This window comes from Caulobacter segnis ATCC 21756 (assembly GCF_000092285.1).
Classification (GTDB): domain Bacteria; phylum Pseudomonadota; class Alphaproteobacteria; order Caulobacterales; family Caulobacteraceae; genus Caulobacter; species Caulobacter segnis.
Genome location: NC_014100.1, coordinates 3320409 through 3378079 on the forward strand (window position 1 = coordinate 3320409; position 57671 = coordinate 3378079).

Sequence of the window (57671 nt, forward strand, 5' to 3'; positions counted from 1 at the left end):
TTCGCCGTCAATCTCGGCAAGGTCGGCGAAGGCGCCGCCAAGTTCTCGGCCGACTACGGAGCGCTCACGCTCTTCGACGCCACCAAGAAAGCTTACGCGGCGATCTTCGGCGGGACGCCCACCGACGCGAAGGTCCACCTTCTTATCGACTCTCGCGTCGACTACTTCGCCAGCTACGGCGGGGACGGCCCGAACGGCTTAGGGACCAAGGCCGCGATGGTCGGCTGGTTGTTGGCCGAGGCGGAGAAGGCGGATGTCGGCGTCATGGCGAGATCCAACGCCGCCTGGCTGACCGACTTGGCCGACGGCGCCGCCCCTTTCGCAATCGACGTCCTTGATCCGGCCAAGGGCTACTACAAGGCGGACTTCATCTTCGGAGGCGGATGAAGATCGCCACGGCGCGCCCGCGTGGTGTTGGCGCGGATCCATGAACGCAGCGCTCAACGCCACCCTCGTTCGCAAGGCTATGCGCGCCGTGACCCTACAATCGGCGATGCGCGCGCGCGCTGGGCATGGAATTGAGCGGCGACGGAGTCGACCTCCGGCTCACCGTGGAGATTACCTTGCCCGTCACGCTCAGCACGCAAAAGCCACCGGTTTCGACCGCCTATTACAAGGTGGAGCAGTTCGGCCTTCAGACGGTGTCCATCCGGGAAGACTATGGGGTCTACTACTATCCGACCGCCGCCGATCGCCACGAACCGGGCATCTTCACCGTCAACATGACCTACAGCGCCGTTGGCGATTTCAACGGCGATGGCTTTCAGGACGCGATCGTCAGTTGGTCGGTCTATCCTCATACGGTGCCGCATCAAACCGCGATCCGGCCAGCGATCTACCTCAATGACCAGCATGGCGGTCTTCGGCTGGCCACCGCCGCCGAGGTGGAGACGATCCCGATCGTGACCAAAGGCCAAAGGTTCGCTGTCGGCGACCTCAACGGCGACGGGATCGACGACATCGTCCAGGCCAGCGAAGGGCTAAACCAGCGCAACGCCGACGGGACTTACACGACGAAATACGATCCGATCGTCATGTTGCTGTCGGCGCCTGGCGGAAAGCTGGTGAATGGCACGGCCAAGATCCAGGGCCAGGAGACCGGCGGCCCGGCGGCGGGATATGGCGTGGGACACGAGATCTCGCTCGGCGACGTCGACGGTGACGGCGACCTTGATCTGTTCAGCGGCAAGATCCTGTTCCTCAATGACGGCAAGGCTAACTTCGCGAACGCCGCCAATGCGCTCCCGAGCCAGGTGCGTCCCACGAACACGATCCTCACCGCATCGGCGATGGGTGATTTTGACGCCGACGGCAAGGCCGATATCTTCGCCGCATACCTGGACGGGACCCAGTACATAGCCCTATCGCGGTGGAACGGGGCCGCGAGCGGGTGGCAGGTCGCAGCCGGTCCGTCGCCGCTGTTCGGCGCCAACACCAAGCCCAACGACGCCGCCGTCGCCGACGTCAATGGCGATGGCTTGCTTGATATTATCGTGGGGGTGACGCGCGCGGAGCCCTACTATCAGGGCGCGGCTCTGCAGATCCTGGTCAATAAGGGCCAGGGAAAGTTCGCCGATGAGACAGCCGCGCGCATTGACAACGCGCCACGGGACAAGTGGCACGGCGAAGGCCAACTGGACATGGTTGATATCGACGGCGACGGCGACGTCGATCTCATCCACAGCACGGACTGGACTTACGACAGCTCGGGCAAGATCATGGGCGGTGGCGTGGCGGTGGCGGTCAACGACGGCAAGGGCGTCTTCACCTGGCTCCCGCAAACCGTGTTCGCCGACATCAAAGGCTTCCAGTTGACCGGCTTCGAAAGCGCCGAACCCTTCCAGCAGCGCGACTTCCTGGCGCGCCTTTTCCCGATCGATATCGACAAATCTGGCGGCGTGGATTTCATCGGGACGGTCCAGACGCCCTTCAACCGCTGGCCCACTACCGAGCCAGCGGAGCTTACCGCCTACACAGTCATCAACACGGCCCCGGCGCCGGGCATGTCCCTGCCCGAGCTTAGCCAGGCGACACGCTTGCTCCTGCGAACGATCGATCCAGTGATGACCTCAGCCCTGTCGTCGAAGGTGAGCGGCGGGACCCTGACGGTCCAGGCCGCTGTCGGCGAGATCGTCGCGAAGGCCGACGCGACCACCTCCGTCGCCTCGATGAGCTATCAGTTTTTCACAGGCAAGATACCCGGCCAGGCAGGCGTCGACTATCTGGTGTCATCCACCGGGCCAAACGCCAACAATCTCAACAGCGCCTACTACCAGGGCTTCAATCTGGAGAACCGCTATATCAACTTCGCGGTCAACTTAGGCAAGGTCGGCGAGGGCAGCGCGAAGTTCTCCGCCGATTATGGCGACCTGTCGCTGTTTGACGCCACCCGGAAAGCCTACGCCGCCATCTTCGGCGCGACGCCGACCGACGCGAAGGTGCACGCCCTGATCGATACGCGAGTTGACTATTTCGTCAGCTATGGCGGCGATGGCCCGAGCGGACAAGGGAGCAAGGCGGCGATGGTCGGCTGGTTGCTGGCCGAGGCGGTGAAGGCCGACATTGGCGTCATGGCCAAGTCCAACGACGCCTGGCTGACTGACCTGGCCGACGGCGCGGCGCCGTTCGCGATCGACATCCTTGATCCGGCCAAGGGCTACTACAGGGCCGACTTCATATTCGGCGCATAGACGGGGCTGCCGCGCCATTCTTAGCCGCCTCCTGCTCCGGGGGCGGCGACGCGCCAACAGCGGCCTTCGCATCACCAGCGGAAAGCAGACGTCTATGCCGCCGCGCTTCCTCCACAGGCCTAAGACCTTAGAACCTGAGCCCCCTCGCAAAACTCGCGACTTCCTCCACTTCTTTATTCCATGAAACAGACGGGCTCAGCGCGGCCCAACGCGGCGACCCTAGCCGTCAGGGCTTCCTGAGAGTTCGGGCCGCGGTTCTCGTGCACCGCGACGCCATGCATCGCAAGAAGCCGGTCGGAATAGAGGATCATCACTGGGTCTCGGGTCGGGCACAAAGTCAGGAAGGCGTCTTCGGGCAGGTCATTGAAGCTAGCCATCCAGCGGAAGAAGTTCACGTCGATGCGGGCCATAGTGGAAAAAGCGTCCTGGCGACGGATTTGCCTATCGATGTCCGCACGGATATTGGCGACCTGCGCCTCAACCTGGTCGGCGGGGATTTGCGAGCCGATCGCCTTGCGGAGTGCGCCTTCATCGATCGGATGCGCACCGCCGTGGAACAATAGCAAGGCGTCGTCGTCGATCACTCGCCGGTCGCCGGCGGTGAACAGATAGTTGGCGCATGAAGAAGCGCAGACCCTCTGCGCCACCACGGTGGTCTTTAGCGGCGCAAGCGCTTCCCACCCATAGCATGCCGGCGTTGATTTCGCCGCCATTCGAATGGACCACGATCACCAGGGGCGTCGCGGCTCGAGCGTCGCCAAGGCGTCTACAAACGCCGCGGAACTGGCGCTATTGATCTCTCCGGAGAAGCACAGACCGTCGGGCGCGACCCGTTGGACGGGAAGGACTCGCGCGCTGCCAGGGCGGTTCCATGCCCTGCAGGCCTCGACGACCGCAGCCTCACGGTCAGAACTAGCGATGTTTGCAATTCCGAGCAGAGAGGCGATCAGGGAAAGCCACATCGAGACGTTCCTTATGGGTTGAATCACGAACACTTCAGCCTTGCGACTTTCCGTGCGCTTGCGCATCAAGCGTGGGTCACAAAAGGCGCCTTAGCCAAACCTGCGTGTCGTTTACTCAGCTCGGCCAAGATGCGTTGTCCGCCCTAGGTTGGCGGACAACGCTTTCGTCTGACCTTGGCGCCTATTTCGGCTGAGCTACGTCCGGCGCGGGCGCGACCAGGGGCTTGCCCTTCTCGACGATGTAAGTCGCCAATTCGGCGCCGTTTGTCGTCCCGGGGTTATGCGCCTTGTGAGCGACGCCCTTGGGCACGAATAGAACCTGACCGGGCTGCAGCGTCACCGGGGCTTTGGCCTTCGAGCTGGTACTCCAGAACGCCTTCGAGGACGTAGATGACCTCCTCGCCGGGATGACGATGCCAGGGCGCGGTCGCGCCCGGCGCGATATCGATGCGCGCCTGCACGGTCTCATGACCTGGGATCGACAGGTCGTGACGCTGCAGGTCCGTACGCTTGACGCTCGGTTGCGGCGGGATCGGCGCGGCGAGCGTCGCCGAGCCGATGAAGACGGTGGCCAGGGCCAGGCCCAGAATCTTACGCATGATCTTCTCCTTCAAAAGTCGAGCCGCGGGGGCTCTGAATAACTAGGTGCGGCGAAACCTACTTGGCCGAGACGCCTTGGGCCGCCGCCTCGATCACCGCCGCCACCGCCTTGGGTTGGGAGACGAAGACCACGTGGCTGCCCTTCACTTCGGTCGCCTTGGCGCCGATGCGGCGGGCGGTTTTGCGCAGGAGCTCGGGCGCGATCGCACCGTCCTCGGTGGCGACCACGGCCCAGCTAGGCTTGGTCTTCCAGGCCGCGACCGTCAGCTTGGCGCTGAGCGCGGCCATCGCCACGGGATTTTGCGAGGCCTGCAGGAAGGCCGCGTCTTTCTCCGACAGATCGCCGGCAAAGCCTGCCCGGAAGCTCTCAGCCTTGAGAAAAGCGAAGCCGTCCGGCGTTTCCTGGGGCTGGAAATTGGGCGGCGGCGGGATGTCGGCGTACTGGTCAAGCACCGATTGGCCGACGTCCGGCGCGAAGGCCGCGACATAGACCAAGCCCGCGACCTTGGGATTGTCGCCAGCCTGGCTGATCACCGCGCCGCCATAGGAGTGGCCGACCAGGATCACCGGACCGTCTTGCCGGGCGATCACGCGGTTGGTGGCGGCGACGTCGTCGGCCAGCGAGGACAGCGGGTTCTGGACGATGCTCACCTTGTAGCCGTCGGCGGTGAGCCGGTCGTAGACGCCGCGCCAGCCCGCGCCGTCGGCGAAGGCCCCGTGTACGAGGACGACATTCTTCACAGCCGGCGCGGCGGGCTGGGCGAAGGCCGACGCCGTGGCGGTCAGGGCCAGAACGCTGGACAGCAGAACGGTCTTAAACATGGTCAGCTCCTCGGACTTGATTATTGCGGCATTTGTTATCGTGATATCCAATTGCCCTCAACCACGCCGAACGTCAAGCGCAATAATGTTTATTGCGATATCTTTTTTCACGCTCGGTCCTAGCGCTTTACGTTCGGTCGCGCCAAGACAGTCGCCAGAGCGGTCGTGAGCGCACCGCTCCGCGCGTCGGACAAGCGCTGCGATCGCCAGCCGACGACGCCGTCGGGACGAACCAGGCAAGCGCCTGGCGGCGAAACGCCGAAAGTCCGTTCGAACGTGGCGTCCGCTGGAAAGATCACGTCGACACCCGGTCGAACCCACTGAACGGCGACGCCCAGGGCCATTGACGCGGCCGCAGCGGCCTCTCCCCAATCAGAAGGCTCGGCCAGGAGCATGAACCCTCGCCCGAGCAGGTCGTGGGTTGAGATCCGCGCGCCGTCCCGGCTCACCCAGACGTGTGGCGCGCGCACACCCGGCTGACCGGCCCAGACGACCGGATCGGCGGCCGGCGGCAGTTCCGGTCCAGCCCCGATCACAGCGGCCGAGCGGACCAATTGGCCAAGCTCTAGAGCCTGCGCGCCATAGAGTTCGGTCTGCGGAGCTTGACCCACCCAGCGGCTGTAATCCGGGCGCGCGAAGGTCTGATGATGGCGCAGCCAGCCGATCGGCTGACGCTCTTGCGCGTAGGTCTCGAGTAAGCCCTCACCCGCCTGGCTGGCCAGGACCATTTGCAGCTTCCAGGCCAGGTTCCAGGCGTCGTCGATCCCCGTATTGGCGCCAAAGCCGCCGCGGGTCGGCGGCAGTTGGTGGGCTGCGTCGCCTGCCAGGAACACCCGTCCCAGGCTATAGCGATCAGCGATCCGCCCGGCCATCTCCCAGCGGCCCGTGGCCAGAATCTCGAACTCAAGATCCCGCCCCAGCGCGCGCCGGATCGAAGCGGCCAGCTCGCTGGCGTCGCGTTCGGCGTCATCGGCGAACATAAGCACCCAGCGCCCATCGGGATAGTGCGTGAGGAAGGCGCTAAATCCCGGCTGCTCGATCTGGAACTGTTGGACGTCGCCGTTCAGCAGATGCTCGGCCGCTTCGCACCGAAAGAGCACGCTGCGCAGAACCCGAAGGTGTCCAACGCCGCTGCGCGCGATGCCCAACTGCTCACGCACGGGGCTGTCGGCGCCGTCGGCGGCGATCAGGTAGGCGCATTGGATTTCGCATTCGTCCCCACCGGAGCGGTCACGCGTGCGCACGACCACCCGATCGTCTTGGGGCTCGAACGACAGCATTTCGACGCCCAGCCGCAGATCAGCGCCGCGCTCGGCGGCGGCGCGCCGCAAGATCGGCTCCAAGACGTCCTGGGCGATGGCCGCGCCGGTGCAGGGCGACGCCGCTCCCTTGTCCGGCTCGGCTTGGCCCGGCGTCCAGGGCGTTTCCTCGCCCCAGGCGCCCCCAAGGCTTTCCACGGTTACGCGACGCAGGCGCAGGTCAGGCGCGACCTGGGGAATTTGATCGGCGATGCCAACTGTTCGAAAGTGCTCGAGCGTCAATTCGGTGAAGCCGATCGCGCGCGGATGGGCCGCGCTGGCGCGGTGCTTTTCGACCAGAACGGTCGGGACCCCGCGCCAGGCGAGAAACAGCGCGGTCGACAGGCCGACCAGGCTGCCGCCGATGACCAGCACCGGCGTGGTGTCTTGAGAAGTTTGCACGAAAAGAGCGTCCTAGAGGAGTGACGCCGCAGGCACGGCGAAGGACGCGCGTTCCCTCACGCCATACCCGCGGGGGCTTGGCGATCGGAAAGATCTCTCGTTGAACAGTCATCGACATAGGACTCCCGACGAGAAGGCGCACGTCCGCCTTCCGTCGTGGTCCGCGGCCCCTACGGGGCTGGATCGTGGCCCAGCGCTGAAAAGCGCTGAGCTGACCGGGGCTCACCAAAAAACCGGTCTGCCATTTTCGACGCCGAACCCTTAGATCGCCGCGCCGTCGTTGGCAAGCCGGGGTTAGGCGCCGCCTAGCAAAGGCTTGCCAACACGGCCTGCCACCCCAACAACGCAGCGTCGGATGCGGTCCTTCGCAAAGCGGGTCTTAGCTACGAAACGACACTGGCAAACTGGGAAGCACGCCCTCAACTCGACGAAGCCGCTGGGCCGAGCGATTGCTACGCTCTGACTCGGTCCGCCTCAGGATAGGCTAGGCGCGCTGTCGCTCAATGGGAAGGCTTCTGGTCGACCACCTCTGTGAGGCGATCGGCGATGAAACCTGATCGCCGGACGCCTCAACGACGCCCCTACTCGGCCGCCTCGAGAGCCTCCGCTCACGTGTGTCACGAGGCGACGGGGCTTGGATCGCCCTTGTTCCCTATAGATCTGTCAGCAGCTCGATATTGGAAACAGCAGAATTGCCGCCAACGCGCGCGTAGACGGCAAGATCACCTTCTCGAACACTCATAGAAGCCGCCGAAGAGTCTGGCCCACGCCCGACCTATAGCAAATCTTCGTGCTGGAGCTTCGATGACCTTTCACGACAAAACCGCCCTCGTGGTCGGAGGCACCGGCGGGGCCGGCAACGCGATCGCCCGCACGTTGGCCGCGCGCGGCGAACGCGTGATCCTCACCAGTCGCGACGCTGGCCGGGCCACGGACGCGGCCGCTCGATTGGGCCAGGGCCATTTGGGCCTGCCCCTCGATCTCACGCGGCCTGACGCCATCGTCGATGCTCTATCCGGGCTCGGACAGGTCGATCATCTGGTCTTGAGCGCGGTGGAGCGCGACCAGAACACGATCCATCGCTACGACATCGCGGCGGCTCAGCGGGCGGTGGGGCTTAAGCTCGTCGGTTACGCCACGGTCGCCGCCGCGCTGGCCGATCGGTTCGCGTTAGCCGCCAGCATCGTTCTGGTGGGCGGCATCGCCGTCGAGCGTCCCTATCCCGGTTCCACATCGATCTCGACCATCAACGGCGGTGTGCGAGGGCTGACGCGCACGCTCGCCGTGGAGCTGTCGCCGGTGCGCGTCAACGCGGTCCACCCCGGCGCCATCGCCGACACTGAAGCGTTCTCCAAGGCTCCAAAAGCCATGCTCGATCGCATTCTGGAACGAACGCCCGAGGGCCGGCTGGTGGAAACCGACGACATCGCACGCGCGGTGCTCTTCCTGCTTGATGCGCCTGGCGTGAATGGCGTCGATTTCCTGGTCGACGGCGGCTACCACCTCTGCTGATCAGACCAGCGCCGCCCGAGAACGCATGGCCGATCCACGGCCACGACACGGGCCAAGCCAAGCTCCGAGAGCGGCGCGTACCAGGTGCGGCGGCCTGTGCTCGCGTTGACAGCATGATCTGACACCGGGCGCGGGAAGTGGCCAAGAAGCCCTCGGCCGCCATTGTCTAAGTCGAGCCCCCGCCGCCGCTTAGTACGCGGCCTAGAAGAGGCTTCCTCCATGAAGATCATTATCGCCGCATTGCCCGCGGCCGGCCACCTCAACCCCATGCTTGGCATCGGCTGCTTCCTGGCAGAGCTTGGTCACGAGATCTGCGTTTATACCGGCACGACCATGCGATCGCGCGTGACGGCTCTGGGGCTCAAGTTTCATCCTCTGCCCGAAGCCGTCGACTTCGACCTTTCCGACATCAACGCCCGCTTCGAGGGCCGCGCCGAGCTCTCCGAGCACGATCAGGTGGCGCTCGACTTCGAGAACATGTTTCTGGGCGCCATCGCCGAGCAAGATGCTGGTCTGCAGAAGCTGCTTCTCCAATGGCCGGCCGAGGTCGTGCTGGCCGAGGGTCTCTTCTACGGTGTCCTGCCGCTGATCTTGCGCAACCACGAGCCCCGGCCGACCGTGATCCAGTGCGGCGTCTGTCCGCCGCCGCTGCCGCGCATGGACTTTGGCTCATACGGGTCTGGCGCACCATTCACCGACAGCCCTGAAGAGCGGGCCCATTACCGCGATGTCGTCGCGCCGATGGTCAGGGACCTACTGGCGCCTCTGCAGGCGACCTACGCCCGTGTGCTGTCGGACCTGAATCTGGGAGAGCCCAACAGCGACTTTCTGCGCGCCAACCTACTCAACGCGGACATCTTCCTGCAAAGCGGCGTGCCGGCGTTCGAATACCCCGCCGGCCCCTTGCCCGACAATTTCCGCTTCATCGGGCTGCCGCCCCAGCCGCCCGCTCCGGTCGATGTTCCTGCCTGGGCCTCAGATCTGGACCGCTACCGCCGAGTGGTGCTGGTTACCCAGGGCACGATCGCCAACGCCGATCTGCGCCAGTTGCTTTCGCCGACCATCGCGACGCTGGGTAATGACAGCGACACACTGATCGTGGCGACCAGTGGCGGACGCGCGGTGGCTGGCGCCGACCAGATGCCCGCCAATGTCCGGATCGTCGACTACATCCCCTTTGGCTGGATCCTGCCCAGGATCGACGTTCTAGTCACGAACGGGGGCTTTGGCGGCGTGCTGCAGGCGCTCTCCCTGGGCGTGCCGCTGGTGGTCGCCGGCACGACGGAAGACAAGAAGGAGGTTTCGGCTCGCGTGTCATGGTCGGGCGTGGGCGTGAGCCTCGGCACCGATACCCCCAGCGACGAACAGATGGCCGATGCCTTGGGTCAAGTTCTGAAGAAACCAGCGTTCCGTAAACGCGCCCAAGCCTTGGCCGAAGAGTTCAAGCGCTATGACGCTCGGGTGGCCTTAGTCGAGGCGCTCGAGCAGGCGCGCGCGCGCAACGCCTCGCAATTCATCTGACGGGGACGCCGGACGAGCCGCACCGCCGTTCGTCCGGCCCTTCGCCGTCGACATCCGTATGAGTATCCAGGGTGATGGAACTTCAAACTTCCCACAAAGACGCAAAGGTCCTGGCCGCCGCCGCGGTCGGGGGCGCCTGCGCGTTCGCCGCGACCGCCGCCTTGGTCATGGCGGGCAACGCCCCCCTGCCCGACCTCTGGGTGCTCGAGCATCTCAGGACGGCGAAGACGCCAGGCCTAGCCGTCGGCCCGGCCGCAATTACGGTGATAGCCTCAGCGGCGAGCGCGGCCGCGTCACCTGCGTTGGCAGGGTCCGCCACGGCGATTGTGGCTCTTGCCTTGATCGTCCGGCGGCGGTGGCGCGACGCTGTTCTCCTGGCCGCCACGGGCGCGGGCGGCGTCGTCCTGGGCCTATTCCTGAAGACCATGTTTGAGCGCGAGCGCCCAGATGAAGCATGGCGCCTGGCTGAAGCCAATGGTCCGGGCTTTCCATCGACCCAAACCCTGTTCGCCACCGCTCTTGCCCTGTCGTTGGCGCTCGTTGTTCGCCGATCGACGGCGCGACAGAGCGCGCGCGCTCTGGCCTTGGGAGCGGCCGTGATCTCAGCCGGCCTCGTTGGGCTGAGCCGAATCTACCTCGGCGTTCACTGGACGAGCGACGTGGTCGCGGCCTGGAGCGCGGGGGCGGCCTGGTTTGGGCTCTGTGGTTTGGCCACCCAAGAAACCAAATCTTCTCACGATCGACTGATGTGGCGCCGCCAATCGTGTCGTCTGCAATAGATCGATCCAATTTCGACACGGTTTTGAAGCGCAGCGGCCCAATATCGAAAGGGCATGAAACCTTTCGGATCCAGGCCATGAAGTTCATCCCACTGGTGCTCGCCGCTGGCTTGGTCGCCGCGTGCGCCCCCCAGGCGCACACACCGGCCCAAGTCACCGGCCCGAGCGACATCGAAGTCGGCCGCTATCTCGTCAAGGTCGGCGGCTGCAACGATTGCCACACCCCCGGCTTCGTCAGCGACGGCGGTAAGACCCCCGAAGACCAGTGGCTGGTGGGCAACCCCGTGGGCTTTTACGGCCCCTGGGGCGTCACCTATGCGGCCAACCTGCGCCAGACCGTCCAGACGCTCTCGGAGAACGAGTGGGTCGGCATGTTGCAGACTCGCGCTTATGGCCCGCCGATGCCCTGGCCTTCGACTCAAGCGCTCAGCGACGATAACAAGCGAGCCCTCTACCGTTACATCCGATCCCTAGGGCCAGCGGGTCCACCCGTTCCCGAGCGCTTGGCGCCGGGGGAAAAGCCCACCACCCCCTACCTCGATATGACGCCGGTCTTGCCCAAGGGGGAGTAAGGCCGCGCCTCCGAGCGAGCTCCACCAAGGTCCCGGCGCCCAATTCGCGGCCAAGCGGCGATTGCGCGCCAGGGCTCAGGTGACAGCATTCGCTCACGTCGTCATGATCCCCATCGCCACCTCCAGACGCGGCCGGGCAAGGTCGAGCACGGGGATGGCTTAAGCGTTAGCGCCGGCGCATCGGCGCTAACGCTCAAACTCCGATCCCCAGATGTCCAAACCGCCGCCCTCAGCCCTTCTTGATCCGACGGATTTTCCCGCTCCCGGAACGCGGTCTCTGCGGCCGCGCACACGCCGGTCGGATCTGACCATCACCCGTTTTTCCCGCGATGCGCTGGCCGCCCCACAGGGTTTCAGCGTGCGGGACGCCGAAGGCTTCCTCGTGCTTCTTCAGCTCAGGGATCTTCCTGCGCACGATTTTTGGATCGGCGGTCAACACCTTCCCGCCCCCGCCAGCGCCGAGGGGTGCGTCCACATTGTCGACCTCGCCCAGCGGCCGATCCAGATGCTCGCGGGCCCGGTCGACACGCTGCTGATTAAGATACCGCGTCTGGTCCTGAGTGACCTTGCCGAGGAAATCGGCGCGGCGCCCGTGGAGACCCTCGCCCCTACGATCGACTGGCTCACCATAGACCCCGTCCTGTCGGCCGCGCGCGCATCATTGCTTTCGGCTCTTGACGCCGCGAGCACGACCAGCAGCCAGGTTGTCGATCACCTGGGCAAGGCCTTGGCCGGCCATATCGCCCACGTTTACGGTGGCTTGCGCCCGCACGTGTTCCGCACCGGAGAACTGGCGCCTTGGCAGCTCAAGCGCGCAAAGTCGCTCTTGGCCGATAACCTGCGCAAGGAGATGTCGCTGCCCGAAGTGGCCGAACAATGCGGGCTTTCGGTGGCTCACTTCTCCCGGGCCTTCAAGATTTCCACGGGCGAGGCGCCCCATGCCTGGCTTCAGGCGCGGCGGCTGGACCTGGCTCGTGAGCTGCTGAAGGGGGATCAGTCGCTGGCCGAAATCGCCGTGGCGTGCGGCTATGCCGACCAAAGCCATTTCAGTCGGCTCTTCAAGCGCGCCGTGGGCCATGGCCCGGGCACCTATCGCCGACACCTCAACAACGCCCTGGGCGGGCTCAAGCCGCCACAGGCGGGCGCTGGTTCGTGTGAGGCCTAGATTGCATCGCTCCGGTTCGACGCGTGTCTAGAGCGCGGCAAGGCCAGTCTCACCGGTGCGAATACGCACGGCGCTGGAGACATCCAGGACAAAGATCTTGCCATCGCCAATGGAGCCGGTCGCGGCCGCTTCCTGAATGGCGGCCAGGGCGCCCTTGACGGCGGCCATCGGCATCACGGCCTCGATCTTGATCTTCGGGATCAGCAGAACCTCATATTCAGCGCCGCGATAAATCTCGAGTTTTCCCTTCTGGCGGCCAAAGCCCCGAACCTCCGAGATCGTCAAGCCTTCAGCGCCGGCCTCGGCGAGCGCTTGGCGGACCGCGTCCATCTTGAAGGGTTTGACGTAGGCGACGATCATTTTCATGGGATTGGTCGCGGTCCTGGCGCCGCGCTCCGCTGCAGAGGAAGGGGCCCACCGCCTAGCGATGGGTCGCTCACTTTCGTTTGGGCCGGCTTCGCGGAGATGTCGCCGCGCGCGGATCCGGTTACGGCCGCAATCAAGACGCCGCGGACGCCGGCGCTCTCTCGCAGGCTCTACTGAGCGACCGGATACGGACGCGCCGCGTCCTGGCGGATGAAGCCGTGGGTCGCATCGGCCGCGCCCATGATCATGAACTGCACGGCCATGGCGCACAGGATGAGCCCCAGGACGCGCACCGTGACCGTCATGCCGACCCGGCCGAGGAGCCGGGAGATGAACGGCGTCGCCCACAGCACCGCGACGACGGCTGCGGCGGCCGCGCAGATGCCGATCATACCCGCCGCCATGGCGTCCATGCCCATCGAGCGGGTCTCGCTGGCGTAGATCACGACCGTCGAGATGGCGCCGGGCCCGATCAGGATCGGGATGGCGAACGGCACGAGGATCCGCTCGAAAAGACGGCGCGCATAGCTTGGATGGTCGGCGAGCGAGGCCAGCTCATCGGCCTCGTCTCCGCCGTTCAGGTCGTTACGGGCCATGTCCAGCCCAAGCAGGAAGAGGATCGCGCCCCCCGCGATACGGAACGCTGAAAGTGAGATCCCGAAGACCTGCAGCAGCGCCAGGCCGGAGAGATAGAAGATTCCCAGGAGGCCGATAATGAACACGCCGATATAGACGGCGATCCGTCGGCGGGCTTTGGGTTTGGCCCCAGCGGTCATGGCCGCGAAAACCGGCAGGTTGCCGATCGGATTGATCAGAGCAAAGAGCGCCACGATAAAATTAAGCGCGAGATACTGGATGGACATACTGATCTTTTCTTGAGGTGTGAGCCCCGACCAAGGTTAGATGCGACGGGACGTCTGCGCGGCGTCGCCGAACAACCGGCGGCCAATCACATGCCGGGCTCATCTAAGGCTTCACGGCGCGATGCTATTGATCGATTCTGCACCCTTTCGGCGGAGGGTGCGAAAACCTAAGTATTGGCCACGCTTTGAGCAGCGAGACGACATCAAGCTTCGCTTGTTCTATTTATGGCGAGAAACTCAGCGACGCAGCAGAATCGATCAAGCTCAAGGGCGCGTTTCTTTGCTAGCCGGGTCTTGTCCTTGCCGGGGGGCTGAAGGATCAACTGCCCCCTCACGTCCGGCTCCTGGCCACGGCGTGGTTCCAGGCTCGTTGCACGTCCGCCAAGCGCGGTCGCGATGCGAGCGTCGTCAATCAGGACCTTACGCGTGATCGCCCCCCGCCACCCGGTGAACGCCTTTGTCGAGGAAGCCGGCGTCAGCGCCGGCCTCACGGTCAGGACGCGTCGCGATTCGGTCAGCCTGACACGCCTGCAGCGCAGCGCCGACGACGGGATCGCCATCGGGGCTCCGGCGGAGGATGCGCATATTGTCGTCTACCAGGTCCGCCCCCACCCCTCGCACTTGCTGTGGCTCGACGGCGCCGCCGGCGTCACCGGCGATATCGAGCGCGGCGGCACCAACATCCTGGACCTGCGGGCGGCCCCCACGGCGCTTCTGGGGCCAGAGGTCGACAGCCTCCACCTGCGTATCCCCAAGACCGCGCTGGAAGATCTCGCGACCGACGCGGACCGGTGCATACACGGCCTGCATGCGTGCGATGGCTGGTCCACGCTAGACCCGATGATGTCCAGGCTAGAGCCGCTGATTATCGAGGTCCTCAAACGCGCCGGGCCGGCCGAGCGCCTCCTGGTGGACCACTTGGTCCTGTCCTTGTGCGCGCACGTGGCCGACACTTACGGGCTCGGCGGCGCCATCAGAGCGCATAAGGGCGGCTTGGCGCCGTGGCAGGTCAAGCGGGCCAAGGAGATCATCGCCTCCGACCTGGCGGCCGAGACACCGCTCGTCGAAATCGCGGCGGCCTGCGGCCTGTCAGCGGCGCACTTCGCGCGCTCCTTCAAGGCCTCCACCGGGATGACGCCCCATGGCTGGCTGCAAGCCTGCCGCCTGGATCGCGCCAGAGCTCTGCTGGATGGCCGCGCCTTGCGTATCAGCCGCGTCGCCTCGGAAAGCGGCTTTTCGGATCAGAGCCACATGAGCCGCGTCTTCAAGCGCGCGATGGGGATGAGCCCGCGCGCCTACGCGCGCCTGCGCGGGGCCGGAAGCGCCCTTTAGTAGGCGGGGAAGCGTTCGCGCATGGCGGCCTCTTCGAGCCGAATCCTGATCCAGAGCAGCGCTGCATAGAGCGGCAGGCCGCAGATGAGGGTCACGACGGCGTGGAGCGCCAGGCAAAGCCCAACGAGCTCAGGCAGAATGGCCAAGATGTAGTTGGGATGGCGGAAGGTTCGAAAAAGCCAGGTTCGCACCAGGACATGATCGGGAGCGATGAAGACCTTCACCGTCCAGACGCGGCCCAGATCCCGTATGACGAGCGCGAGCATGGCCGCGCCGAACCCGTAGAGCGCCAGGCCGACGGCGGCGACGCCATCCAGCCAGAAACCCCTGGCTATCGCCTCGCCGATCGCGCCTAGATAGATGGCCACGTGAGCCAGGGTCAGCGCCAGGCTCGCGCCAGCGCCCACCTCCACGGCGCCAGCGCGCCGAAGGCCCTTCTCGTTCGCGCGTGAACGCGCCAGGCTCGTCAGACGCCAAGCGACGGCCAGCACAACGAAAAGGCCCATGGCGAAGGTCGCTAGCGACATGGACAACGCCTCGAACCAGACCCACCAGCTCGAGCGCGGGGCTGCCCGCGCCGCCTGATCACAGCGCCTTCTCGTAGAGGCGATAGGTCTTGTAGATCCGTGCGCCCATGGCCTCTGAGATGCGCCGCATCGGCATGTTGTCTTCAAGGATCCAGGAGAACTCGAACCTGGCGTAGCCCAGGGCCAGACCCGCGTCCCGGCCCGCGTTCATCAGGTGGAAGGGCACGACCTGACCTCGCAGGGTCTCGGCGAACTTGCGCTTGACGCCCATGAGCGGGATGCGGATGGATTTCACCCGCTTGACCTTGAGGCGCCAAAGCAGCTTCACCCACCCGAAGGGCAGCAGCTTGCCATTCAGCCCCTCGATCGCCTCGTTGACGTTGGGCAGAAGCACGATGAAGCCCGCCACCTCGCCGTCGATCTCGGCGAAGAGCGTCAACCGCTTGTCGATCACGTCCTTCAACGCCTTGCCCAGCTGAGCCGTCTCGGCCTCGGTGGTCGGCACGAAGCCCCAGTTGTTGGACCAGGCGTCGTTCAGGATCTCGGTGAGCGCTTTGACCTCTTCGTCGTAGCGGCTCATGTCCAGCTGGCGCAGGGTGACCCCCTTGGGCAGGCCGCGCTTCAGACGCCGGACGATCGCGTCCGGGAGCGCCGCGCGCGGATCACAGACATAGGCGTACACATCCTTGGCCTTGCGATAGCCCTGCTCCTCGACCCGTGCGGCGGCGTAGCGTGGATCGTGGCCCATCATCACCATCGGCTTGCTGTCGAACCCGTCGACAAGCAGGCCAACCTCCTCGTTGATCGAGAGGTTGAATGGCCCCAGCGCCCGCGTGCAGCCACGCGACCTCAGCCACGCCTCGGCGGCTCCGAACAGGGCGCTGAACACCTCGGCATCATCCTCGCTGGCGATCATGCCGAAGTTGCCGGTCTTGCCCGCGCCGGTCTCGGTGGCGAGGTGATCGATCTGGGCGCTGATGCGTCCTACGTCGCGGCCGCCGCGCACGGCCAGCCAGAGGTGGACTTCGGCATGCTCGAAGAAGGGATTGGTCTTGGGCGTGAGAGCGGCCATGCGCTCGTAAATCAGTGGCGTGACCCAATTGGGGTCTTTGGCGTTCAGGCGATTGGCTACCTCGATGAAGCGCCTGAGCTCGGCGGTTGAGCGCACCGGCGTCAGGGTAAGATCCGAGGGCTGCGGCGTTTCGAAGGCCATGGACTCTGTCTTCTCACAGGAGGAAGGCGCCGCGGCGGCCCCTTCGATAACGTGGGGTCCGGTCAGGACGCCGGACACGATGATCAGATCGCCAACCTGAGTATGGGGCGGGGCGAAGCTCAGCAGGCACCGATGGAGAAACGGCCGCACGGTCACTCCCTTCGCGCCCCGGTCAGCTCGAGGCCCTCCGCGAGCGACCGGGCTTGGCGGCCGCCGCGTGAGGCGCGACAAAGCAGGTTTGAGGAGCACTCTTAATGGTGAACCGTCATCAGCGGCGTCATATTTGACTACAAATGAAATAATTCGCGGAATTTTCGCGGGACAAGACGATACTTAGAAATATTCACAATCCACAATGACGTGATACATATTAACAGACTCGTGCCGATTAATATAAGTCTGGATAAGCACGTCGCTGCGCGCGCGAAAACCCCTCAACGCCACAGCCGTAGCCAAACTCCCACGTTCTATTTCAACGGTAACTTGATCGCGCACCCACGCGCTGATCACCCCGGCTAAGCAGCGGGTCATCATTGACCTGCCGCCGCGCTCCTTTCCGTCGCGGGGCCCTCATCGGAGTTCTTCATGAATGTCACGCCATCTCGCCCGATCGCCGGCGCCCTTCTCGGGCTGATCCTGGCCTCGCCCGTGATCGCCAACGCCGAGGCGACGCCCGTCCGGGACACCCAAGGCCAAGCCTGCAAATTGATTAGCGTCCCCCGCGCGGTTCATAAGGGTCCGCAGGTCGGAAACGCCTATGACTGCGGCGGCGTCATCCGCGGTTTGCGCGACCCGAGCCTGGTACGTTCGGCCAAGCAGACCGCCCAGCGCGGCGACCAGACGTGCCGCCCGACGAGCGGCTCGCCGAGCGCTGGCGGTGGCGGTGGCCGCTCCGATCCCGCGCCCGACTGCAAGAACTGACCGCCGGCTCCATGGCGCGCCTGAAGGGCGCGCCATGCCATCCGTCCACCCGGCCGACCAACGCAAGCCGCCCTCCTCCGCGATCGATCCGCCGATCGATAGCCCCCTTGCGACGGGAGTGTCGTCAATGCGAACGAGCCCCTTAGTTCGGGTCGACGCTTGGCAGGACGCCGCTTTTGAGAAAGATCCCGCGCGGCCCCGGCGCCTGGTAGGTCGGGTCGCGATCGTCCTTGCCTCCAACGTGGGCGATCAGACGGCGCACCTGCACGCGCAGGCCCTCCAGCTGGCTCGGGAAGTCCAGGATCCAGCTGATCTTGCGCGCGTCGCTCTCGACGACCAGCCTATGAGACATGCGCGTGACCAGGGCATCGTTCAGCTTGTCATAGGCCTCGCACAGAGCGGAAGCTCCATGACGGCCGATGGGAAGGCTGACGCCCAGGACCGCCCGCCGCCCGCTACCTTCGAGCCCTTCGAAGTAGGCTTCGAACCCCGCGAGCAGATCGACCTTGGCGATGACCAGTTGCCAAGGGATCCCCCGGGCGAACTCTCTGGAGATGTCCGCGAGACGTCGCCTGATCGCTCGGGCAAAGGCGCTCATTCGCGCATCATCAAGGGTCAGCAGCACGTCCGCGCCGATCGAGACCAGGACACCCGCGGGCGGCTTGAGGTCCGGGATCTGGCGCCTAGCGCGCAAGAACTCGACCCAACGGGCTTGGCCCGATGGCGCCTCCACGCCGGCCGCGTCAACAAGCAGCGCGTCGTCATCGAACCATTGCGGCTCGATCGTCGCCGCTGACGCCTGCGGTTCACGCTTGGACGAACAAGCCAGCCGCGATGGCGCGCACGCCGCGTCTGACCCGATCACCAGAAACCAGCCGCTGTCTGGTTTCGATGAGGCGATGCGCAGCGGCTGAAAGTAGCCCGCCGACCGGTTTGAGAAGGAATATTCAGCAGACCGCCCTTGCAAGCGCAGCGGATCAGGCCGCGCGCGACCGCGACCCGGCTCGGCCGAGACGGTGGAGCCGAACGTGATAAGCGGATCCCCGGACGCCCCGCGCAGGCCGGCGGCGAAAGTCGCAAAGCCACGTCCCGATGACCGCACCTTACCGCTCCAAGGGCTCGTCGGCGGCACGACGCCGAACGCCAGACTGATCTCCCCGCTGAGACGACGGACCCTGTCAGCCTCGGCCCTCAAGCCACCGGTAAAGCCCGCCACCAGGCAGGCATGGTAGAGATCGATCATTTCCGGCGAGCGCAGGGGTTCGCGAAGCATCTCCTCGAGCAGTTCATAGAAATGAAGTCGATCGACGTCTTCGTCGAACGCCTCACGCACCAAGGATGGACACGCCCCTTGCTGGCGTTCGGTTCTGGTCCGTGGGTGGGTGCGAACGATGTCGTCGATCGTCGCCAGGACCGCAAAGCGTGCGCGCCAAAGCGTCTTGGGCTCGAGGTCGAGACCGAAAAGCCGATGCGCGAAGGCGTCGGCCCGCGGCGCGGCGCTCCGATAAAGGTCGGAAAGGCCACGACGCGAACGCATGGCCCGGGCTCTCGCCGCCAACCCCAGAAGCGGCGCCGCGGCCTCGAGCAACCGGTTTCTCCGGCACATCGCGGGCGTCGAGGCCCTGTCGCCACGGCTGGTTAGCGCCCAGGATCGATCCTCCTGGATACTATCGAGCGGCGGCTCGGGTGATCGCACCAAGGCCGGATCTGGATCATGCTTCGATGGCGGACGGCGTGCCGCCCAGCCACCCATCACCATCCTCCCAAACGCCAGCGCCCCCTTGAAGGGCGAGACCCCGGTTTGCCCGGAAAGCGCGCGCACGCGTTTGGCCGCGACATTCCACGAGAACACGTCGGCATCGACACGGCGCGAGCCACTCGATCAACAACACCCATCGCGTACTTTCGTCGTTCAGAACCCGGCTCGATCGCAGGTCGCGGCGATGATCGACGGGGGAGCGTTGCGGGCGAGTTTCGCGAAGCTAAGAACCGGTTACTGCCGTAAGCACTCAAGGCCGAAAGAGTGGAAAAACTTAAATATCCGACTTGCGAAGCATGCGCGTCATCGCGCCGATCGCACATCCAAGCGACTCCCAGCTTATCACAAAGCCTGAGATCGTCAGGTTCATATATTATTGCTCTATCTACATTACCGATGAAACTCTTTGGATGTTGCTCAACAACGCCGGCTACCCGATAGTTGATCGCAAGAAGCGCGGGATCCAACGCAGCCTCCAAAGAGGCGCGCCAACCCGAAGCGCTCGACGCGTGCTGGCGCCCGCCCCCCGCTTGCGCCAGGCGAAACTGGGATGTCGTGATTGAGACCCACGACACCCCTTTCGATGCGCGACGCCTGCCCTCGACCCGCGGCGTCGCTCTGGGCCTACGCCCCCCAGAAAATCGAGACTGCGGCGGGCCTTTGGGCCTGCCGCCTTTTCGCTCGCCGTCAGGACGCGTCGGAATGATCAACCGGCGGCGGTGTCGCGCCCGGATCGTCCAATAGCACCACGCCCTCCTGCTCGTTGGGATCCGTCCGGGCAATCACGGCGACAAACGGGACCTCGCCGTCATTGTAGGGCAGATGGGGCATATTGGCGGGGATGTAGAAGTAGTCGCCGGCGTGGATCCGGGCATGCTCCCTTAGATCTTCGCCGTACCAACAGCCCGACACCCCCTCGATGGCGAAGATCGCCGTTTCGTGGTGCTCGTGCTTATGCGGCGTGCCCCGCGCGCCTGGCGGCAGGGTCAAGGTTTGCATATGGATCGCCCTGGCGCCGACCGTTTCGGCCGAGACGCCAACCTCATAGGTCAGGCCTTGCTTACCGACCACGGGCTCGCCGGGACGGACGACCCGGCAGGTCGGCGTGGCGTTGTCGTTCATCGTCATGTCTCCTGCGCGCTGCTGTTTTTACGGGCCCTCGCGCGGCGCGCCGCCCGCGGAGTGCGGGACCCGAGATCCTGACCTGATCGATCCGATCACGGATCGTCAGGCCGAACGGCCGCCTAGAGCCTCGACGGAGCCAGGCTTGCTCACCGACGGCCCGACCTGCCGCGCCGCCGAGGCCCGCGGCCGATTGATCGCGTCGATCATCAGCTTGGCCAGATCCGCCGAACTCAGCGGACAGGCGGCCAGACTGCAGTTCCCCAGGGACGCGGCCAGCGCCCGCAAAGGCTTGACGGACGCGCCCGACGCTTCGGCGATGACGACCAAGCCAAGATCAGGATTGGCCCGTCGAAGCGCGACAATCACGTCCTCGTCCTCGGTGCGCACGGCGATGGCGTCGAATCGCTCGGGCCAGTCGCGCAACGCCGAGAGGGCGCGCGCAGGCTCGACGAACCCAACCGGCTCATACCCCAGGGCGGCCAAGCGCTCCTCGTCCCGACCCAGGGCGGAGTTGCCAGGCCCAATGACCAGGACGGTCTCTCCGCGTCCGCAAGTAAGCGCTTCCGGCGATGGCGCCTGGGCCTGGCGGGGCAGCCAGACTTCGAAAACCGCGCCCTGGCCGGGCTCGGACCACACGCTCACCGCGCCTCCCAACTCCCTGGCGGTCTCGGCCGTCGTCGCCAACCCAAGGCCGTTCCCCTGGGCGCGGGTCGTAAAGAAGGGCTCGAAGATACGGGCCAGAGTAGCCTGGGACATGCCCGCGCCCTGGTCCTCGACCCGCAGCACCACATAGTCGCCGGCCATCAGGACGCCGCTTGAAAGCTCGACAGGGGCGCGATTGCTACGCCGGTAAAGCGATATCTTCACCACCCCAGCCCCGCCCATGGCCTGCACGGCGTTGGAAGCCAGGTTCATGACGATCTGCTGAAGGCCTTCAGAGTCGCCTAAGACCGAATGATCGCCACCGTCTTGGTCGAAGGCGAACCGCGCGCGGCGGCCATGGGCGGCGCGCAGAAGCGAGATGCTTTCGGCGACAAGCCGACTGAGATCGACCCGCTGCAATGGGAGGGGCGAGCGGGCGCCATAGGCCAGGATTTGGTCGACCAGCCGACGCGCGCGGGCCACAGCGCCGGTGATCTCGCGCAGATAGCGCGCTCTGGATCGCGCCGTCGCCTCACGCGCCGCGGCCATCTCGGCGTAACCGCCGATGGCGCTTAGAATATTGTTGAAGTTGTGAGCGATGCCGCTGGCGAAGGCGCCGATCGCCTCCATCCGGCCTGCGTGTTGCAAACGCGATTCCAGCGCCACCCGCTGCTGCTCCAGCCGAGCGCGCCGCACCGCCCCGGCCAGCACATCCAGGGCCAGACGCATCACACCCAGATCGGTCTCGCGCACCTGAACCGCGCCCCGAAAACGGGCGAAGCCGAGCACGCATCGCTCTCCACGCTCGTTGCTCACCGCCATCGCCACGACGTGGGCGCGCCGCGCGGTTTGCTCGCTGTCATCGCGCCAGGGCCAGTCGGCGTAGCCATTGAAGACGCTATGGGGACTTGCTTGCGCCGCCTCGGCCAAGGCCTTGGCCGAGGTCGACCAGTCCCCCCTCTGGGTTCGGGGCATGGTCGGCCACATTCGCGCGCAGCCATAGACCCCTTCCCCAAACAGGAACGCCGCGTCTCCTTCGACATGGGCCGCGAGCCGCGCCAGGCCCTCGTCGATTCTGCCCTTGGCCTCGTGTGGCCGCGCGGCGATGATCTCCGCTGATATGGCCGCGAGATCGTGCTCGAAGGCCGCTCGGCGACGCAGATCGGCCAGATGCGCCCCGAGCCTTAACGCCAGATCGGCTATGAGCAGGGTCAGGATCAAGGCGGCGGCGTAGAGCGCATACCGGTAACGCTGGGCCGTCTGCTCGGCCTTGCTCCGCTCCTGCGCGATCCAGGCCCGCAGCCGCGCGCGGCTTTCGTTGTCGTCCTCGGCCAGCAGCTTGGCGAGGTCCTGGTCTGTTTGGGGAAGAAGCCGGCGTAGCAGGCGCGCATGGCTCAGCAGAACCTCGCGCGCCTCGCGATCGACCTTGGACTGGGTCGGGCGGGCGGCAAGGTCGCGAACGCGCCGATCGACCAGAGCCTGGGTGTCGGGCGAAGTGTTCAGCGTCAGGCGGAGCATGGCGGCCGACAACCTGGCCTCCTCGGCGTTGGGGTTGGCCAGACGGTCGGCGTTGGCGCTGAGCGTGCTGAAATAGGCCAGGCTGTTTTGCAGCAACGCGCTGTTGCTCTTCAGGGTCTCGGTCAAGGCGGCCTGTCGCGCGGCCGAGGCCCTCAGGCGCTGGATCAATCGGTCATGGTCCTGGTCGCCGGTCGCCTCCAAGGGCTTGAGCGCCGCGTCGAGGGCGGTGATGTCACGCACCAGGGGGTCGAATGATTGAAGGATACCGGCTCGCACGCTGATGACGTCGCGCCGCAGCAGATGCTGGGCGTTTTCGAAGGTGTCGAGACCGCGCTCCATCGCCTCGAGACGCGCCGTTCGCGGCTGAAGGCTGTTGAGCAGCAGGCTGGTCAAGAGCAGGATCACCAGAACGGCGAGCGCGAACAGGCCAGGCCGCTTCATCTTGGCGCGGCCTGCGTCACGGGCCGATCACGATAGACGCCGTTCAAGCTTCGGAGGAAGGCGGCGATGTCGGCGACCTGGTCGGCGGTCAGGACGCGGTTCAGCTGAGCGCGCCCCATGGCGCGCACGGCGTCCTCGAGCGTCTCGGCGCTGCCATCGTGAAAATAGGGCGCGGTGGTGGCGACGTTGCGGAGCGATGGCACGCGCAGCACCGGCGAGTCGGCCTTGGCGGCGGGATGGAAGACGCCGCTGCGCTGATAGAGATTGCCGCCTACGTTCACCCCTTGGTGGCACGAGGCGCAGCCCACCGACTGAAAAAGCTTATATCCTCGCTGCTCGCCGGCCGACAGGGCCAGGGCCTCTCCCATCAGATAGTGATCAAATCGCGATCCCGGAGTGATGAGCGTGGCCTCGTACCGCGCGAGCGCCCGCACGATGTCCTCGGGCCTAGGGTCGCGCCGGTAGGTGTCGTGGAACCGTTCGGCCGTCGCCGCGTCCGCCGCCAGAACCCGCGCGACCTTGGTGAGGTCGGCGCCCATGATCGATGGATTTTGAAGAGAGGCGCGCGCTTGGCTCTCCAGGGTTCGGGCGTTGCCGGACCAGTTAAGACGGAAGTTCCTCGCCGCATTGAACACGGTCGGGGTGTTCACCGGGAGCGGTTGGCCTTGCGGTGTGAGGTCCCGTTCGCGCCCGCTCGCGCCATTGGTCGTGACGTCATGACAGGTCACGCAGCTGCGCTTGCCGTCGCCGGACAATCTGGTGTCGCCAAACAGCAGCTCGCCCAGGGCGATCTCGCGCGCTTCTTGCGCCGAAGGTGGAATGTGGCGGACAGTTAAGGCGTTGAAGGCGCCCTTGGGGGGCGTGGCCGCTGGGCGAGTGGCCTCGACGCTGGCATGGATCACGGGCCTCCGCGCCAGGATGGCGACCACGGCCATCGCCCCCAAGCCAAGGAGGGCCAACCTTTTCACGGCGTCTCGACCACGGCTTTGAACACATAGCCGACGCCGCGCATGGTCTCGATAAGGCGCGGCTCGGTCGGATCGGTCTCGAGCTTTCGTCGCAGGCGCAGGATCTGCACGTCGATCGAGCGATCGAAGACATCGTCATGGATGCGCGTGGCGCGCAGCAGGTGCTCGCGCGACAATGGCCGATTGGGCGCATCGAGAAACGCCTGCAGGAGGCCGTACTCGCCCTTGGTCAGCAGGATCGGCTCTTCTTCGCCGCGTCGAATGGTGTGGGCGTTACGGTCGAGCTCCCAGGCGCCGAAGCGGACACGGTTGCGGCCACGCATGCGCTTGAGATCGACCGCGCCCCCGCCGCGACGCAGGATCGCCCGGACCCGGGCCAGCAATTCACGCGGGCTGAAAGGCTTGTTGACGTAGTCGTCCGCGCCGAGCTCAAGCCCGACGATACGATCGATTTCCTCGCGCCGATGGCCGGTGGTGATGATCACGGGCACGTCCGACTGCGCCCTGATCATGCGCAGCAGATCCAGCCCGTCGTCCTCGCCCAACTGGAGGTCGAGAATGATGACATGGGGTTCGGCGCGCAGCTTCTCGGCCATTTCCGCGCGATTGGCGGCTACGGAGGGCTTCAGACCATTATTGGAAAAGTACTCGCGCAGCATGCTCTGCATGGCTCGATCATCGTCCACGATCAAAACCTTGGCCGTTGTCATAAGCGTACTGGTCACCGGAAATGTTGCCACCATATTCATTCACTTCACTCCCACGGACTCAAACTGATATTGGCTTCACCTGAAACATTCGGATTTCATCTGTATTTCTAAACAGATCCCTCGACATCGAACTGAATTCTCCCCCCTCTACACACGCCGCGGCTGGCGACTTTTCCGCTAGCCGCGGCCGCTAAGGGCCGCCGTTCGATGGAGAGCCAACGTGAAGACCAAACTGTTCGCCCTGACCCTGGCGCTGGCGGCGGGCGCCTGCGCCAGCACGGCCGTCGCCGACGAAAGCCGCCTCTATGTCGGCGCCTTCGCGGGCGTGAATCTGGGGGAGAAGCAGACCTTTACCGGCGCGAACCTTGCTGGCGCGCCGCGCCGCATCGACGCCCCGCAGGACGAAGGCGCCTTGGCCGGCGTGGTCGTCGGCCTCGTCGCCAGCGAAGGCGCGTGGGGCCGCCTGCGGTTCGAAGCGGAATTGGCGTCGCGCAAGAATGACGTCGAGAAGCTCACGCTGAACGGGGTGCGGCGCGGGCTGATCGATGGCGAAAGCCAGGTCACGACGCAGATGGTCAACATCACCTACGACACTCCGCGGTGGGGCAAGCTGCGCGGCATGGTTGGCGCGGGCGTCGGCGCGGCCAGTTTCGACTACGATATCCAGTACGACGTCGGCGCCATCCCGGGCGCGCCGACGGGCGGGTCGATCGGTCCGATCATCAATATCCCCACAAGCACCTCCGGCCGCCTGGCCTATCAGGTGATGATCGGCGGTCAGTACGAGCTGTCGCCGTCGTGGGAGCTCACCGCGGAGCTGCGCTACCTGTGGGGCGACGACCACAAGATCGAGCGCTTCAACCAGACCACGGGCGCCCTGGATTCGGTCCTGGACGCAAAATATGAGAGCTCCGCCGTGACGTTCGGCGCGCGCCACCGCTTCTAAGCGGTGCGACCGCGGCCGACTGGAGACGGCCGCGGTCATAAGCCGTCCCGGCGCGGCCGGGGTCGAGACGCCTGGCGCGCGATGGCCATCCTTCGTATGGACGTGCGTCTGGACCAAGGGCCTTGTTTGCCTTCCTCGCCTCGCGCGCCCTTGGCGCTCTCGGCTCACCCATCGATGTTTCTGGTTTGTCGGAACGCCGCTTCTAGTCGGCTCGCCTCGGCGCCGATTGACACCTTCTGCTGCGATTGGTCCCTCAAGGCGACAAGCCGTCACTCGACCCCGCCAGCGTGAGATCCGCCGCGCCTGGAGCCGCGCCGCCTCTCTCTCGCTCGCCCGACGGACGCTGGTCGCATCGCCTCATCGGCAAGCCGAGCATCCGCTACAGCGGTAACCCAACCAGGCTGGCGCGACACGGCGCTGAAGCCGCCCCTGGCCAGAACACGTCAGGACGGCGCCAAGGTCGTCCTTACGTATCGGAGCGCCGCGTGGCCCTAAATCAAGATCCTGCCTCGACCCCCAGCCAAGCCGGTCACGCCCGTCAGGCTTCGCCAGCCCCTCAAGCCGAGGCGTCTCCAGCCTCCCGCGCGCCGTCGATCCGTTGTCCGTGGTCGTCGATCGCGGCCGGCGTGCTGCTGCTGGCGATCTGGTGCGGCGCCCTGTTGCTCGGCGGCCGCGCGGCCCAGCACGTCTCGCGGGCCGCTAGCGGGCAGAGCCTCACGGCGATGGTCGCCAACGCGCTGGGCCTGAGACCTTATCCGTACGACTAGATGGCGCCGCCCTCGCCTCTCGCACGGGCCAGTAAGCCATGCTGAGTAGACCTCGCCCGGCCGCCGCGGATTTTCCAGGGCGGCCGGGCGCGAAACCGCTAGCCCGGGCCCGCGCTGGCCTCAACGGCGCTGGCGCGGCGCGAGCGCCAGCTCAGTGGAAGGGTGGCTATGAAGGCCACGACGGCGATGGGCAGCAGCAGCGCGAGAACCTGGCTGGCCGTGCCGCCAGCCGTCAGCACGGCGCCGGCGATCATAGGACCGGCCATGGCCCCGAGACGTCCGGCGGCCACGGAGGCCCCTGCTCCGGTGCCCTTCATCGACGGCGGGTACGGCTCGGCGGAGAGGCCATAAAGCACGAACTGCGCGCCGATGACGAAAAAGCCGGCCAGGGCGGCCGCGGCGATGGGCGCGATGACGCCGCCGGCCAGCACCGCCAGTCCAAGCGCCAGCCCCCCATAGACGCCGCCCAGCAAGCCCCCCCGACGCTGGTGGCTGAGGAGCGAGCCCAGAACCAGAGTGCCCATCGCGCCCGCGCCACTAAAGGCCGCCGCGGCGATCAGAGCGTCCGCTCGCGCCAAGCCGCGGGAGATCATCAAGGTCGGAAGCCAGTTCAGCAGAAGATAGAGGACGACCAGCGTGCCGAAGGAGCTGATCCAAAGCGCCAGCGTGGGCACGGCGCGGCCGCCGCCGAAGAGCACCGTCCGGGTCGATGCGGCCCGTACGGGCGCCGGCGCGGCAAGGTCCAGGTTCTGAGGCATGGTGGGCTCGCGCATCGCCCAGGCGACAACCACGGCCAGGACCAGCGGAGTAATTCCCCCGACGTGAAAGATCGTGGCCCAGTCCAATCCTCGCTGGGTGGCGACCAGCATCCCGGCCAGCGCGCCACCCAGCGGCATGCCCGCCGTCACCATCGTCACCCGGCGGGCCTGGGTGCGCGGATCCCCGCTGGCGGCGACCAAGGCGATCAGGACAGGAAACGCCCCACCGAGCCCAAGCCCCGTCAGAAAACGCATGGCCAGGAGGCTTGGCACGTCCGGGGCAAGGGCGGTGGCGATCGAGAATAGCCCAAACGTCAGGAGCGCGGTGACCAGCAGGCCCTTGCGCCCGATCAAATCGGACAGCCGTCCACAGACGACCGCGCCCAGAAGCAAGCCGAGGGTGCTGGCGGAGAACACCATGCCGAGCATCTGCGGCGAAAGTCCGTAGACCTTGGCGAGCTGGGGCGCAGCCAGGCCCGCGGACTGAAGATCGTAGCCCTCTACAAGCGCGGCGAGAAAGCAAAGGGCCGGTGTGATGATTGTGTTGGAGACGGATCGAGCCATGGCGCAGTTCCGAGAAGCGATTGGAAGCTTCAGCTTCCCTGGGCCACGCATCGGACCGATGTCGCCCAGCCCCTGTAGGGTTACATCCGTAACCCCGGCGACGCTTTTTGGCCAAGGTCACGGCAGCCCTGGCGAGGGGCACCGCATTAGCCCTGGCGAGGGGCACCGCATTTCAACTGAAACCGATGGCCGGGGGATCGAAACGCCCCGGTAGCCCTGAGTTCAGACGCTCGCGCGCTTTATCGCTTGAGAGTTCAATCATGCAAAAGCCACTTCTTGCGGCTGACGTCGCCCCTCTGCTGTTCCCGGATGTCGCCTTGGACATCGAGACCCGCGCCGACGGCTCGATCCTGCTGACCAATCGCCTGCCGCCGCGCCCGGTCACGACAAGCCTGGCCCAGCGCCTGGCTCACTGGGCCCAACGCAATCCCGAGCGGGTGTTTCTGACGCAAGCCGATGATCATGGTCGGCGCGTCATGACATACGGTCAGGCGCGCGACGAGGTCATGGCTATGGCTGGCGGCTTGGCGGCGAAGGAGCTGGGCGAGGATCGGCCGCTGATGGTCGTCGGTCCCAACAGTATCGACCAGGCCGTGATGATCCTGGCGGCGATGACCGCGGGCGTCCCCGTGGCGGTCGTGTCGCCGGCCTACGCCCAGCCGGCCATGCTCCCCTGGTCCAAGTTCGCCGCTGTGCTTGAGCAGGTGACCCCGGGCCTGATCCTCGCCGACGATCCGGGTGCGGTGCGCGCGGCGATGGAGGCCGTCGGCTTCGCTCGCGCCCCGGTCATTGGTCTGCGCGATCGCGCGGCCTTGACCTGCTCTCCTCGCGCGGACGCGCTCCTTGCGCCCCTCGCCCTGGACGCTCCGGCAAAACTCCTTTTCACCTCGGGCTCGACGGGCGCGCCGAAGGCGGTGGTCAACACCCAGCGGATGATGGTCTCGAACGTTCAGGCGCTCGGGCAGGTGTGGCCCTTCCTGCAGAACCGCCCGCCGGTGCTGGTCGACTGGCTTCCCTGGAACCACACCTTCGGCGGCAACTTCTGCTTCAACCTCGTGCTTTGGCATGGTGGGGCTCTGCACATCGATAACGGCAAGCCAACGCCGGCCGGCATCGGCCAGACCGTGGCCGCCCTGCGCGCGTCACCGCCGACAGCCTATTTCAACGTGCCGGCCGGCTTCGACGCCCTGCTGCCGGTCCTGGAGAAGGATCACGGTTTCGCCGAGCGGTTCTTCGAGCGCCTGGATATCCTCTTCAACGCGGGCGCGGGCCTGCCCGCCTCGATCCGTGAGCGACTGGAGGCTGTTTCGATCCGGGCGTGTGGCCGCTCAACCCCGATCTTGGGGGCCTGGGGATCCACCGAGACGGCTCCGTGCTCGACCATCCTCTACTTCCACACACCCCATGCCTCCAACCTGGGCGTGCCCTTGCCGGGAACCGAGATCAAGCTGACGCCGACGGATGATCGCGCCGAGCTGCGTGTTCGTGGGCCCAACGTCACCCCCGGTTACTGGCGAGCGCCAGCGGCGACGGCGGCCATGTTCGACGAGGAAGGCTTCTATCGCAGCGGTGACGCGGGACGACTGGTCGAGCCCATGGTGCCCGAGGCTGGCATCCTGTTCGGCGGCCGGCTGGCGGAGAACTTCAAGCTGCTGTCGGGGACATGGGTGAATGCTGGCGAGGTGCGCCTGGCCGCGGTGGCCGCCACCGCGCCGCTGGTGTCGGACGTCGTTGTCGCCGGAGAGGGCCGCCACGAGATCGGCCTGCTGGTTTTCGCCAACGAGGAGGCTTGCCGGCGCCATCTGGCCGACGCGCTCGGCGAGGAGCCTTATGACGGCCCCGCCGCCGAGCACCCGCTGATCCGCCAGTTGATCGCCGCGGGTCTTGGGGAGATGAACGCCTGGCGAAGCGGGTCGAGCACCCGGGTCGCGCGCTTCGCGATCATGGCCGATCCGCCCAGCGCCGCGGAGGGCGAGATCACCGAGAAGGGCTACCTCAACCAGCGCGTGGTTCTGCGGCGGCGGGCCGAACTCGTTGAACAGCTCTATCAACAGTCGGCGTTCTAGAGGCCAAGGCGTGGGTTGGCCCGGCCGGAACCTCCGGCCGGGCCTTCGCCCCTCTAATCGGCGTAGGCCGGACGGCGCGCATAGGTGCCCAGCCCGGGCTTGTAGGACTTCTCGTCGATGAACTGACGGATGCCTTCGCGACGGCCTTGGTCGTCGAAGCTGTTGGCGGCCTCCTGCGCGCGGACCAGATAGTCCTCGGCGTTGTCGTAGGTCATCTCGCCTACCCTTCGGATGGCGTCCTTCGTCGCCTTCAGCGTGACGGGGTTCTTTTCGAGCAGCCGAGCGGCGACCCCGGCGACACGGGTCTTCAGCTGCTCGAGCGGAACGGCCTCGTTGACCAGCCCCCATTCGGCCGCGGTTCGCCCGTCGATGCGCTCGCCCATCAGCGCGTGGTACATCGCCCGGCGGAAGGACATCAGCTCCGTGGCGACCTTGGCCGCGCCGCCGCCCGGCAGGATTCCCCAGTTGATCTCGGAGAGCCCAAACTGGGCCTCCTCGGCCGCGAAGGCCAGATCGCAACCGAAAAGCGGCCCGTAGCCGCCCCCGAAGCACCAGCCATTGACCATGGCGATCGTCGGCTTCTGGTACCATCGCAGGCGCCGCCACCAGCCAAAGCACTCTTGGTCGGCCTGGCGCATGGCGCCAAGGCCCAGCGCTTCGGTCTCGCGGAAAAACTCCTTCAGATCCATGCCGGCCGACCAGGCCGCGCCCTCGCCGCCCAGCACCAGCACCCCGACGTCCGCGCGGAATTCCAGCGCCGCGAGCAGCTCCATCATTTCCCGGTTGAGAGCCGGGTTCATACAGTTGCGTTTGTCGGGCCGGTTGAAGCGAACCCAGGCGACGCCATCGGCGACATCGACGGCCACGGTCTTCGTCATGCTCTTGAAACTCCGGTTCTGTCAGCGGCTCAGGGCCGGACATCAGGCTGAGCTTCGTCCGTTGCCGGACGCCTTCCGGGCGCGAGAACTCGGCTACCGGAGAAACCTTCAGCGTTCGCATCGCGGCCGCCACTATCGTGCTTGCCCGACGCGAACCGAGCCCTTTCGAGCGCGGAGCCAGCGATACGCCCGCCCCCGCGCTGATGATCTGCTGGCCGAAAGTCGCGGGTCGTTCGTCGTGGATCAGCCTGCTCGTTTGCCGCGGGCCCGGTAAAGGATCGACAGCAGGACCACGAACGCCGGGCCGACAACCAGGGCCACGCGCGTGTCGGCGTGAACGGCCATCACGCCCAGCACCACGGCCAGGAAGGCCAGCGCTAGATAGTTGCTCCACGGCGAGAACCGCAGCGGAAAGGTGAGCGACGCGCGCTCGGCCGCGGTCCGCCCGGCCCGGTACCGCAGATGAGTGATGAGGATGACGCCCCAGGTCCAGACGGCCGAGAAGGTGGCCACGGCGGTGGCCCATGAGAACATCTGTTCGGGCGCCAGATAGTTCAGGATCACCCCCAGCAGCAGCGCCGACAGCGAAACCACGATCGCGCGGCGCGGGACGCCGGTCGCCGAAGTCTTCGCAAAGAACCGCGGCGCCTGGCCTTCCTTGGCCAAGCCGTAGAGCATGCGGCCGGTGCTGAAGATGCCGCCATTGCAGGACGACAGCGCCGCGGTGATGACCACGAAATTGATGATGCCGGCGGCGGTATGAACCCCGAGGCGCTCGAAGGTGCGCACGAAGGGGCTGCCGTTTACGCCTACTTCGTTCCAGGGGTAGAGCGACAGGATCACAAACAGCGCGCCGATGTAGAAAAGGGCTATGCGCCAGAAGACTGATTTGAACGCCCTTGGCAGCGTCTCGCGCGGATCCTGCGCCTCGCCCGCCGTCAGACCTATCATCTCGATGCCGAGATAGGCGAACATGACCATCTGCAGCGACAGCAGGACTCCGCCAAAACCATTGGGCATGAAGCCGCCATGGCTCCACAGGTTGGAGAGGCCGATCGGCGCGCCGCCGTTTCCAAGCCCCAGGCAGATCATCGCGCCGCCCGCGCCGATCAACGCGATGATCATCACCACCTTGATAAGCGCGAACCAGTATTCGAACTCACCAAAGAGCCTCACGGCGGCGAAGTTGATCAGTCCCATGCCCGCGAGCGCGGCGAGCGACCACATCCAGCCCGGCGTATCCGGGAACCAGACCTGCATGTAGACCGCCACGGCCGTGATTTCGGCCACGCAGGTGACGACCCACATGAACCAATATTGCCAGCCGGTAAGATAGCCGGCGAAAGGCCCCAGGTAGGTGGCGGCATGGCTGGTGAACGAGCCGGCGACGGGGTGGGCCAAGGTCATTTCGCCAAGCGCCCTCATGATGACCAGCATCGCCAGGCCACCCAGCGCATAGGCGATCAGTATGGCCGGGCCGGCGAGCTGGATGGCCTTGGCCGACCCCAGAAAGAGACCCACGCCTATGCAAGATCCTAGCGCCAGCAGGCTCATATGCCGCCGCGCCAGGCCGCGATGCAGGTCCTCGCCAGGACTGGAAGGATCGCTCGGCAGATCCTTGCGGAGGGAAGCGTTGAAGGCTGGTCTTTGTCGGGTCATGGAGCCGATGAAGACGCGGCGAGCGTTACACGAAAGTTCCCACCGATCGTCGTCGGGCTACGACTGAAACAAGCGTCGCCAAAAATGTCCGCGTCGACTTCACCGCGCTATCTCGCCATGCGCAGGCAGCCCGGGCCCGGCGACGCCAAATTAATCTCCATCACAGCCGCGCCGCCGCAGCAGAGCGGAGGGGGTCAACACCCCGCCGTCGCTGAGAGGCGCGACAGACGCACCGCCGCGCTAGGTCTTGGCGACGCCCGCAAGTCCGCGCGCGATTCCAGGACCCCAGTAGTGGGTCGTGAACGTCCAGGTCGCGACTAGCAACAGCCCCGTGATCAAGAGCAGCAGGACGCTAGCGAGCCTGGCGGTCAAGCCACTCTTCCACCTGCGTATGATCAGCTCCGCGATCAGAAGGTTTGGCAGGTAGAAAGCCACGACCATAAGCCGGTCAAACCAGCCATCGAACGTGGGGGTATGGCCAAGGCGGCCGGCCGCTGCGAACCACAGCCCGTACTCCATGCGATAGAGCCACGACCCGATCGTCAGAGCAAAGAGGCGGATGGCCCATGCGCGGTGCGCTGCCAGGCGACCGGCCCGCGCGTGACGAAAGGCCTGGCTGGCGGCTAGGATCAACAGAACGCCGTAGCCGGCGAAGCCGAGGTCCATCGGAAGACCGCCAACCGTGCGGCGCGCCAGGATGAAGGCAAGGCCGCCCGCGCCGGCCAAGGCGGCGCATCCCACATAAAGCCTCCCTAGGTTGCGATGAAGGGCCGGCTTGCGCCTTCGTACTGGCTCGACGAGCTGCAGGGGGCCAAGCGTCAAGAGCAGCGCGCCGGCCGCCATGTGGGCGCCGATCGCGACCGTGCCCAGCCAATGAGCGGGATCATAGAGATCCGGGAGCGATCCATTCCATGCTACCCCCTGCCCGCGCAGCGCCGTGCCCCCGAAGAAGGCGAGAATGTAAAGGCCGAAGGTCGAGCTGCTCAGCCAAACAGCGGCGAAGAGCAGGGTCAGGCTCAATCGCCACGCGGCGGACGCGGCTGGCGGCTCATTCGGCGCAGGTCGCTCCCGCTTTGGCGGCGCCAGTGGCGCGCGGGCATGCGAGCGACGAGCGGTCCGTATCATGGCTTAGTGACCGGCAGGAGCTGAACCAGCGCCTTCCATCGCCGCGTTGAGGCGCGCCCAGGCCTTGGGCGGAACGCCGCTATGGCGCTTGAGCACCTTGCTGAAATAGCTCTGGTCGGAGAAACCGCAGGCGGCCGCCACTTCGGCCAGCGGAGTCCCGGCCCTGATGAGACGATGCGCCTCACCCACGCGCCGGGCCTGCAGCCATTGGTGGGGCGTCGCGCCCGTGGACACCTTGAAGGCCTTGGCGAAGTAGGTCGGCGACAGATGACAGGCCCTGGCCACCTCTTGCGGCGTCACCATCTGGCCCGCCGCCGCGCCGATCATCTGCTTGGCCAGACGCTCCTGCCAAGGCGCGAGGCCACCGGCGCGCGGATGCCCACGCGTCAGGCCGCACACGACGAAAGCCCGTCGTACCGTCTCGCGCACCCGAGGGCCCAAGCCCGGGTCCGCCGCCACGCCTGACAAGGTCATCCGGATGGCCGAGATCAGGTTGGCCAGGATGGGGTCGGGCGGAACGACGATCTCTCGCGGTCCGGCCGTCGGAGGGACCATCTCGTCATCGGCGCACAGATCCTCCAGCGCTTCGAGGTCCATGCTGATCACGACAAGCTCCACGCTCGTGTTCGCCCGCGCGCCCGGCCGAGGCCTCAGCGGCGCCAACCTCGCTGGCCCGACGCGCCCCCGCCCGCCCTCGCGGTCCGCTGAAGGCTCGATCGGCTCGTCCGGAAACACCAGCCGAAGCCAAGTCTCAGCCGTTGGGATCGTGCGCTTGCCGTCCGCCTCCCCAACGAGACGCTCGACGCGAAGACGCGAGCGACGGGTGGCGAGCTCTGTCGCTCCAACCGTTACGAGCCCGCGCTCGGCGGATCGCGCGCGCTCGGTCTGATCCAGTCCGGGCTCCATCGCGCCGCACGCACGGCCTGCCCGGCGTCTGTCCATGCTCGGAGTGTTCGTGCTCAGCGCCAACGGCCCGTCCCATTTCCGGCTAAATGGCTTCATCGGACGGCCCTGAAGCGGGCCGACCGACCTGAGCGTCGGGCGGTCAGGCTGCGGCGCGGTTTCAACCACGCGGCCAAGGGTTACGATCGTAACGGCGGCGCGGGAACGGGCGTCGCCGGCGTCGACGGAAGTTATGGATCAGCACGTTCAGTCGCCGACCTCTTCCGGAGCGGAGGTCGGCGACCGTGGGCTTTGCAGCCACGGAGGTCCTCTGGGACGAGGGGACGCTCCGCAAGCCCGTGTCAGCGGACGGAGAAGCCGCCGCGTCTCGATAGAGGCGCCCATCCCCTCGCCCCGCGCGATCGCTTCTGCTGTCTTTCGGCGGATCGCCCGGCCGTCGGGCCGCGCCCAGCCAAGCCCGGCGATCTCAGCACTCGATCACGCAACTGGACAGGATATTACCAGACCGCCCACCGATCCGGTTCCTAGAAGCCAGGCTCACGAACCTTCTCAGAACGGGTGGAACAATGGACAAGATCATCCAGGTCGGCGCGGGCAATATTTCGACGCAGTATCCGGAGGGCTCTCAAGGGCCGACCGAAAGCGTCAACAACAAACCCGTAGCCCCGCGCATCACCGACGACTTCACGGGCGCGCCGCCGAGCAATTCGGTCTTCAGCTCACTGGTCTTCGCCCAGTGGGGTCCGTTCTCGGGCGTGATGCAGCTGGATCCGATGGCGGTCCAGACCGACGCCAAGGGTTTGAACCTTGGTTATACCGACACGCCTCGCGTGACGGAGGAAGGCTACAACTACGACTACCACAGCGACTTGAGCCTCGGCTTGTCAGGCCTGAACGCCAGCGGCACCAAGCTGGCCGCGGCGACGGACTGGACCGCCACCGCCGACTGGGACGGGCAGATGCGCGCGACCATGGGTCAGGGCCTGCCGTTCGTCTACGTGACGCGCGACAGCCAGGCCGACGTGGTGATCGACTTCAACCAGCAGACCGGGCCCTCGCGCGACGTCCCGGTCAATCCGCTGAGCTATCAGCTCACTGGGCTGGACGGGGCGTTCACCGGCAAGGCGCTTCAGTTCAACTTCCCCGTCGACGCGGGCCAGAAGGTCGCCGACGGCATCCAGTTTCGCGTCTCGTACGACTTCAACGGCGACGGCAAGACCGATCGCATAGAAACCTACGACTGGTTCGCGACCGACGCGGCGTCAGGCGACGAGAGCTACACGGGCACGAAGATGATCAGCGCCACGGGCGCGATGGCCGATATGAAGAACGGCTCGGTCAAGGTCGAGCTTTGGCGCGCCAATGGCGTCGACGACGTGCTGGTGCGGACCAATGACGCGGCAAGCTACGTCAAGCTGCCCTACGCCAATCTAACCTCGGCCGACGGCGCCGCCACGGACGGCACGCTCTATCTTGGCGGCGGCGCCAAGGCTGGCGGCGATCCCGCCAAGCTGGCGACCGCCGTCAGCGGCGAGGCGGTCTATGACACCACCAAGGTCCCGCCCGGCCTCAGCGTCGGCGGCTACAACGGTCCTGGCCGGGTGTGGTACGCCCAGGACGGGGTGATCGGCGTCACCATTAACGGCAAGAATTACGGCGTTTTCGGCCCAACCGGCTCCACCTGGACCTTCACCGATCACGGCGTGACGTCCAATCTGGGTGGCAAGGACTACTACTCGGTCGCCGTCCTGCCCGACAGCTCGGTCAAGACACTGATGAGCTATCGCGCCCACGCCTACGCCTTCGTCACCGACACCAAATCCTCCTTCACCGTCGACTACGCCAGCGGAAAGCTGGTGACGACCTTCGAGGCGACCACCGACATGAAGGAGACGGGCCCGGGCCTGTCGAAGGATCCCCTGATGGCGCTCTATCGCCACCAATACATCAATTCCTACTCTCCCCTCGGCGAGGTCAGCTACGCCTCGCCGCGCGGTGAGATGAAGGTCCTGGCGAGCGGCTCGACTTTCCAGACCTCGATGGACATCGCGCCGATCCTGCCGATCCTGCCTTTCGTCGGCGACGCCGGCCAAAAACAGCAGCTGATCGACATGATTCACGGCGAGCTGAAGGCTTTCCTCTCGGCCCAGAACAGCCCGCTCGAGGGCGACACCTACTGGGGGGCGCGTCAAAACGCCAAGTTCGGCGACCTGGCCCTGATGGCCCAGATGGTCGGCTACGGACAGGCCAAGGACGTCTTCGTCAAGGCGATCGAGGAGCAGCTGGAGAAGTGGTTCACCGCCGATGACGGCGACAAGTTCCAGTTCGTCTACGACAAGCAGTGGGCGACGCTCATCGGCTTCCCGGCCAACTTCAACTCCGACGACAAGCTCAACGACCACCATTTCCACTACGGCTACATCATCAACGCCGCCGCCACTGTGGCCCAACTCGATCCCGAGTGGGCCAAGCAGGAAAAGTGGGGCGCGATGGTCAACGAGCTGATCCAGGACGCGGCCAACGACGACCGCAACGACACGACCTACGGGTTCCTGCGCAACTTCGACCCCTATGCCGGGCACAGCTGGGCCTCCGGCACGGGCATCGGCCAAAACCAGGAGTCGGCCTCCGAGGCCCTGGAGTTCGCCAGCGCGGTGGCGCGCTGGGGCGCGGTGACTGGCCAGCAGAAGCTCGCCGATCTCGGCGTCTATCTACACACCACCGAGTCTATCGCGTTCGAGCAGTACTGGCAGGACGTCGACAACAAGGTATTCCCCGATGGCGTCCGGCGTTCGATCATGGGCATCGTCGGCGACAATGGCGCGAAGTTCACCAACTTCTTCGACGGGGATCCGGCGCACATCATCGGCATCCAGTACACGCCGATCAACGCCGGGTCGCTGTTCATGGCCGGTCACAAGGCCGAGCTGCTCTCGGAGATCAAAGAGCTGTGGGCTATGCAGAACCCCGGCCGCCCCACCGAGTGGATGAACGGCTCGCAGATGGCCCTGGCCCTGGCCGATCCTGAGGCGGCGCTCAAGGATTTCTTCGCCAATCCACAGTACCAGAGCGGCGCCGGCGAAGAGTCCCGCGCCTATACCCTGCAGTGGATCCAGACCCTCGTGGCGCTCGGCGCGCCTGATCTGTCGATCAAGGCCGACAGCGCCTTCGCCGTCGCCTACGACAAGGCGGGTGCCAAGAGTTACACGGCGTTCAATCCGGGCGCGTCTGCGATCATTGTGAAGTTCTCGGACGGCGTGCAACTGGCCGTCGAGCCCGGCGATCTCGTCACCCGGACCGCCGACGGCAGAACCATCAGCACCGACTTCCAGAACAAGGACATTCCGTTCCGGCCGCCAGGCGTCCCCATGGACCTGCCGACCGATCCGCCGCAATACGCCCTGACGACGATCGCCAAAAGCGGCGACCTGACGCTATCGGTCGAGGACAAGACCGGAACGGCCTGGATCACCATCGGTGACGCCGCCCCCAAGGCAATGATCCGGGGCGATGGCCGCCAGGCCGTCCAGATCGACGCGACCACCACGATGATCGGCATAGGCCGCGACGCCACCGGCGCGATCGTCGTGCTGGGGGCCACCAAGGGCGGTGAGCCGTTCTACCCTTACAAGGTCGATAGCGGCCTTCACCTGGGCGGCAATGGCGGCGCTGTCTATAAGAGCGACTGGAAGACTCTGGAGCCCATGTTCGGCGCCGACATCAACGGCGACGGGACTATTCTGCGCGGCGACCTGAAGCTCGTGGCCCAGAACGGCGACCTAAAGCTGCTCACCGACACCGGCACGGGATTGGCCTACTACCAGGACGGGGAGCGGCCTTTGCGCGGCGTCTCGCGCACCGGAGAGGGCCCCAGCCTTCTGGTGCGGGATGGCTGGACCCTCTCCGGGATCGGCCGGGACGAAAACGGCGCGGTCCGTATCCTCGACACCATGGATAACGCTGGCGTCAGCTATGGCTGGACGCTGAACGCCCAAGGCGTCTGGACGGGCGAAACGCGCTACGACGACGCCAACCTCTCCGAGGGCGAAGCGCTTTTCCAGAAAGACCTCGACGGTGACGGCAAGGTTCCCGCCGCACCTCCGCAGTTGATCGCCGCCAACGGAAAGCTGCGCTTGCTCTTCGATCCGGCCACGGGTCACGCCATGGTCCAGCTCGAGGATGGCGCGCGACTGACCCTGACGCGTGGGCGGCCCTGACGACCCAGTCTTGCTCGACCGCGGCGCCAAGCTCTTCGCGATCGGCCGGGACGACCAGGGGCGGCTGAGGGTGCTTGATGGCAATCCCGCCGACATGGGTCTCAACTCCCAGCATTGGGCCTGGATCCTGGATGAGAAGGGCCATTGGGTCGGCGAAGACGTCATCACCGGCGACAAGCTGCCAAAGGCCGAGGACATCTTCGGCTCCGACTTGAATGGCGACGGGGTTGTCGGCTCCAGCCCGTTCCGCACGGTTGAGAAGAACGGCGCGCAAGCCCTGCTGGTCGACCAACGGTCTGGCGCGGCGATGGTGTCGATCGCTGGCGCAGAGCCCGTCGCTATCACCCGCGACGGCTGGGATAGGGTGCTGCAGCAGCGCGGCGAATGGAGCCTGGCCGCGATCGCGACCGACGACCAAGGCCGCACCCGCGTCCTGGACGCCAGCCCGTTCTCCGACGCGCGCTACGCCTGGATCCTCGACGCCAACGGCCATTTCGTCGGCGAGGAGTCGTTCGACAAGTCCAATGTCGGCAAGGCCGAGACGCTGTTCTCCGTCGACCTGGATCGCGACGGGATCATCGGCTACCCGAGCGGCGCCGGTGGGCTGAGCGGGCTGGGCTAGCCCGCCGGCCCGATCTCGAACCGCTTTCCGACTCGCGCGGGACGGCTGGCCGTCCCGCGCATCTTCCGTTTCAAACAGCGCGGCGAACGTCGCGGCCCAGTTGGCCCCATGACCCCATCTGATCCCACGGCCGAGAGCGGCCCGATCGCCCTGGCGAGCCTCCTGGCGATGCACCGCATCGCCACGGACGCCGCCCAGCTGCGCCACGCCATCGGACATCACCAGCCCCTGTCGCCGATCGATCTGGTGCGCCTGGCCCGCAAGCACGAGGGCGTGCGCGCCCGGCATCGCACCGCCCGCTGGGCGGATCTGACCAAGTTGCCCCTACCCGCCTTGGCGCGCGGCGTCGACGGCTGGTTCATTCTGGGCCGGGTGGCTGGCGAGGACGCGCTCGTCCAGTATCCCGGCGCGGAGATCGCCAAGATCGCTCGGCCGACGCTGGAGGCCGACTGGACCGGCGACCTAGTGCTCATCACCACGCGGGAAGATGTCGGCGGCTCCACCCGCGCGTTCGACCTAAGTTGGTTCGTGCCGCAGATCGCCAAATATCGGCGGCTGATTGGCGAGGTCCTGCTGATAACCCTGGCCATCAACCTGCTGGGCCTAGCCGCACCGCTCTTCTTCCAGAACATCGTCGACAAGGTCCTGGTCCACAACACGCTCTCGACCCTGACGGTGCTGGCGATCGGGTTCGTGGCCGTCTCGCTCTGGGAGACCGCGTTCGGATGGCTGCGTACCCGTCTCTATTCGGAGACCAGCCAGAAGATCGACGTGGAGCTTGGCAGCAAGCTCTTCTGGCACATGTTGCGTCTGCCGCTGGGCTATTTCGAAGCGCGTCGCGTCGGCGACACGGCCATGCGCGTTCGGCAGCTGGAGTCGATCCGCGAGTTCCTGACCAACGCCTCGCTGACGGTGCTGGTCGATCCGCTGTTCACGATCGTCTTTCTCGTCGCGATGTGGGTCTACTCACCGTCCCTCTTTCTCATCTCGGTCCTGGCCCTGCCGGCCTATGTCGCCGTGGCCGTCCTGATCACCGGGCCACTGCGCGCGCGGATCAACGAGAAGTTCGAGCGCGGCGCGGCCAACAACGCCCTGCTGATCGAGAGCATCGGCGGCATCCAGACCGTAAAGGCCTCGGCCGTGGAGCCCCAGTGGCAGGATCGCTGGGAGCGGCAGCTGGCCGGCTACTCCCTGGCCAGCCAGCACGTCATCAATCTGGGCAACACCGGCAGCCAGGCCATCCAGCTGATCTCCAAACTGAACATGGCGGCCATCCTCTATTTCGGCGCCAAGGCGGTGATCGCGCATGACCTGACGGTGGGAGGCCTGGTCGCCTTCAACATGTTCGCCCAGCGGGTCTCGGGTCCGGTCATCCGCATGGCCCAGCTCTGGCAGGATTTCCAGCAGGTGCGGCTGTCGATCGACCGTCTGGGCGACGTACTAAACCAGCCAACGGAACCGGGGGCGGGCAGCCGCGTCACGCTCCCCGACATTGTCGGGACCATCAGCTTCGAGGGCGTCAAGTTCCGCTACGGCCTCGACGGGCCGTGGACCTTGGAGGACATCGACCTTGTCGTTCCGGCTGGGCGCTCGATCGGCATCGTGGGCTCCTCGGGCTCCGGCAAGTCGACCCTGACGAAGTTGCTTCAGCGGCTGTACGTCCCCGCCTCCGGGAGGGTGTTGATCGACGGCGTCGATATTGCGCAGATCGACCCGGCCTGGCTGCGGCGGCAGATCGGCGTGGTGCTGCAGGAAAACCTGCTGTTCACGCGAAGCGTGCGCGAGAACATCGCCATCGCCAATCCCGCGACGCCACTCGAAGCCGTCATCGAGGCGGCCAAGCTGGCCGGGGCTCATGATTTCATTACCCGGCTTCCCCAAGGGTACGACAGCCTCATTGAGGAACGGGGAACCAATCTGTCTGGCGGGCAGCGCCAGCGCCTGGCGATCGCCCGCGCCCTTGTGACCAATCCGCGGATCCTGATTTTCGACGAGGCCACCTCGGCCCTCGACGCCGAAAGTGAGGAGATCATCCAGGCCAACCTGAAAGCCATGGCGCGGGGTAGGACGGTGCTGATCATCGCCCACCGTCTTTCGGCGATCCGCCAGTGCGACAGCATCATCGCTCTGGAGAAAGGACGCATCGTCGAGCGCGGCGACCATGCCGAACTCATGGCCTTTAACGGCCGCTACGCCGACTTGCACCGACGACAGCTTGGCGCCAGCCAGGGAGTTGCCGCATGAGCGACTGGAAGCACTATGTGAGGCAATGGCGCCAAGCGGTGCGCGCCGAGCGCGAACGTCTCAAGGTCCGGCTTTCGCCCGCCGAGCCGGACTTCTTGCCGGCAGCGCTGGAGGTGATCGAGCGGCCGGTTTCGCCGACCGCGCGCCTGACGAGCTGGCTTCTTCTCACGGGGCTCGTGTTGACGCTTCTATGGGCCGCAGTTGGCCAGGTGGACATCGTGGCTTCGGCGGAAGGCGCGATCACGCCCACCGACAACGTCAAACTGGTTCAGGCCTCCGGTCCTGGCGTCGTCCGTCATATCCACGTGCGCGAAGGCGACTGGGTCCGTCGGGGCGCCCCTCTAATCGACCTGGACCCGACCGTGTCCGGCGCCGAGGAAATCCAGGCGGCGGCTGCTCTGGCAGCCGCGCGGATCGAGGCCGCCCGGAGCCTTGCCGTCGCCGACGCCCTGTCGGGACGGAGCGCCTCATTCGAACCCGCCGCCGATCTTCCCGCCGAGGTGGCGCACACCCAGCGCCGCCTGGTCGAGGCCCAGCTGGCTCAATCGCGCTCGGGCCAGGCCTCTTTGCTAGACGCGCGCGCCGCGGCCTTGGCCGACGCCCGTTCGGCTCAGGCCCAGATCGACAAGTACAATGCGACCTTGCCGATCCTGGACAAGCAGATCGCGGGCATGAATGCCTTGGCCGCCAAGGGCTACGCGCCGGGGATGCGGCTCATGGAGCTTAACCGTCAGCGCGGCGCCGAGGCCGGCGAGCGCGAGGTCGCCCGCGCCCAGCGCGAGCGCGCCTTGGCCGATGCGCGCAAGTTCGCCGCTCAAGCCAACGAGGCCGCGCAGGACGCCCGCCAACGCGCGCTGTCGGACCTCGCACGGGCGCAGAGCGAAGTGGTGCTGCGCGGCGAGGAGCTGCGCAAAGCCCGTGAGAAATCAAGACTCCAGCGTCTGGTCGCGCCGGTTGACGGCTCAATCCAGCAGCTGGACGTCCACACGGTAGGAGGGGTGGTTGAAGCGGCCAAGCCCCTGATGATCGTGGTGCCCGACGGCGCCCTCACGGTTCAAGCCAGGGTGCTGAACAAGGACGCTGGCTTCGTGCGCGCAGGACAACCCGTCGCCGTGAAGCTGCAGGCCTTCCCCTTCACGGTCTATGGGACCGTGCCCGGCCGCATCGTGTCGATCAGCCGCGACGCCGTGCCGGACAAGGACGTTGGTCCCTACTTCCTGGCCCGCATCGCGCTGGAACGCGATCGGATCGACACGCCCAAAGGCCCAGTCAAGCTCACCGCCGGTCTTGCAGCGACTAGCGACATCGTCGTCGGGCGGCGCTCGATCCTGGCCTATCTGGTCGGGCCGATCGAGCAGATCCGTCGCGAGGCGGGACGCGAACGCTAGCTTGGCCGGGCCGGGCGAGCTCGGGAGCGAGCCGGGCGCTGCTGCACGGGTCGTGACGACGGTCAGAAAGCGGCTCTTCCCAACATCAGTATTGAGTCAGGTTTGCCCGCAGCTGGGAACGCGCTGCTCGCCTCGTCCCGGTCTCCAGCAAGCGGACCTTCCCAACGGAAGAGATGAGTCAAACTCACCTGTTGGCCTCACGGGAAACCACCGCCAAGATGTGCCGAGCCCGAGGCCGTAGCTTCACCGTGACAGAGCGCCCGGCCGGCAATGTGCTTGCCAGTTATTTGCCAGAAACGATCCCAAAAGGATCGAAAAGGACGCCGCGAGACCCAACAGAAGCGCCCTATTCTGCTAGGTTTGAGCTAGATCGGCCGTTGTTCACACCTAGGGGGGGGGGGGGGGGGGGTCACAGGTTCAACCCCTGCCGAATCCACCATTTTATCCTTATTTTACCGCGACTTGCGGCGCACCGAGCGTGCCATTTGCGGCGCTATCGCCCCAGAAACCCCAGTTTCGAGCCCTCCAACCCGCGAGCCGAATACTTGCGAGACTGGGTTGCCGAGGCTGTGAAGAAATCGGCGCGTCCGAGGCGGTCACTTTCTTGTCGCGGCTCTGCTCAAAGCGACTTTGGGCTCAAGCGTGAACGCGTCTGGACCTCAGGAGACCAAAACCACCAACGAGTCCGGTCATCACGATCATCCCCGCCAACAGCATCCCCGGCCAGCGTCCCTCGCCTGAAGCCGGCTGGAACGCCGGCGCACGGTCGAAGTCGGCGCGCTCGAATGGCTTGTCCCTGAAAAGGAAGGGATAGTAGAAGCCCCGCAGCTGGCCATGGAACGAGCGGATACGGTCCTGATAGGCGATCTGGGCCGCCGGATCGGTGGCCGCTAGGCGGTGAAGCGCCAGCTGCGCCCCGACGCCAGGCGCCATCATACCCAGCCGCTCGCTCCAGGCGGCTCGCTCCAGCACCCCGTCGTGATAGCGGTGGGACAGGTCGCCGGCCGCCTCGTCGCCGACCTGATGGAAGGCGAAGTACCATTTCCAATGGAACGCCTCGGTCAGCGGCGCGGTGTCCTTCCACTCCGGATGGCCGCGGAAGAAGGCGTCCATGGTCTCGGACTTTGGGATGTCCCAGGCCCGGTGAACGGCGGTGCGCTGCGTCACCCCAAGCTCCATGCCCTGGCGCAGCGGGATGGCGCTGTTGATCGCCACATGGCCGATGGCCGGGACGATGAGGGTCAGGGTCATCCAGGCGGCCGCCAGGGACATGGCGTTGGCCAGCGAGCCGCGAACGGCTCGCGCCACGACCAGGCACAGCACTATCCAGAAAGCGAGATAGGCCGCCACCACGACCAGGACGGCGGCGACCTTCCAGGCCGCCGTTCCGGCGATGGCCGCGCCGATCAGGAAAGGAACGCTTAGGGCCAGGAACAGGGCCGCCGCGCGAACGGCGACGCGGGCGCCCCAGAAGCCGAACGTCGAGCCGACGGAAGCCTCCAAGGCGCGCAGCCGCCCAGCCTCGCGTTCGCCCGAGCGCAAGTCGTGGAACAGCAGGATCACGAACAACGGCGCCAGATAGACCAGCACGAAGGCGAAGTCGAAGCGCCCCGGCAAGGCGGCTTCCGGATTGCCGATCTCGCCCTCGTAGAGCTGCGCCTCCAGGCCCAGCGCCCTCACGCGCAGGACATAGGGCGAGACGTCGCGCGTCCCGATCGCCGCGAACGCCAGGTCCGACGGCGGATCCCAGGTGGCGTGGAAGGTGTAGTAGGCGGCGTCGCCCGGATCGCGCCCCTTGGACGCCCAGGCGGCGATCGCGGCGACATCGGCCTTCTGTTGCGGCCCGATGCGGGCGATGGTCGCCTCCTGCCGCGCGACCTCGACCAGGCCCGCGCCGACGGCCACGGCGGTCAGCAGGAACAGGCAGGCGATCGCCAGGACCGCCGAGCGCAGGGTCAGCAGAAAGCGCGCTTCGCGAAGTACACCGTTCATGCGGCGCTCCTGTTTAGACGGCGGCCAGCGCGGGCCATGAACAGCGCTCCGGCCGCGAGCCAGAGCAGCAGGGCGAGCAGCGCCGGCAGGGCGCGGCCCATGACGTCGGCCTCCGACGGCCGCGCGGGGTCGAAACGCGGCATGTTCCGCCAGTGATCCGCCGAGATCCGGCTCCGCGCCTCGGCGGCGGAGTCGTTGCTCTTGGCCGCGTCGTCCGCGGCCGTCACGGCCGTGGCCTGCAGGCGATTGAGCCGCTGGACGAGGTCGTAGCGGTAGGCCTCGGCCTGCTCCAGGAAGCGGCGATAGGCGAAGAGGTCGGTCTCGGCCAGGGTCATCGACAGGCGCCGGATGGCCACCGTCGGGCTGATCACCGCCAAGGCGTCCATCACGCGGCCTTGCGTCTCCATGGCCGCGAAGGCCTGGTTGGAATAGCGGTTGAACAGACCCGAGGTCAGCTTCTCGCCCTCCACCGCGAGCAGGCCGCGATAGTTGACCGGCAGATCCTCGACGCGGGCGACGCCGTACGCCTGAAGGGTCTTGCGCTTGAAGGCCGCGAAATAGGGATCGTTCGGATTGTGGCTGTCGCCCATGGCGCGCAGGTCGCGCTGGACGGCGATATCGGTCTCGACCCGGGTCGGAAGCGGCGCCAGGGCCGCGGCGATCTCGGGCGCGACGCGGGGCGCCAGCACCACGGTGACCGTCCAGGCCCCGACCAGGGCGATCAAGGCCGAGCGGCTTCGACGCGCGACGGCCGAGACGCCGACGATCAGCACCGTCCAGAACGCGAGATAGGCGACATAACCGCCGGCGCTCAGGACGACGGCCGACAGCCGCGCGCCGCCGCTGGCGCCCAGCCAAAACAGCAGGGCGAAGGCCGGCGCCGAGATGATCAAGGCGGCCACGCCAAGCGCCAGTCCCTTGCCGGCCACCAGCGCGCCGCCGGACACGCCCGCCAGCAGCGACTGCCGCAGCGTGCCGCGCTCGCGCTCTCCGGCCACCATGCCCGCGCCGATGAAGACCAGCAGCAACGGCGCGATCACTTGCAGCACCAGCGCCGGGGACAACTGTCCGAACCGCACGAGGAGGGACGATTGGCGCGCGTCGCCGAAATTGGCGCTGTTTTGCCGGTGCCCCTCCAGGAAGATCATGTTGCCGGTATAGGCCTCGACGCCCGGATCCATCGCCGCCAGACCGCTGGCGGGCCTGACCGCGAAGTGACCGAAGTGCACCACGCGATGGGGGTGGCGGTTGGGCTGGGCCTCGAAATCCCTGTCGGCCGAGTGTTGCAGCCGCTCGCGAAGCGCGGCCTGGTCGGCCTGATACGCCTTGGACGTCAGGGCGGCGGCGAAGGTCAGCAAGGCGACCAGGATCAGCCCCGTGAGCGCCACGCGGCTGCGAACGAGGTGGCGCAGGTCATTGCCCGCCACCGAAAGGATCACGCTCATGCCGCCCGCGCCCTCGCGAAGCGGTCATGCAGGGCGCGCAGGTCAAAGCGGTCGGCCCCCTCGGCCGCCATTTCGTCGCTGATGCGGCCCTTTTCCAGGAAGCCGACGCGATCGGCGATATCGGCGACGCCGATCAGGTCGTGGGTGACGATCAGGATCGCCGCGCCCTCTCCGCGCAGGCGCGAGACCAGGGCGTTGAAGTCCGCGGTCGCGCCGGGATCGAGACCCGAGGTCGGCTCGTCCAACAGCAGGACGGAGGCGCGGCGCAGCAACGCCAGGGCGATGGCCGTCTTCTGCCGCATGCCCTTGGAGAAGCCGGACACGGGTCGGCCCCAGGCCTCCTCAGCCAAGCCCACGGCGCGGAAAGCCGCTTCCATCTCTCCCGGCTCTGGACGCAGCCGCGCCAGACGCAGGAAGTAGTCGACGTTCTCGCGGGCGCTCAGGTGGTCATAGAGCGCGACGTTCTCGGGGATATAGGCGATCGCGCGGCGGACAACGGCCGGCTCCGCCGAGGGATCGAGGCCGACCACGCGCACGCGCCCGGCGCTGGGCGTCACGAAGCCGAGGATCGCCTGCAAGGTGGTGGACTTGCCTGCCCCATTGCCGCCCAGAAGGCCATAGACCTCGCCGGCGCCCACCTCGAGCGAGAGATGATCGATCACCTGACGTTCTCCATACCGGACCACTAGGCCCTCGATCTGGATCGCCTTGCCTTCACGCTTTGTCGTCACGCCACCCTCTTCAACAGCTCGCGGCGCCTCGTCCGCGATCAAGTAATGTTATATCGTAACAATTACCTTGACCGCTAAGCAACCCCTCGCCTATCGACCGGCCCGTTAAGACCGCCGTTCTCCAGCGAGACCCCAAGCATGACCTCTAAGGCCCTTCTGTTCGCCCTGTGCGCGGGCGCTTCCCAGTTCGCCTTCGGCGACATGGCCGCCGCGCAAACGAGAGACGACGAGGTCGAGGGCGTGGTGATCACCGGCTCGCGGGAGGCCAGCGCCAGCATCAACGGGATCGTCATCGATCCGCTTCGCCTGCCCCAGAGCGTCCGGGTGCTGGACGAGACCCTGATCGCCGACATGGGTATCACCAACCTGTCCGACATCTTCGACCTGGCCGGCGGCATGGCGCGCCAGAACAGCTTCGGCGGCGCCTGGGACGCCTACGCCATCCGGGGCTTCTCGGGCGACATCAATCAAGGTCCCGACCTGCTGGTGAACCGCTTCACCGCCAACCGCGGCTTCAACGCCCGCCGCGATGTCGCCACCGTGGAGCGCTTCCAGGTCCTCAAGGGTCCGGCCTCGGCGCTCTCGGGCAAGGGCGAACCGGGCGGCTCGATCAACATCGTCACCAAGGCTCCGCGGGAAACCGCCCACGCCTCGGGCGAGCTGTCGTACGGCAGCTTCGACACCAAGCGGGTGGTCGGCGACGCGGGCGGGCCGCTGGGGCATGGCGTCTCGGCGCGGATGATCACCGTCTATCAGGACACGGACGGCTGGCGGGACTACGTGGGCAGCGACCGCCTGTTGCTGGCCCCGTCGCTGGCCTGGAAGCCGTCCGACGACTTGCGGTTCCTCTACCAGCTGGAGGCCAACACCGTGCACTTCGTGCATGACCGCGGCCTGGTCGCGGTCGCTGGCGACGGCAAGGCCTTGCCCCGCGAGCGATTCCTGGGCGAGCCGAACGACGGCGACATCACCCAGAAGACGCTCCAGCACCAGCTGAGCGCCACCTACAACTTCAGCCCCAGCGTCGCGATCGAGGCCGGCGCGCAGTATCGCGACGGTTCGTTCAGGGGTCAGTCCACCCACAACAGCGCCCTGGTCGGAACGCAGCTCCGCCGCCAGCTGCGGATCCACGACTATAGCTGGAGCGATCTGTCGGGCCGGGTCGAAGTCAGCTTCGACGGCCGTCTGGGCGGGCTGGAGCATCAGTTCCGCGCCGGCGCCGACGCCTTCTCCTACGAACAAAAGCGCGTCTTCCACCGCTTCAGCCCCACGGCCGCGTCGCCCTACGCGATCGACATCTTCAAGCCCGTCTACGGCCAGGCCAAGCCGGTCGCGACGCTGAACCAGAACCTGCTGGAGGAACTGAGCGGCGAGAGCCTCTACGCTCAGGATCTGGTGACCCTGAACAGCCAGTTCACGCTGCTGGTCGGCCTGCGCCAGGACTGGGTCCGGCAAACCAACACCAACTACCGCAACGGCGTGGTCACCCGGCAGTCGCCGTCACAGGCCTCGCCGCGCGCGGCCCTGACCTGGGCGCCCAGCGAGAGCGTCTCGGCCTATGTCAGCTGGGGACGCTCGTTCCGTTACAACCAGGGCGCGGACGCGGCCGGCGGCGCGTTTCCGCCCGAGAAGGGCGAGGCCTGGGAAGCGGGCGTGAAGTGGGACGCGTCGGGCCGCCTGACCGGCACGGCCTCGCTGTTCCGCATCGACAAGGAGAACATCCTGGTCAACGACCCGGCCAACAGCGGCTTCTTCATTCCCGTCGGCGGGGCCCGCAGCCAGGGCGTCGAAGTCGAGGCCAACCTCCGCCTTCCCATGGGGATCACGGCCACCGCCGTCTACGCCTATACCGACACCGAGGTCACCCGCGACACCCGCGCCAACATGCTGGGCAGCCATCTCAGCAACATCCCCCTGCACTCCGGCGCGCTCTACGCGAACTGGCGCTCGCGCGGCGAGGAACCGGGCTCGGTCACGCTGGGCGGCGGCGTGGTCTATACCGGCGAACGGACCGGCGACGACGCCAATACCGGCTTCAAGCTTCCGGACTACATGACCGCGCGGGCCAACCTGGCCTACCAGGTCTCGAAGACCGTCTCGCTTCATCTCGATGTCGAGAACCTGTTCGACACCTACTATCTGGAAAGCTCCTATAGCGACGTCTGGATCACCCCCGGCGCCCCGCGCACCGTGACGGGCAAATTGCGGATGAGCTTTTAGTCATCCGGACCTGCTCCAAGTCCGTCCATCGCCACGGCGCCAGGATTCCCCGGCCGTGCGGTCCGGTGGGAAGGCGTTATAGCCATCGCCCAAAAGCGGAGCTTTCGAAGCTCCGAGATGAGTCATGAGCCGCTAGCATGACCGTCAATGCAGCCCGGATGCGTCAAGCCTCAGGCTTGTAGCTCAACGGCGACGGACCGCTGGTCGGCAATCTGCTTGCCAGTTACTTGCCAGAAACGAACCGAAATGGGCCGAACGAGACGGCGAGAATCCAACCGAAACGCCTTTTTCTATCTGGATTTCAGCTAGATTTACGATCGTTCACACCGAGGGGGTCACAGGTTCAATCCCTGTCGCATCCACCATTTCCCAATCTCACTTCGAATTCGCCTGACGCGCTGACGCGCTGACGCGTGCGAGATCCGTCGCGGTCCATCCGATCGCGCCGCGGACGCGTATCCCAGTCCTGGGCGCGCACGGTGCGCGCCCGCGCGACGGGACAGGCGGCATGGCGGGCGCGGAAATGGTCGGCGAGCATCGGTCTCAGGCAAAGCTGATGACATGGCTTGGCGCCTTGGGGCTGATCCCCTTCCTGGCGCCGCCGGCGCTTCGGATCGACGGGTTCGAGCCGATGCTGTCCTGGAGCAGCCTGCAGATCGTCTACGCCGCCGCCATCTTGTCCTTCCTGGGCGGCGTCCGCGCCGCGCAGGCCGTGTTCAGCAACGACTGTCCGCCCGGGACGCTGGTGTCGGCCATGGCGCCCCCGCTGGCCGGTTGGGCGCTCGCCGCGATCGGCGTCATGGGCCAGAGCCAACCGAACCTGGCGGCCAACGCCCTGCTGGGCATGGCCGCCGCCCTGGCCGCGCAAGGCGTGTGGGATGTCATGTCCGGCGCCCTTCCCGAATGGTACCGACAGCTCCGCCTGCCCCTGACGGCCATGGCCTGTATGGGCCTGGTCATCGGCGCGGCCGTGGCGGGCGGCTGAGATGGCGCTCGGCGAAGAGCCCCGCCACCGCCTCGCGGTCGTGATCGGCGCGGGCGGCGGCCTCGGTCGCGCCCTCGTGGAGGAACTGCGCGGCGAACCTGGCTGGGCCAAGGTGGTGGGCGTCGGACGTCGGCGCCCTGACGACTGGCCCGAGGATTCCCGCCTGCCCTTCCTGGTCGCCGACCTGCTGGACGAGGCCGCTCTGGCGGATCTGGCGGCGGCGATCTCCACGCTCGGCGCGCCCGGGCTCGTCCTGATCGCCACGGGCCTCCTGCACGCGCCCGGCGTCGTGCCCGAAAAGGCGATGAAGGGGGTGACGGCCGCCAACCTCACGCGCCTGTTCGAGGTCAATGCGGTGCTGCCGGCTCTGGTCTGCAAGCATCTGGCGCCGCTGTTGCCCCGCGATGAACGGAGCGTGCTGGCGGCCCTGTCGGCCCGGGTGGGCAGCATCGGCGACAATCGCCTGGGCGGCTGGCATGCCTATCGCGCCAGCAAGGCGGCGCTGAACATGCTGATCCGCTGCCAGGCCATCGAGCTGTCGCGCGAGCGCCCGCTGGCCATCTGCGCGGCCCTGCACCCGGGCACGGTCGACACGCCGCTGAGCGCCCCGTTCGCCCGCGCCAGCCGCGCGGTGGAGACGCCGCGCGCGGCGGCGGCCAAGCTCCTCAAGGTCCTCCACCAGTTGGAGGCGGCCGACAGCGGCGGCTTCTTCGACTACGACAGCGCCCCCGTGCCCTGGTGACCTCTCCCGAAACGACGCCTCAGTAGCCGTCCGCGCTGCGCGCGCCGCGCACGATCTGCTACCGCTGCGACGTTCACTTGAGGAGCGGACCATGCGGGTCGCGATGTTCTCGGCCAAGGCCTACGATCGGAAGTTCTTCGACGCCGCCAACAGCGCGTTCGAGCATCGGATCGACTATTTCGAGGCCCGGCTCGACGCCTCCTCCGCGCTGCTGGCGGCCGGCTATCCGGCCGTGTGCGTGTTCGTCAACGATCGGCTGGACGCGACGACGCTCGAAGCCCTGGCGACCGGCGGCACGCGGACCGTGGCGCTACGCTGCGCCGGCTTCAACAATGTCGACCTGGCGGCGGCCGAGCGGCTGGGCGTCACGGTGGTGCGCGTGCCGGCCTATTCGCCCGAGGCGGTGGCCGAGTTCACGCTGGGCCTGCTGCTGGCTTTGGATCGCAACATCCCGCGCGCCTACGCCCGGGTGCGCGAGAACAACTTCGCCCTCGACGGACTGATCGGCCGGAACCTGGCCGGACGCACGGCCGGCGTCGTCGGGACGGGCCGCATCGGGGCGCTTGTGGCGCGGATGCTGCGCCTGGGCTTCGGCTGCGAGGTCCTGGCCAGCGATGTCGTGCAGGATCCGGCGCTGGTCGAAGCCGGCGTCCGCTATGTGCCGGTCAGGACGCTGCTGCGCGAGGCCGAGGTCATCTCGCTGCATTGTCCATTGACGCCGGAGACCCGGCACCTGATCGACGACGCGGCCATCGCCGCGGCCAAGCCGGGCGTACTGATCGTCAACACGAGCCGCGGCGCGCTGATCGACACGACCGCCCTGATCGCGGGCCTGAAGTCACGACAGGTCGGCGGCGTCGCGCTGGACGTCTACGAGCAGGAAGCCGATCTCTTCTTCGAGGACCTGTCGAACGAGATCATCCAGGACGACCTCTTCCAGCGCCTGCTGACCTTCCCGAACGTGCTGGTGACCGGCCACCAGGCCTTCCTGACGGAAGAGGCCCTCACCGCGATCGCCGAGACGACCTTGGGCAATCTCGCCGATGTCGAAGCCGGGCGGCCGTCGACGCATACCGTGTCGGCCAGCGCCGTCCGTTCAGGCCACTAGGCCGCCCAGAGCGGGGCCTACTCGGCCTTTTGCAGCGACGTGCGCAGCCGGGCGGCGACGTCGCCCAGCGTAATCGCGTTCAAGGCGTCGTTGACCTCGAGACGGCCGGTGTGATGGCTCTCATGCAGGACGCGACCGGTGAAGTCGGTGATGGCGGTGATATGCTGAGCCAGCATGTCGACCATGTGCAGCTCGTGCATCACCGCCAAGCGGTGTTCGGCCGGCACGACCTCGAGGATCTTGCCCAGCGCAACGTCCAGATGCCCGCACGCCACCGCAGCGATCGACATCTCCGCCGAGATCGCTTCCAGCACCGTCTCAACGCCCACCGGCGCCAAATTCTCAGACATCCGAAACCCCCTGTTCTAAAGGCCGCAAAACAGCACACGCTCACCGCGAGGGGCAAGACCCGGACGTATGCGGCCAATGATCGCGCCAGAGCGAGGTCATCGGCCGTCAACAACGTCAGATCGAAACGAAATGCAATCGCCGATCGCGACCTGAACGGCGGTGATCTAGACCTCGACTAAGAATAGCTGAGGCCTCAAGCCGCCTGCCGCATGCCCCAGGGGTGGGCCGGATAGAACTGGCTCATCATGCGACCGACATAGGCGACCAGCCGCGGATAGCCTTCGGCCTCCCGCCGCAGGGGCGAGTCGAAGAAAGGCGTCATGATCGCCGCCAGCATGGCGAAGGCGACGGCGTCGACGCCGACGGGGTGGGTGTCGCGCATCAGGTAGGTCTTGTCCTCGAGCAGTTCGTCCAGCGAACGCAGCGACAGACCGCCCAGCCAGACGACCTCCTCGCGCAGGTGCCGCCCGACCCCGACAGCCCGGATATTGGCCGCCACCGCCTCCAGCAGGCCCTGGCGAAGGCCTTCGCGCAGGTGCTCGGGCGCCTGGTCGAACCAGCGCGCCGGGCCCTTGGCGAAGTTGGCCGGCTCCAGGAAGCGGAAATAGCTGGAGATCCAGCCCAGATGGTTCTCGATCATCCGCTCGATGGCCCAGGCCTGCGCCCGCTCCTTGCCGGTCAGGCCGGCGTCGAGGTCGACGCTGTACTTCTGCTCGATGTGGGCGCGGATGAAGGTCGAGTCGCCAATGGCCTGGGCGGCGTCCTCGATCCAAGGCAGTTGCCCCTTGGGCGCGGTCTCGCGACTGCCGACGGTCTTGCGGTAGTCGAGGCCGGCCATCATCAGCTGCACCTCGGTCTTGGTCACATAGGGGCTGATCTCGGGCAAACCGAACCCGGCTCCGGTGGCGAACAGCGTGATCATGGTCCCTCTCCGATCTCGAATGTCGTGAAGACCACTTGCTACCGCCACCCTACTGCCAGCATGCTGTCAGTAGCGATCGCTGATATTCGAAGCCATGAGACGCGCCGAACGCCTTTTCCAGATCATCCAGATCCTGCGCCGCAGCCGCGCGCCGGTGACGGCCGACGCCATCGCCGCCGAGCTCGAGACCTCAAAGCGCAGTGTCTATCGCGACATCGCCGCCTTGGTCGGTCAGCGGGCGCCGATCCGCGGCGAAGCCGGCGTGGGCTATGTGCTGGAGGCGGGCTTCGACATGCCGCCGCTGATGCTGACGCCCGACGAGATCGAGGCGGCGGTGCTGGGCGCGCAATGGGTGGCCGGACGCGGCGACCCCGTGCTGGCCAAGGCGGCCAAGGACCTGATCAGCAAGATCGCCTCGGCCGTGCCCGACCGCCTTCGACCCTATGTGCTGGAGCCGGCCACCGGCGCCGCGCCGGCCTGGAAGCCGCAGACCGACCGCATCGACGTCGCCCAGGTCCGCGCCTGGATCCACGCCGGCCGCAAGATCAGGCTCGACTACAGCGACGAGGCCGGGGCGGTCAGCAATCGCGTGATCTGGCCGGTCACGGTCGGTTATCGCGAGACGATCCGGATGATCATCGCCTGGTGCGAACTGCGCGAGGCGTTCCGGACCTTCCGCACCGACCGCGTGGTCGGCGCCGAGTTCCTGGACGAGCGCCACGGCAAGCGACCGGCGGTGCTGCGCGCCGAGTGGCTCAAGTTCCGCGACGCCGAGATCGCCGCCTGGGACGCCCGGCAAAAGGAGGCCTGCTGACGCCTTAGATCCCGTGTCGCTTGGCGAAGGCCTCGAAGAGGCCGGGCCAGGCGGCGACCGGCTTGTCCGGGGTGAAGCGCAGGCCAAAGCCGTGGCCGCCCTCTTCGAAGACGTGCAGCTCGGCCGGGACAGCCTTGGCCTTCAATGCGGTGAACATGGTCAGCGCATTGGCCACCGGGACGGTCTTATCGTCGGCTGCGTGCAGCAGGAACACCGGCGAGAGCCCTTCGCGCACCTGCTTGTCCGGGGACAGGACGGCCTCGCGATCGGGCGAGGCGTCGCGGGTCAGCAACTGCTTGCGCGAGCCGCCGTGGGCGATCGACAGGTCCAGGCTGATGACCGGATAGATCAGGGCCGAGAGGTTCGGCTTGGCGGGCAGCTGGTCGACCGCGTCGACCGGCGCATAGGTGTCCGCGTCGAACCGCACCGTCAGATTGGCGGCGAGGTGGCCGCCTGCCGAGAAGCCCATGATGGCGATACGGTCTGGCGAGAAACCCATGGCCGAGGCCTTCGAGCGGACCAGGCGGATCGCCCGCTGGGCGTCCTGCAGCGGCGCGTCGCCGCCCGCCGCCCAGCCGTCGCCCGGCATGCGGTAGAACAGGACGAAGCAGGTGTAGCCGCTCGCGTTCAGGCGGCGGGCGGTCTCATAGCCTTCCTTGTCCAGAACGACCCGCTCGTAGCCGCCGCCCGGGATCAGCATGACCGCCGCGCCGTTTGGCTTCTTGGGCCGGAAGACCGCCAGGGTCGGCTTGCGTGTGTGGACCTGGGCGCGGTCGCGCGGGCCGCCGGGCGTGGTGCGGTCGATGATCTGCTCTTCGACCGTGACGCCCTCCCCGCCCGGGGCGCCGTTCGGCCAGAGGGTGATGATCTCGGTGGGGTCGGCGGGCGCCGACTTGGAAGGCTCCGCGGCTTCCGCCCTTCGCGCCGCCACGGACCCCAGGACGCCAGTGACAAAGGCCGCAAGGGCGCCGCGACGGTTCAGCATGGGATCGAAGCCTTCTGACGGGATGTTGTGAGCGGGACCCTAAATCGGCTTCGGTCGATTTGGAAACCGGTTTCCGTAACGCCTAGACTTCAGCGAAACGCAGGTGGTGCAGCACGATCCCGCTGGTGGTGGCCACGTTCAGGGAGTCGAACCCCTTGGCCATCGGAACGCCGACGGTTCGCGCTCTCGCCATGACGTCCGGCGACAAGCCCGGTCCCTCAGCGCCCAGCAACACGGCGGTGCGCGGCGCCGGCTTCAGTCGCGCCAGGACCTCGGACGCCGAAGGGCTGAGCGCGAGGGCTTCGAAGCCGGTGTTGGCGAGCAGGTCGGCGATGTCCTCGCCGCGCCCTAGTCGCGCGGTCGGCACGGAGAGCGCCGCGCCGACCGAGACGCGGATCGCCTTGCGATACAGCGGGTCGCAGCAGTCAGCGTCCAGGATCACCGCGTCGGCGCCGAAGGCGGCGGCGTTGCGGTAGATACCGCCGATGTTGTCGTGGTTGGCGATCCCGCACAGCACCAGCACCACCGCTCGCGCGGGCAAGCCGGCCAGCAGAGCGTTGGCCGCGACCGGCTGGGGCTTTCGTCCGACCGCCAGCACGCCGCGATGCAGATGGAAGCCGGCGATGGAGTCCAGCACGGCCTGGTCGGCGAAATGGACCGGGACATCCTCCGGCAAGCTCGCGAAGACGTCCTCCAGCTTGTCGCGCCGCTTGGGGTCGATCAGCAGCGAGACGACACGTTCCAGCGCATCGCGCACGAACGCCCGCAGCACCGTCTCGCCCTCGGCGATGAACAGCCCCTCGCGCCCGACGAGGTCGCGCTCCTTGATCGCGCGGAACGGGGCGACGGCGGGATCGTCCGGATCGGTGACAACGCGAAATTGGGGCAAGACGGTCTCTAGTTAAGGGTCAGCGCACCCCTCGTATCGGCAGGATCGCCAGACCGCCAGCCAGAGCCAGTCCCGCCGCCATCAGGAAGAAGACCTGATAGTTCATTTGTGTGGGCCCCAGCGCCCAGACGGCCAGGCCCGGCGCCAAGGCCTGGGGCAAGGTGTTGGCCAGGTTGATGACGCCCAGGTCCTTGCCCGCGTCGCGCTGAGACGGCAGCACCTGGGTCACCAGGGCGATGTCGACCGCATAGAAGCAGCCCGCGCCGCATCCGAGCACGAGATAGGTCACCAACAACAACGGCCAACTGGGCGACAGCGAGAAGACGGCCATGGTCGCGGCGATGGCCAGCGCCGCCCCGAAGGCGAACAGCTTGCGGCGCTGCAGCCGGTCCGACAACACGCCGCCCAGCATGGCGAGGGCGACGTTCGAGACCGTGGAGACCGTCGTCAGGATCGCCAACCCCTCCTCCGCCCGGCGTCCCGGGAACAGGCGGGGATAGTCCAGCACGTCCTGCAGGAAGTAGAGCATGTAGTTCTGGGTCAGGCACAGGGCGACCAGCACCATGAACCGCCCCGCCCACGCGAAGGCGAAGTCCGGATGCTTGCGCGGGTTCACCCACAGCCCAGACAGGAACGCGCCCAGACGAAACGGCGGTACGCTGCTCTTGGGCAAGGGAGGGTCGCGCAGGCTGATCACCAGCGGCAAAAGCCCGATCAGCAGCGCGGCCGAGATCGCCGCATAGCGCTGCCCCTCCACAACCAGGACCCCGCCGATCAGCACCGCGCCGGCGGCGGTCCCCAGCGGGTTGCCCAGGCTCTGGAACGCGGCCACCAGCCCCTTCTGGCCGTCGGGCACGCGGTCGGGCATCACCGCCACCAAGGCCGAGAAGCACAGATTGAAGGTCAGCTGGAAGAGGATCACCCCGCCGATCAGGGCCATCGGCGTCGTCGCCCGCATGATCGCCAGATAGGCCAAGGACGCGCCGATCGCGCCGACCACGATCCACGGCCGCCGACGTCCGAAGCGCGATGTCGTCCTGTCGCTGATCGCGCCGGCCAGTAGGTTGGCGATGCTGGCGACGATCGCGCCGTAGAAGGCGACCTGGCTCAGGACCACCGCCTTGCCGGCCGGATCGATCGCCTGGGCCTTCAGCGGCAACAGCACCTGAAGCAGCGGCTGAAACGACACGAACGCCCCGATCTGCGCCAGGGTGTAGGCGGCGATAAAACCCGCGCGCACCGGCTCCTTGGGCCGCGCCCGATCCTCTGGCCGCATATCATCTCCCCCAGGACGTGCGATCGGCTTCGCTCGCCCCTAGTTCTTGAACGACCCCTAGGGGTCCGCGCGGTCTGCGCCGCGTCTGGCCGCACAGTGGCCGCGCCCGCCTTGCCGCACAAGGGCCACCATGTTGTCGTCCAGAGGTTTTCATCTGCGCGGCGTAGGCTCTAGGCTAAGCGGATTGGCGTGAGTCTCACGAGGGGGCGTGACGGACTATGGCTTCGGTGACGATCTACGACGTCGCCGCGCGGGCGGGCGTCTCGATCAAGACCGTCTCGCGGGTGATGAACAAGGAGCCGAACGTCCGGCCCGCCATGCGCGACCGTGTCCTGCAAGCAGCCGGCGAACTCGGCTACAGCCCGA

48 protein-coding genes (2 of these 48 cut by a window edge) are annotated in these 57671 nt (G+C 66.6%); 22 read left to right on the forward strand and 26 right to left on the reverse strand.

Annotated features, from left to right (window positions below):
• Nucleotides 1-387: the 3' portion of a hypothetical protein gene (locus CSEG_RS23565; protein ID WP_279625227.1), read on the forward strand. 33 nt of this gene lie to the left of the window's left edge; the window shows 387 of its 420 coding nt (coding positions 34-420); the start codon falls outside the window, past its left edge; it ends in the stop codon at nt 385-387.
• 335 nt (nt 388-722) lie between these two features.
• Nucleotides 723-2690, forward strand: coding sequence for an FG-GAP-like repeat-containing protein (locus CSEG_RS23570; protein WP_265416133.1), 1968 nt, complete (start codon nt 723-725; stop codon nt 2688-2690).
• Between the two features lie 173 nt (nt 2691-2863).
• Here CSEG_RS23570 and CSEG_RS15300 read toward each other — a convergent pair whose 3' ends face one another.
• The 4 genes from CSEG_RS15300 to CSEG_RS15315 all read right to left on the reverse strand — a co-directional run bounded on the left by CSEG_RS15300 (nt 2864) and on the right by CSEG_RS15315 (nt 6774).
• Nucleotides 2864-3403 (reverse strand): hypothetical protein, encoded by a 540-nt coding sequence (locus CSEG_RS15300; protein WP_013080141.1) that lies wholly within the window; start codon nt 3401-3403, stop codon nt 2864-2866.
• A 527-nt stretch (nt 3404-3930) separates the two neighbouring features.
• On the reverse strand, nt 3931-4251 hold the full coding sequence (locus CSEG_RS15305) for a cupin domain-containing protein (protein ID WP_013080142.1): 321 nt from the start codon (nt 4249-4251) through the stop codon (nt 3931-3933).
• A gap of 58 nt (nt 4252-4309) precedes the next feature.
• Nucleotides 4310-5074 carry an alpha/beta fold hydrolase gene (locus CSEG_RS15310; protein ID WP_013078934.1) on the reverse strand — a complete coding sequence of 255 codons (765 nt, stop codon included), beginning with the start codon at nt 5072-5074 and terminating at the stop codon, nt 4310-4312.
• Between the two features lie 119 nt (nt 5075-5193).
• Entirely contained in the window at nt 5194-6774 is a 1581-nt protein-coding gene (locus tag CSEG_RS15315; protein ID WP_013080143.1) for an FAD-dependent monooxygenase, read from the reverse strand.
• A gap of 804 nt (nt 6775-7578) precedes the next feature.
• Here CSEG_RS15315 and CSEG_RS15320 point away from each other — a divergent pair.
• From CSEG_RS15320 to CSEG_RS15340, 5 genes are all read left to right on the forward strand, one after another.
• A complete protein-coding gene (locus CSEG_RS15320) occupies nt 7579-8286 on the forward strand; it encodes an SDR family NAD(P)-dependent oxidoreductase (protein WP_013080144.1) in 708 nt (235 codons plus the stop codon).
• 219 nt (nt 8287-8505) lie between these two features.
• Entirely contained in the window at nt 8506-9807 is a 1302-nt protein-coding gene (locus tag CSEG_RS15325) for a glycosyltransferase (protein ID WP_013080145.1), read from the forward strand.
• 74 nt (nt 9808-9881) lie between these two features.
• Nucleotides 9882-10586: a phosphatase PAP2 family protein gene (locus tag CSEG_RS15330; protein ID WP_013080146.1), complete on the forward strand. Its 705-nt coding sequence runs from the start codon at nt 9882-9884 to the stop codon at nt 10584-10586.
• Nucleotides 10587-10663: 77 nt separating this feature from the next.
• Nucleotides 10664-11158: a hypothetical protein gene (locus CSEG_RS15335; protein WP_013080147.1), complete on the forward strand. Its 495-nt coding sequence runs from the start codon at nt 10664-10666 to the stop codon at nt 11156-11158.
• 211 nt (nt 11159-11369) lie between these two features.
• Nucleotides 11370-12323 carry a helix-turn-helix transcriptional regulator gene (locus CSEG_RS15340; RefSeq protein WP_013080148.1) on the forward strand — a complete coding sequence of 318 codons (954 nt, stop codon included), beginning with the start codon at nt 11370-11372 and terminating at the stop codon, nt 12321-12323.
• Between the two features lie 27 nt (nt 12324-12350).
• Here CSEG_RS15340 and CSEG_RS15345 read toward each other — a convergent pair whose 3' ends face one another.
• The gene (locus CSEG_RS15345; RefSeq protein WP_013080149.1) at nt 12351-12689 is read right to left on the reverse strand and encodes a P-II family nitrogen regulator; all 339 of its coding nucleotides are present in this window, start codon (nt 12687-12689) and stop codon (nt 12351-12353) included.
• Nucleotides 12690-12859: 170 nt separating this feature from the next.
• On the reverse strand, nt 12860-13552 hold the full coding sequence (locus CSEG_RS15350) for a MarC family protein (protein ID WP_013080150.1): 693 nt from the start codon (nt 13550-13552) through the stop codon (nt 12860-12862).
• Nucleotides 13553-13978: 426 nt separating this feature from the next.
• Here CSEG_RS15350 and CSEG_RS21670 point away from each other — a divergent pair, with 426 nt between their 5' ends.
• Nucleotides 13979-14884: a helix-turn-helix transcriptional regulator gene (locus tag CSEG_RS21670; protein ID WP_013080151.1), complete on the forward strand. Its 906-nt coding sequence runs from the start codon at nt 13979-13981 to the stop codon at nt 14882-14884.
• Here CSEG_RS21670 and CSEG_RS15360 read toward each other — a convergent pair.
• Both CSEG_RS15360 and CSEG_RS15365 read right to left on the reverse strand, forming a co-directional pair.
• Nucleotides 14881-15411: an isoprenylcysteine carboxylmethyltransferase family protein gene (locus CSEG_RS15360; protein ID WP_013080152.1), complete on the reverse strand. Its 531-nt coding sequence runs from the start codon at nt 15409-15411 to the stop codon at nt 14881-14883. The genes CSEG_RS21670 and CSEG_RS15360 overlap by 4 nt on opposite strands.
• A 58-nt stretch (nt 15412-15469) precedes the next feature.
• A complete protein-coding gene (locus tag CSEG_RS15365; RefSeq protein WP_041538333.1) occupies nt 15470-16624 on the reverse strand; it encodes a hypothetical protein in 1155 nt (384 codons plus the stop codon).
• 585 nt (nt 16625-17209) lie between these two features.
• Here CSEG_RS15365 and CSEG_RS15370 point away from each other — a divergent pair.
• Complete coding sequence (locus CSEG_RS15370; protein WP_013080154.1) at nt 17210-17545, forward strand: hypothetical protein; 336 nt, start codon at nt 17210-17212, stop codon at nt 17543-17545.
• Nucleotides 17546-17687: 142 nt separating this feature from the next.
• On the opposite strand, the gene CSEG_RS15375 is transcribed toward CSEG_RS15370, so the two are convergent.
• The 5 genes from CSEG_RS15375 to CSEG_RS15395 all read right to left on the reverse strand — a co-directional run bounded on the left by CSEG_RS15375 (nt 17688) and on the right by CSEG_RS15395 (nt 24684).
• Nucleotides 17688-19304: a type VI secretion protein IcmF/TssM N-terminal domain-containing protein gene (locus CSEG_RS15375; RefSeq protein WP_083778411.1), complete on the reverse strand. Its 1617-nt coding sequence runs from the start codon at nt 19302-19304 to the stop codon at nt 17688-17690.
• A gap of 687 nt (nt 19305-19991) precedes the next feature.
• Nucleotides 19992-20432, reverse strand: coding sequence for a cupin domain-containing protein (locus tag CSEG_RS15380; protein WP_208854787.1), 441 nt, complete (start codon nt 20430-20432; stop codon nt 19992-19994).
• Between the two features lie 99 nt (nt 20433-20531).
• On the reverse strand, nt 20532-23030 hold the full coding sequence (locus CSEG_RS15385; RefSeq protein WP_013080157.1) for a two-component system VirA-like sensor kinase: 2499 nt from the start codon (nt 23028-23030) through the stop codon (nt 20532-20534).
• Complete coding sequence (locus CSEG_RS15390; protein ID WP_208854788.1) at nt 23027-23998, reverse strand: cytochrome-c peroxidase; 972 nt, start codon at nt 23996-23998, stop codon at nt 23027-23029. The genes CSEG_RS15385 and CSEG_RS15390 overlap by 4 nt, the downstream gene beginning before the upstream one ends.
• Nucleotides 23995-24684, reverse strand: coding sequence for a response regulator transcription factor (locus tag CSEG_RS15395; protein WP_208854789.1), 690 nt, complete (start codon nt 24682-24684; stop codon nt 23995-23997). The genes CSEG_RS15390 and CSEG_RS15395 overlap by 4 nt, the downstream gene beginning before the upstream one ends.
• Before the next feature lie 244 nt (nt 24685-24928).
• On the opposite strand from CSEG_RS15395, the gene CSEG_RS15400 reads away from it, so the two are divergent.
• Nucleotides 24929-25654, forward strand: coding sequence for an outer membrane protein (locus CSEG_RS15400; RefSeq protein WP_013080160.1), 726 nt, complete (start codon nt 24929-24931; stop codon nt 25652-25654).
• Nucleotides 25655-26139: 485 nt separating this feature from the next.
• On the forward strand, nt 26140-26421 hold the full coding sequence (locus CSEG_RS22655) for a hypothetical protein (protein WP_157038999.1): 282 nt from the start codon (nt 26140-26142) through the stop codon (nt 26419-26421).
• 98 nt (nt 26422-26519) lie between these two features.
• Here the strand turns inward: CSEG_RS22655 and CSEG_RS15405 are convergent, their stop codons facing one another.
• Nucleotides 26520-27743, reverse strand: a complete 1224-nt coding sequence (locus CSEG_RS15405) for an MFS transporter (protein WP_013080161.1) — start codon at nt 27741-27743, stop codon at nt 26520-26522.
• Between the two features lie 260 nt (nt 27744-28003).
• Here CSEG_RS15405 and CSEG_RS15410 point away from each other — a divergent pair, with 260 nt between their 5' ends.
• The gene (locus tag CSEG_RS15410) at nt 28004-29809 is read left to right on the forward strand and encodes a feruloyl-CoA synthase (RefSeq protein WP_013080162.1); all 1806 of its coding nucleotides are present in this window, start codon (nt 28004-28006) and stop codon (nt 29807-29809) included.
• Between the two features lie 53 nt (nt 29810-29862).
• Here the strand turns inward: CSEG_RS15410 and CSEG_RS15415 are convergent, their stop codons facing one another.
• From CSEG_RS15415 to CSEG_RS22905, 4 genes are all read right to left on the reverse strand, one after another.
• Complete coding sequence (locus CSEG_RS15415) at nt 29863-30687, reverse strand: p-hydroxycinnamoyl CoA hydratase/lyase (protein WP_013080163.1); 825 nt, start codon at nt 30685-30687, stop codon at nt 29863-29865.
• Between the two features lie 243 nt (nt 30688-30930).
• The gene (locus tag CSEG_RS15420; protein ID WP_013080164.1) at nt 30931-32346 is read right to left on the reverse strand and encodes an amino acid permease; all 1416 of its coding nucleotides are present in this window, start codon (nt 32344-32346) and stop codon (nt 30931-30933) included.
• A 240-nt stretch (nt 32347-32586) separates the two neighbouring features.
• Nucleotides 32587-33366, reverse strand: coding sequence for a DUF2306 domain-containing protein (locus tag CSEG_RS15425; protein WP_013080165.1), 780 nt, complete (start codon nt 33364-33366; stop codon nt 32587-32589).
• Nucleotides 33367-33474: 108 nt separating this feature from the next.
• Nucleotides 33475-34068 carry a helix-turn-helix domain-containing protein gene (locus CSEG_RS22905; RefSeq protein WP_227878932.1) on the reverse strand — a complete coding sequence of 198 codons (594 nt, stop codon included), beginning with the start codon at nt 34066-34068 and terminating at the stop codon, nt 33475-33477.
• 872 nt (nt 34069-34940) lie between these two features.
• On the opposite strand from CSEG_RS22905, the gene CSEG_RS21680 reads away from it, so the two are divergent.
• From CSEG_RS21680 to CSEG_RS15450, 4 genes are all read left to right on the forward strand, one after another.
• Nucleotides 34941-38591 carry a glycosyl hydrolase gene (locus tag CSEG_RS21680; RefSeq protein ID WP_013080167.1) on the forward strand — a complete coding sequence of 1217 codons (3651 nt, stop codon included), beginning with the start codon at nt 34941-34943 and terminating at the stop codon, nt 38589-38591.
• A gap of 10 nt (nt 38592-38601) precedes the next feature.
• Nucleotides 38602-39213 carry a hypothetical protein gene (locus CSEG_RS15440; RefSeq protein ID WP_013080168.1) on the forward strand — a complete coding sequence of 204 codons (612 nt, stop codon included), beginning with the start codon at nt 38602-38604 and terminating at the stop codon, nt 39211-39213.
• Between the two features lie 108 nt (nt 39214-39321).
• Entirely contained in the window at nt 39322-41457 is a 2136-nt protein-coding gene (locus CSEG_RS15445; protein ID WP_013080169.1) for a type I secretion system permease/ATPase, read from the forward strand.
• Nucleotides 41454-42845: an HlyD family type I secretion periplasmic adaptor subunit gene (locus CSEG_RS15450; RefSeq protein WP_013080170.1), complete on the forward strand. Its 1392-nt coding sequence runs from the start codon at nt 41454-41456 to the stop codon at nt 42843-42845. Before CSEG_RS15445 ends, CSEG_RS15450 begins: the two co-directional genes overlap by 4 nt.
• A gap of 636 nt (nt 42846-43481) precedes the next feature.
• Here CSEG_RS15450 and CSEG_RS15455 read toward each other — a convergent pair.
• From CSEG_RS15455 to CSEG_RS15465, 3 genes are read right to left on the reverse strand one after another with little or no spacing between them, the layout of a single operon-like run.
• Nucleotides 43482-44837: a DUF3526 domain-containing protein gene (locus tag CSEG_RS15455; RefSeq protein WP_013080171.1), complete on the reverse strand. Its 1356-nt coding sequence runs from the start codon at nt 44835-44837 to the stop codon at nt 43482-43484.
• A complete protein-coding gene (locus CSEG_RS15460; protein ID WP_013080172.1) occupies nt 44834-46282 on the reverse strand; it encodes an ABC transporter permease in 1449 nt (482 codons plus the stop codon). The genes CSEG_RS15455 and CSEG_RS15460 overlap by 4 nt, the downstream gene beginning before the upstream one ends.
• Nucleotides 46279-47013 (reverse strand): ABC transporter ATP-binding protein, encoded by a 735-nt coding sequence (locus tag CSEG_RS15465; RefSeq protein ID WP_013080173.1) that lies wholly within the window; start codon nt 47011-47013, stop codon nt 46279-46281. The genes CSEG_RS15460 and CSEG_RS15465 overlap by 4 nt, the downstream gene beginning before the upstream one ends.
• A gap of 138 nt (nt 47014-47151) precedes the next feature.
• On the opposite strand from CSEG_RS15465, the gene CSEG_RS15470 reads away from it, so the two are divergent.
• The 4 genes from CSEG_RS15470 to CSEG_RS15485 all read left to right on the forward strand — a co-directional run bounded on the left by CSEG_RS15470 (nt 47152) and on the right by CSEG_RS15485 (nt 52068).
• Entirely contained in the window at nt 47152-49233 is a 2082-nt protein-coding gene (locus tag CSEG_RS15470; RefSeq protein ID WP_013080174.1) for a TonB-dependent siderophore receptor, read from the forward strand.
• Between the two features lie 508 nt (nt 49234-49741).
• Complete coding sequence (locus tag CSEG_RS15475; protein ID WP_013080175.1) at nt 49742-50218, forward strand: DUF3429 domain-containing protein; 477 nt, start codon at nt 49742-49744, stop codon at nt 50216-50218.
• Nucleotide 50219: 1 nt separating this feature from the next.
• Nucleotides 50220-50960 carry an SDR family NAD(P)-dependent oxidoreductase gene (locus tag CSEG_RS15480; protein ID WP_013080176.1) on the forward strand — a complete coding sequence of 247 codons (741 nt, stop codon included), beginning with the start codon at nt 50220-50222 and terminating at the stop codon, nt 50958-50960.
• A gap of 91 nt (nt 50961-51051) precedes the next feature.
• A complete protein-coding gene (locus CSEG_RS15485) occupies nt 51052-52068 on the forward strand; it encodes a 2-hydroxyacid dehydrogenase (protein WP_013080177.1) in 1017 nt (338 codons plus the stop codon).
• A 17-nt stretch (nt 52069-52085) separates the two neighbouring features.
• Here CSEG_RS15485 and CSEG_RS15490 read toward each other — a convergent pair whose 3' ends face one another.
• On the reverse strand, nt 52086-52418 hold the full coding sequence (locus CSEG_RS15490; RefSeq protein ID WP_013080178.1) for a hypothetical protein: 333 nt from the start codon (nt 52416-52418) through the stop codon (nt 52086-52088).
• Nucleotides 52419-52612: 194 nt separating this feature from the next.
• Nucleotides 52613-53341, reverse strand: coding sequence for a glutathione S-transferase family protein (locus CSEG_RS15495; protein WP_013080179.1), 729 nt, complete (start codon nt 53339-53341; stop codon nt 52613-52615).
• Nucleotides 53342-53435: 94 nt separating this feature from the next.
• On the opposite strand from CSEG_RS15495, the gene CSEG_RS15500 reads away from it, so the two are divergent.
• Nucleotides 53436-54155: a helix-turn-helix transcriptional regulator gene (locus CSEG_RS15500; protein ID WP_013080180.1), complete on the forward strand. Its 720-nt coding sequence runs from the start codon at nt 53436-53438 to the stop codon at nt 54153-54155.
• A gap of 4 nt (nt 54156-54159) precedes the next feature.
• Here the strand turns inward: CSEG_RS15500 and CSEG_RS15505 are convergent, their stop codons facing one another.
• The 3 genes from CSEG_RS15505 to CSEG_RS15515 all read right to left on the reverse strand — a co-directional run bounded on the left by CSEG_RS15505 (nt 54160) and on the right by CSEG_RS15515 (nt 57305).
• Nucleotides 54160-55140, reverse strand: coding sequence for an alpha/beta hydrolase (locus CSEG_RS15505; protein WP_013080181.1), 981 nt, complete (start codon nt 55138-55140; stop codon nt 54160-54162).
• 82 nt (nt 55141-55222) lie between these two features.
• Entirely contained in the window at nt 55223-56029 is an 807-nt protein-coding gene (locus CSEG_RS15510) for a TrmH family RNA methyltransferase (protein WP_013080182.1), read from the reverse strand.
• 19 nt (nt 56030-56048) lie between these two features.
• Nucleotides 56049-57305, reverse strand: coding sequence for an MFS transporter (locus tag CSEG_RS15515; protein ID WP_013080183.1), 1257 nt, complete (start codon nt 57303-57305; stop codon nt 56049-56051).
• A gap of 218 nt (nt 57306-57523) precedes the next feature.
• On the opposite strand from CSEG_RS15515, the gene CSEG_RS15520 reads away from it, so the two are divergent.
• Nucleotides 57524-57671, forward strand: partial view of a LacI family DNA-binding transcriptional regulator gene (locus tag CSEG_RS15520; RefSeq protein ID WP_013080184.1) — the 5' portion only. The gene runs 905 nt beyond the window's last position; 148 of the gene's 1053 nt are visible here — the first part of the coding sequence; its start codon is at nt 57524-57526; its stop codon lies off the right edge, out of view.

Excerpts from the sequence above, each read along its gene's own strand:
- CSEG_RS23570 (WP_265416133.1), top strand. The coding sequence starts at position 723 with ATGACCTACAGCGCCGTTGGCGATTTCAACGGCGATGGCTTTCAGGAC.
- CSEG_RS15300 (WP_013080141.1), bottom strand. The coding sequence starts at position 3,403 with ATGGCGGCGAAATCAACGCCGGCATGCTATGGGTGGGAAGCGCTTGCG.
- CSEG_RS15305 (WP_013080142.1), bottom strand. The coding sequence starts at position 4,251 with ATGCGTAAGATTCTGGGCCTGGCCCTGGCCACCGTCTTCATCGGCTCG.
- CSEG_RS15310 (WP_013078934.1), bottom strand. The coding sequence starts at position 5,074 with ATGTTTAAGACCGTTCTGCTGTCCAGCGTTCTGGCCCTGACCGCCACG.
- CSEG_RS15320 (WP_013080144.1), top strand. The coding sequence starts at position 7,579 with ATGACCTTTCACGACAAAACCGCCCTCGTGGTCGGAGGCACCGGCGGG.
- CSEG_RS15325 (WP_013080145.1), top strand. The coding sequence starts at position 8,506 with ATGAAGATCATTATCGCCGCATTGCCCGCGGCCGGCCACCTCAACCCC.
- CSEG_RS15330 (WP_013080146.1), top strand. The coding sequence starts at position 9,882 with ATGGAACTTCAAACTTCCCACAAAGACGCAAAGGTCCTGGCCGCCGCC.
- CSEG_RS15335 (WP_013080147.1), top strand. The coding sequence starts at position 10,664 with ATGAAGTTCATCCCACTGGTGCTCGCCGCTGGCTTGGTCGCCGCGTGC.
- CSEG_RS15340 (WP_013080148.1), top strand. The coding sequence starts at position 11,370 with ATGTCCAAACCGCCGCCCTCAGCCCTTCTTGATCCGACGGATTTTCCC.
- CSEG_RS15345 (WP_013080149.1), bottom strand. The coding sequence starts at position 12,689 with ATGAAAATGATCGTCGCCTACGTCAAACCCTTCAAGATGGACGCGGTC.
- CSEG_RS15350 (WP_013080150.1), bottom strand. The coding sequence starts at position 13,552 with ATGTCCATCCAGTATCTCGCGCTTAATTTTATCGTGGCGCTCTTTGCT.
- CSEG_RS15360 (WP_013080152.1), bottom strand. The coding sequence starts at position 15,411 with ATGTCGCTAGCGACCTTCGCCATGGGCCTTTTCGTTGTGCTGGCCGTC.
- CSEG_RS15365 (WP_041538333.1), bottom strand. The coding sequence starts at position 16,624 with ATGGCCTTCGAAACGCCGCAGCCCTCGGATCTTACCCTGACGCCGGTG.
- CSEG_RS15370 (WP_013080154.1), top strand. The coding sequence starts at position 17,210 with ATGAATGTCACGCCATCTCGCCCGATCGCCGGCGCCCTTCTCGGGCTG.
- CSEG_RS15375 (WP_083778411.1), bottom strand. The coding sequence starts at position 19,304 with ATGGTGATGGGTGGCTGGGCGGCACGCCGTCCGCCATCGAAGCATGAT.
- CSEG_RS15380 (WP_208854787.1), bottom strand. The coding sequence starts at position 20,432 with ATGACGATGAACGACAACGCCACGCCGACCTGCCGGGTCGTCCGTCCC.
- CSEG_RS15385 (WP_013080157.1), bottom strand. The coding sequence starts at position 23,030 with ATGAAGCGGCCTGGCCTGTTCGCGCTCGCCGTTCTGGTGATCCTGCTC.
- CSEG_RS15405 (WP_013080161.1), bottom strand. The coding sequence starts at position 27,743 with ATGGCTCGATCCGTCTCCAACACAATCATCACACCGGCCCTTTGCTTT.
- CSEG_RS15410 (WP_013080162.1), top strand. The coding sequence starts at position 28,004 with ATGCAAAAGCCACTTCTTGCGGCTGACGTCGCCCCTCTGCTGTTCCCG.
- CSEG_RS15415 (WP_013080163.1), bottom strand. The coding sequence starts at position 30,687 with ATGACGAAGACCGTGGCCGTCGATGTCGCCGATGGCGTCGCCTGGGTT.
- CSEG_RS15420 (WP_013080164.1), bottom strand. The coding sequence starts at position 32,346 with ATGACCCGACAAAGACCAGCCTTCAACGCTTCCCTCCGCAAGGATCTG.
- CSEG_RS22905 (WP_227878932.1), bottom strand. The coding sequence starts at position 34,068 with ATGGACCTCGAAGCGCTGGAGGATCTGTGCGCCGATGACGAGATGGTC.
- CSEG_RS21680 (WP_013080167.1), top strand. The coding sequence starts at position 34,941 with ATGGACAAGATCATCCAGGTCGGCGCGGGCAATATTTCGACGCAGTAT.
- CSEG_RS15445 (WP_013080169.1), top strand. The coding sequence starts at position 39,322 with ATGACCCCATCTGATCCCACGGCCGAGAGCGGCCCGATCGCCCTGGCG.
- CSEG_RS15450 (WP_013080170.1), top strand. The coding sequence starts at position 41,454 with ATGAGCGACTGGAAGCACTATGTGAGGCAATGGCGCCAAGCGGTGCGC.
- CSEG_RS15455 (WP_013080171.1), bottom strand. The coding sequence starts at position 44,837 with ATGAACGGTGTACTTCGCGAAGCGCGCTTTCTGCTGACCCTGCGCTCG.
- CSEG_RS15460 (WP_013080172.1), bottom strand. The coding sequence starts at position 46,282 with ATGAGCGTGATCCTTTCGGTGGCGGGCAATGACCTGCGCCACCTCGTT.
- CSEG_RS15470 (WP_013080174.1), top strand. The coding sequence starts at position 47,152 with ATGACCTCTAAGGCCCTTCTGTTCGCCCTGTGCGCGGGCGCTTCCCAG.
- CSEG_RS15475 (WP_013080175.1), top strand. The coding sequence starts at position 49,742 with ATGGCGGGCGCGGAAATGGTCGGCGAGCATCGGTCTCAGGCAAAGCTG.
- CSEG_RS15480 (WP_013080176.1), top strand. The coding sequence starts at position 50,220 with ATGGCGCTCGGCGAAGAGCCCCGCCACCGCCTCGCGGTCGTGATCGGC.
- CSEG_RS15485 (WP_013080177.1), top strand. The coding sequence starts at position 51,052 with ATGCGGGTCGCGATGTTCTCGGCCAAGGCCTACGATCGGAAGTTCTTC.
- CSEG_RS15490 (WP_013080178.1), bottom strand. The coding sequence starts at position 52,418 with ATGTCTGAGAATTTGGCGCCGGTGGGCGTTGAGACGGTGCTGGAAGCG.
- CSEG_RS15495 (WP_013080179.1), bottom strand. The coding sequence starts at position 53,341 with ATGATCACGCTGTTCGCCACCGGAGCCGGGTTCGGTTTGCCCGAGATC.
- CSEG_RS15500 (WP_013080180.1), top strand. The coding sequence starts at position 53,436 with ATGAGACGCGCCGAACGCCTTTTCCAGATCATCCAGATCCTGCGCCGC.
- CSEG_RS15505 (WP_013080181.1), bottom strand. The coding sequence starts at position 55,140 with ATGCTGAACCGTCGCGGCGCCCTTGCGGCCTTTGTCACTGGCGTCCTG.
- CSEG_RS15515 (WP_013080183.1), bottom strand. The coding sequence starts at position 57,305 with ATGCGGCCAGAGGATCGGGCGCGGCCCAAGGAGCCGGTGCGCGCGGGT.